This is a genomic window from Mammaliicoccus sp. P-M58 (assembly GCF_022386165.1).
GTDB lineage: Bacteria > Bacillota > Bacilli > Staphylococcales > Staphylococcaceae > Mammaliicoccus > Mammaliicoccus sciuri.
In genome coordinates this window covers 57672-115342 of sequence record NZ_JAJNJI010000003.1, presented here as the reverse complement: position 1 = coordinate 115342, position 57671 = coordinate 57672, and the positions used below count along the sequence as shown (strand labels likewise).

53 protein-coding genes (2 of these 53 cut by a window edge) are annotated in these 57671 nt (G+C 32.2%); 15 read left to right on the top strand and 38 right to left on the bottom strand.

The features are described from left to right. The 9 genes from nreA to LQ694_RS04210 form a co-directional block, all read right to left on the bottom strand. A protein-coding gene (nreA, locus tag LQ694_RS04250; RefSeq protein WP_058612381.1) for a nitrate respiration regulation accessory nitrate sensor NreA crosses the window boundary here: on the bottom strand, window positions 1–78 show its beginning. The gene continues 366 nt to the left of window position 1, outside the view; the window shows 78 of its 444 coding nt (coding positions 1–78); it begins with the start codon at window positions 76–78; its stop codon lies beyond the left edge, outside the window. A gap of 27 nt (window positions 79–105) precedes the next feature. Further along, a complete protein-coding gene (narI, locus tag LQ694_RS04245; RefSeq protein WP_218697210.1) occupies window positions 106–786 on the bottom strand; it encodes a respiratory nitrate reductase subunit gamma in 681 nt (226 codons plus the stop codon). After that, a complete protein-coding gene (gene narJ / locus LQ694_RS04240; RefSeq protein ID WP_218697208.1) occupies window positions 779–1354 on the bottom strand; it encodes a nitrate reductase molybdenum cofactor assembly chaperone in 576 nt (191 codons plus the stop codon). Before narJ ends, narI begins: the two co-directional genes overlap by 8 nt. Then, window positions 1347–2903, bottom strand: coding sequence for a nitrate reductase subunit beta (gene narH / locus LQ694_RS04235; RefSeq protein ID WP_058612384.1), 1557 nt, complete (start codon window positions 2901–2903; stop codon window positions 1347–1349). Before narH ends, narJ begins: the two co-directional genes overlap by 8 nt. Continuing rightward, window positions 2893–6564, bottom strand: coding sequence for a nitrate reductase subunit alpha (locus LQ694_RS04230; protein ID WP_218697207.1), 3672 nt, complete (start codon window positions 6562–6564; stop codon window positions 2893–2895). The genes narH and LQ694_RS04230 overlap by 11 nt, the downstream gene beginning before the upstream one ends. 200 nt (window positions 6565–6764) lie before the next feature. Then, window positions 6765–7364, bottom strand: coding sequence for an ATP-binding cassette domain-containing protein (locus LQ694_RS04225; protein ID WP_065381692.1), 600 nt, complete (start codon window positions 7362–7364; stop codon window positions 6765–6767). A gap of 6 nt (window positions 7365–7370) precedes the next feature. Beyond that, entirely contained in the window at window positions 7371–8039 is a 669-nt protein-coding gene (modB, locus tag LQ694_RS04220; RefSeq protein WP_058612387.1) for a molybdate ABC transporter permease subunit, read from the bottom strand. Between the two features lie 11 nt (window positions 8040–8050). Beyond that, a complete protein-coding gene (gene modA / locus LQ694_RS04215; RefSeq protein ID WP_218697206.1) occupies window positions 8051–8818 on the bottom strand; it encodes a molybdate ABC transporter substrate-binding protein in 768 nt (255 codons plus the stop codon). Window positions 8819–8979: 161 nt separating this feature from the next. After that, window positions 8980–11340 (bottom strand): FdhF/YdeP family oxidoreductase, encoded by a 2361-nt coding sequence (locus LQ694_RS04210; RefSeq protein WP_179926301.1) that lies wholly within the window; start codon window positions 11338–11340, stop codon window positions 8980–8982. Between the two features lie 134 nt (window positions 11341–11474). Here LQ694_RS04210 and fdhD point away from each other — a divergent pair, with 134 nt between their 5' ends. Further along, entirely contained in the window at window positions 11475–12269 is a 795-nt protein-coding gene (gene fdhD, locus LQ694_RS04205; RefSeq protein ID WP_135016839.1) for a formate dehydrogenase accessory sulfurtransferase FdhD, read from the top strand. Window positions 12270–12317: 48 nt separating this feature from the next. On the opposite strand, the gene LQ694_RS04200 is transcribed toward fdhD, so the two are convergent. The 5 genes from LQ694_RS04200 to LQ694_RS04180 form a co-directional block, all read right to left on the bottom strand. Beyond that, window positions 12318–13064 (bottom strand): GNAT family N-acetyltransferase, encoded by a 747-nt coding sequence (locus tag LQ694_RS04200; protein ID WP_058612391.1) that lies wholly within the window; start codon window positions 13062–13064, stop codon window positions 12318–12320. A gap of 14 nt (window positions 13065–13078) precedes the next feature. Further along, window positions 13079–13630, bottom strand: coding sequence for a biotin transporter BioY (locus LQ694_RS04195; RefSeq protein ID WP_065381694.1), 552 nt, complete (start codon window positions 13628–13630; stop codon window positions 13079–13081). Window positions 13631–13706: 76 nt separating this feature from the next. After that, window positions 13707–14564 carry an ROK family protein gene (locus LQ694_RS04190; protein WP_227532075.1) on the bottom strand — a complete coding sequence of 286 codons (858 nt, stop codon included), beginning with the start codon at window positions 14562–14564 and terminating at the stop codon, window positions 13707–13709. A gap of 6 nt (window positions 14565–14570) precedes the next feature. Beyond that, entirely contained in the window at window positions 14571–15209 is a 639-nt protein-coding gene (locus tag LQ694_RS04185; RefSeq protein ID WP_196968379.1) for a FadR/GntR family transcriptional regulator, read from the bottom strand. Then, entirely contained in the window at window positions 15209–15892 is a 684-nt protein-coding gene (locus tag LQ694_RS04180) for a FadR/GntR family transcriptional regulator (protein ID WP_164961411.1), read from the bottom strand. The genes LQ694_RS04185 and LQ694_RS04180 overlap by 1 nt, the downstream gene beginning before the upstream one ends. 149 nt (window positions 15893–16041) lie before the next feature. Here LQ694_RS04180 and LQ694_RS04175 point away from each other — a divergent pair, with 149 nt between their 5' ends. Together LQ694_RS04175 and LQ694_RS04170 are read left to right on the top strand one after the other, a co-directional pair. Then, entirely contained in the window at window positions 16042–16911 is an 870-nt protein-coding gene (locus LQ694_RS04175; RefSeq protein ID WP_218697205.1) for an N-acetylneuraminate lyase, read from the top strand. 30 nt (window positions 16912–16941) lie between these two features. After that, window positions 16942–18450, top strand: coding sequence for a sodium:solute symporter family protein (locus tag LQ694_RS04170; RefSeq protein ID WP_096791975.1), 1509 nt, complete (start codon window positions 16942–16944; stop codon window positions 18448–18450). 470 nt (window positions 18451–18920) lie between these two features. Here LQ694_RS04170 and LQ694_RS04165 read toward each other — a convergent pair whose 3' ends face one another. Next, window positions 18921–19853 carry an ABC transporter substrate-binding protein gene (locus LQ694_RS04165; RefSeq protein WP_049319996.1) on the bottom strand — a complete coding sequence of 311 codons (933 nt, stop codon included), beginning with the start codon at window positions 19851–19853 and terminating at the stop codon, window positions 18921–18923. Between the two features lie 191 nt (window positions 19854–20044). Then, on the bottom strand, window positions 20045–20419 hold the full coding sequence (locus LQ694_RS04160) for a YbaN family protein (RefSeq protein WP_049319995.1): 375 nt from the start codon (window positions 20417–20419) through the stop codon (window positions 20045–20047). Between the two features lie 146 nt (window positions 20420–20565). On the opposite strand from LQ694_RS04160, the gene LQ694_RS04155 reads away from it, so the two are divergent. Beyond that, on the top strand, window positions 20566–21504 hold the full coding sequence (locus LQ694_RS04155; protein ID WP_058612399.1) for an EamA family transporter: 939 nt from the start codon (window positions 20566–20568) through the stop codon (window positions 21502–21504). 46 nt (window positions 21505–21550) lie between these two features. Here the strand turns inward: LQ694_RS04155 and LQ694_RS04150 are convergent, their stop codons facing one another. From LQ694_RS04150 to LQ694_RS04085, 14 genes are all read right to left on the bottom strand, one after another. Beyond that, complete coding sequence (locus tag LQ694_RS04150; RefSeq protein WP_196968378.1) at window positions 21551–22720, bottom strand: acyl-CoA dehydrogenase family protein; 1170 nt, start codon at window positions 22718–22720, stop codon at window positions 21551–21553. Between the two features lie 144 nt (window positions 22721–22864). After that, window positions 22865–24256 carry an L-cystine transporter gene (locus tag LQ694_RS04145; protein WP_049319992.1) on the bottom strand — a complete coding sequence of 464 codons (1392 nt, stop codon included), beginning with the start codon at window positions 24254–24256 and terminating at the stop codon, window positions 22865–22867. Between the two features lie 512 nt (window positions 24257–24768). Next, window positions 24769–25437: an ABC transporter ATP-binding protein gene (locus tag LQ694_RS04140; RefSeq protein ID WP_049319991.1), complete on the bottom strand. Its 669-nt coding sequence runs from the start codon at window positions 25435–25437 to the stop codon at window positions 24769–24771. An 11-nt stretch (window positions 25438–25448) separates the two neighbouring features. Next, entirely contained in the window at window positions 25449–26369 is a 921-nt protein-coding gene (locus LQ694_RS04135) for an ABC transporter permease (RefSeq protein WP_196968377.1), read from the bottom strand. After that, complete coding sequence (locus LQ694_RS04130; protein ID WP_096791972.1) at window positions 26366–27532, bottom strand: ABC transporter permease; 1167 nt, start codon at window positions 27530–27532, stop codon at window positions 26366–26368. Before LQ694_RS04130 ends, LQ694_RS04135 begins: the two co-directional genes overlap by 4 nt. Before the next feature lie 18 nt (window positions 27533–27550). Beyond that, window positions 27551–29050, bottom strand: coding sequence for a DUF6583 family protein (locus LQ694_RS04125; protein ID WP_196968376.1), 1500 nt, complete (start codon window positions 29048–29050; stop codon window positions 27551–27553). 77 nt (window positions 29051–29127) lie between these two features. After that, on the bottom strand, window positions 29128–29736 hold the full coding sequence (locus tag LQ694_RS04120) for a C39 family peptidase (RefSeq protein WP_058612293.1): 609 nt from the start codon (window positions 29734–29736) through the stop codon (window positions 29128–29130). A gap of 149 nt (window positions 29737–29885) precedes the next feature. Further along, window positions 29886–30242 (bottom strand): transcriptional regulator, SarA/Rot family, encoded by a 357-nt coding sequence (locus LQ694_RS04115; RefSeq protein WP_096791970.1) that lies wholly within the window; start codon window positions 30240–30242, stop codon window positions 29886–29888. A 418-nt stretch (window positions 30243–30660) separates the two neighbouring features. After that, window positions 30661–31014 carry a DoxX family protein gene (locus LQ694_RS04110; protein ID WP_025906850.1) on the bottom strand — a complete coding sequence of 118 codons (354 nt, stop codon included), beginning with the start codon at window positions 31012–31014 and terminating at the stop codon, window positions 30661–30663. After that, on the bottom strand, window positions 31014–32066 hold the full coding sequence (locus LQ694_RS04105) for an LLM class flavin-dependent oxidoreductase (RefSeq protein WP_239771826.1): 1053 nt from the start codon (window positions 32064–32066) through the stop codon (window positions 31014–31016). Before LQ694_RS04105 ends, LQ694_RS04110 begins: the two co-directional genes overlap by 1 nt. A gap of 128 nt (window positions 32067–32194) precedes the next feature. Next, a complete protein-coding gene (locus LQ694_RS04100; RefSeq protein WP_227532046.1) occupies window positions 32195–32560 on the bottom strand; it encodes a hypothetical protein in 366 nt (121 codons plus the stop codon). Window positions 32561–32584: 24 nt separating this feature from the next. After that, window positions 32585–33133 carry a tubby C-terminal domain-like protein gene (locus LQ694_RS04095; RefSeq protein ID WP_058612296.1) on the bottom strand — a complete coding sequence of 183 codons (549 nt, stop codon included), beginning with the start codon at window positions 33131–33133 and terminating at the stop codon, window positions 32585–32587. Between the two features lie 30 nt (window positions 33134–33163). Then, window positions 33164–33910: a transcriptional regulator, SarA/Rot family gene (locus LQ694_RS04090; RefSeq protein WP_196968375.1), complete on the bottom strand. Its 747-nt coding sequence runs from the start codon at window positions 33908–33910 to the stop codon at window positions 33164–33166. A gap of 19 nt (window positions 33911–33929) precedes the next feature. Further along, window positions 33930–35936, bottom strand: coding sequence for a helix-turn-helix domain-containing protein (locus LQ694_RS04085; RefSeq protein WP_196968374.1), 2007 nt, complete (start codon window positions 35934–35936; stop codon window positions 33930–33932). 487 nt (window positions 35937–36423) lie between these two features. On the opposite strand from LQ694_RS04085, the gene LQ694_RS04080 reads away from it, so the two are divergent. After that, a complete protein-coding gene (locus LQ694_RS04080) occupies window positions 36424–37203 on the top strand; it encodes a CHAP domain-containing protein (protein ID WP_196968373.1) in 780 nt (259 codons plus the stop codon). A gap of 42 nt (window positions 37204–37245) precedes the next feature. Here LQ694_RS04080 and nhaC read toward each other — a convergent pair whose 3' ends face one another. Continuing rightward, on the bottom strand, window positions 37246–38646 hold the full coding sequence (gene nhaC / locus LQ694_RS04075) for a Na+/H+ antiporter NhaC (RefSeq protein WP_058612298.1): 1401 nt from the start codon (window positions 38644–38646) through the stop codon (window positions 37246–37248). Window positions 38647–39025: 379 nt separating this feature from the next. Here nhaC and LQ694_RS04070 point away from each other — a divergent pair, with 379 nt between their 5' ends. From LQ694_RS04070 to LQ694_RS04060, 3 genes are all read left to right on the top strand, one after another. Next, window positions 39026–39586 carry a CHAP domain-containing protein gene (locus LQ694_RS04070; RefSeq protein WP_048541175.1) on the top strand — a complete coding sequence of 187 codons (561 nt, stop codon included), beginning with the start codon at window positions 39026–39028 and terminating at the stop codon, window positions 39584–39586. Window positions 39587–39730: 144 nt separating this feature from the next. Further along, on the top strand, window positions 39731–40129 hold the full coding sequence (locus tag LQ694_RS04065) for a DUF4870 domain-containing protein (RefSeq protein WP_058591191.1): 399 nt from the start codon (window positions 39731–39733) through the stop codon (window positions 40127–40129). Window positions 40130–40360: 231 nt separating this feature from the next. Continuing rightward, window positions 40361–41653 carry a cation:dicarboxylate symporter family transporter gene (locus tag LQ694_RS04060; protein WP_049320138.1) on the top strand — a complete coding sequence of 431 codons (1293 nt, stop codon included), beginning with the start codon at window positions 40361–40363 and terminating at the stop codon, window positions 41651–41653. 42 nt (window positions 41654–41695) lie between these two features. On the opposite strand, the gene gmpC is transcribed toward LQ694_RS04060, so the two are convergent. From gmpC to LQ694_RS04045, 3 genes are read right to left on the bottom strand one after another with little or no spacing between them, the layout of a single operon-like run. Then, entirely contained in the window at window positions 41696–42538 is an 843-nt protein-coding gene (gmpC, locus tag LQ694_RS04055; protein ID WP_239771824.1) for a dipeptide ABC transporter glycylmethionine-binding lipoprotein, read from the bottom strand. A 31-nt stretch (window positions 42539–42569) separates the two neighbouring features. Next, window positions 42570–43229: a methionine ABC transporter permease gene (locus LQ694_RS04050; protein ID WP_048541180.1), complete on the bottom strand. Its 660-nt coding sequence runs from the start codon at window positions 43227–43229 to the stop codon at window positions 42570–42572. Beyond that, on the bottom strand, window positions 43229–44248 hold the full coding sequence (locus LQ694_RS04045) for a methionine ABC transporter ATP-binding protein (protein WP_196968371.1): 1020 nt from the start codon (window positions 44246–44248) through the stop codon (window positions 43229–43231). Before LQ694_RS04045 ends, LQ694_RS04050 begins: the two co-directional genes overlap by 1 nt. Before the next feature lie 261 nt (window positions 44249–44509). On the opposite strand from LQ694_RS04045, the gene LQ694_RS04040 reads away from it, so the two are divergent. Both LQ694_RS04040 and LQ694_RS04035 read left to right on the top strand, forming a co-directional pair. After that, the gene (locus LQ694_RS04040; RefSeq protein ID WP_048541184.1) at window positions 44510–44821 is read left to right on the top strand and encodes a DUF485 domain-containing protein; all 312 of its coding nucleotides are present in this window, start codon (window positions 44510–44512) and stop codon (window positions 44819–44821) included. Beyond that, on the top strand, window positions 44818–46365 hold the full coding sequence (locus tag LQ694_RS04035) for a solute symporter family protein (protein WP_058611436.1): 1548 nt from the start codon (window positions 44818–44820) through the stop codon (window positions 46363–46365). The genes LQ694_RS04040 and LQ694_RS04035 overlap by 4 nt, the downstream gene beginning before the upstream one ends. Before the next feature lie 204 nt (window positions 46366–46569). Here the strand turns inward: LQ694_RS04035 and LQ694_RS04030 are convergent, their stop codons facing one another. From LQ694_RS04030 to fdhF, 4 genes are all read right to left on the bottom strand, one after another. Further along, on the bottom strand, window positions 46570–47697 hold the full coding sequence (locus tag LQ694_RS04030; protein ID WP_196968370.1) for an FAD-dependent monooxygenase: 1128 nt from the start codon (window positions 47695–47697) through the stop codon (window positions 46570–46572). Window positions 47698–47803: 106 nt separating this feature from the next. Next, window positions 47804–48571, bottom strand: a complete 768-nt coding sequence (locus tag LQ694_RS04025; protein ID WP_048541187.1) for an N-acetylglucosaminidase — start codon at window positions 48569–48571, stop codon at window positions 47804–47806. Window positions 48572–48693: 122 nt separating this feature from the next. Next, complete coding sequence (locus LQ694_RS04020; protein ID WP_048541188.1) at window positions 48694–49164, bottom strand: helical membrane plugin domain-containing protein; 471 nt, start codon at window positions 49162–49164, stop codon at window positions 48694–48696. Next, on the bottom strand, window positions 49164–52103 hold the full coding sequence (fdhF, locus tag LQ694_RS04015; protein WP_218697203.1) for a formate dehydrogenase subunit alpha: 2940 nt from the start codon (window positions 52101–52103) through the stop codon (window positions 49164–49166). Before fdhF ends, LQ694_RS04020 begins: the two co-directional genes overlap by 1 nt. Window positions 52104–52323: 220 nt before the next feature. Between fdhF and LQ694_RS04010 the strand changes: the two genes are divergently transcribed. The 5 genes from LQ694_RS04010 to LQ694_RS03990 all read left to right on the top strand — a co-directional run. Continuing rightward, on the top strand, window positions 52324–53769 hold the full coding sequence (locus tag LQ694_RS04010) for a carbon starvation CstA family protein (RefSeq protein ID WP_049319975.1): 1446 nt from the start codon (window positions 52324–52326) through the stop codon (window positions 53767–53769). A gap of 324 nt (window positions 53770–54093) precedes the next feature. Beyond that, window positions 54094–55392, top strand: a complete 1299-nt coding sequence (locus LQ694_RS04005) for a D-serine ammonia-lyase (protein ID WP_065381704.1) — start codon at window positions 54094–54096, stop codon at window positions 55390–55392. Then, a complete protein-coding gene (locus tag LQ694_RS04000; RefSeq protein WP_196968368.1) occupies window positions 55389–56321 on the top strand; it encodes a DMT family transporter in 933 nt (310 codons plus the stop codon). Before LQ694_RS04005 ends, LQ694_RS04000 begins: the two co-directional genes overlap by 4 nt. A 24-nt stretch (window positions 56322–56345) precedes the next feature. Further along, window positions 56346–56807, top strand: coding sequence for an NUDIX domain-containing protein (locus tag LQ694_RS03995; RefSeq protein ID WP_058611442.1), 462 nt, complete (start codon window positions 56346–56348; stop codon window positions 56805–56807). Between the two features lie 324 nt (window positions 56808–57131). After that, a protein-coding gene (locus LQ694_RS03990) for a catalase (RefSeq protein ID WP_058611443.1) crosses the window boundary here: on the top strand, window positions 57132–57671 show its 5' portion. The gene runs 933 nt beyond the window's last position; only the first 540 of its 1473 coding nucleotides appear in the window; its start codon is at window positions 57132–57134; its stop codon lies beyond the right edge, outside the window.

Sequence of the window (57671 nt, the reverse complement as noted above, 5' to 3'; positions counted from 1 at the left end):
TGCTAATCCGACAAAATCAACACCATAAGTACTACGAATAAGATCCAACTGTTCCTGAAAATCAAAATCATTAGACATTTTAAACACCTCACTTTTACTTATAGTTTAATTCGTTTTATGTTTTCTGTAAATAATGTAACTTCTACTAAAGTAATTAAGTGGAACACTCCAAACATGTACCAATCTCGTAAATGGCCATAAACTTGTGATTAAAAATCCTAAAATAATATGTAGCTTAAATGTTAAAGGTACGTCATTCATTAAAGCAACATCTGGTTTAAAGATTAATAATCCTCTAAACCAAACAGAAATTGTTTGTCTATAATCAAAGTCTGGTGTTGTCGCGTTCGTCCATAATGTTGAAATACAACCCATCAATACGATAACTAACAATAATATATTTACTATAATGTCCGAAGCTGAACTTAGCCTTCTTACATTTTGTTTCGTAATTCTTCTAGCTGTTAACAGAACCATACCGATTAATGTCACAATACCGAAAATACTTCCAATATAAACTGCACCGATATGATATAAATGATCATTAACGCCGACACTACTTAACCATTCTGCAGGTATGCCTAAACCAACTATATGTCCAAATATAACTGGAATAATACCTAAGTGAAATAAAATACTTCCCCACATCAATTGTTTCTTCTCAATAAACTCACTAGACTTTGCTGTCCATGAAAATTGATCATATTTAAATCTGAATAAATGACCGATAATAAAAATAGCGATACATAAATAAGGATAGATAACCCATATAAATTGATTAATCACCGTTGATCACCTTCTCTTGCTCTGCTACACATGATTTTAACGTTTCTCTAATTGCTTTAATCAAATGAAAGTACGGACTGTTTTGTTTACCTAATGCTTGAAGCAATTCATATGTTCCATCTTCAATGACCATCACAACAAGCGTTAAACTTTCTTGTGCACGACTGTCACCTCTCCACTCTGCAGCATATAAGAATTCAAGCATAAGCGGTAAAAAATCTGACAGTTCATTTTGAGGCATTTCTAGCCCGAACATTTCATAAAGTACTTTTAATCTTGCAAGCATTTGTCCTCGTTCTTTTTGTTCTGTTAGTTTATTGTACGTCATATATAACGTCGTCTTTTTTTCAAAATCAAACGTTCTTGTATACACTTCTTGAATATCATCTAATGAAATATCATGCATATTTTCCCAGTATTGCTTAATGTCACGATAAGCCGGATGATTGGTATCGAAAGCTTTATCAAATGCTTTAGGATGAAAGTCTAACTTTTCTGGATAAGTTAACTGGTTACTAAAGAAACCAAAGCTTTCTTTAAGTTCATATAATGCATCTAAATTAATCACGGAAAATCCCTCCATAGAAGTTCTCATTGTATATTTCTTGTCCGGATTTTTGCTCTGATAATCCTTGAACACCACAACCATCACAATTTGAGCCAAACATTTCGCCACCATATCCTTGGCTACCTTGTGCTCTGTAAGTATCCATGTAACCTTCTTTATGAGATGTCGGTACAACAAAACGATCTTCATGTTTAGCAATCGCGAGTAATCTATACATCGATTTCGTTTGTCTTTCCGTAAGTCCTACGCGCTCAAGTCTTGAAATATCAAAGTCTTTACCACTTGATTTAGCTCTCATATAACTACGCATCATCGCCATTTTTTGCAATGCTTCTTTAACCGTCTTCGTATCACCTGCTGTTAGCATATTTGCTAAATATTGAACAGGTAATCTCATTTCTTCTATTGCTGGGAAGATCATATCTGGATTTCTAATAGAATCTTTACCTTCAAAGTAATTCATAATTGGACTTAACGGTGGACAATACCATACCATTGGCAATGTTCGATATTCAGGATGTAAAGGAAATGCTAATTTATATTCTATTGCCAATTTATAAACTGGTGAATTTTGTGCCGCTTCAATCCAATCTTGTGAAATACCATCTTTTTCAGCTTGTTGAATAATATCTTCATCAAATGGATCTAAAAATAGATCAAGTTGCTTTTGATATAAGTCTTTTTCGTTTTCTGCAGAAGCTGCTTCTTGAACTTTGTCAGCATCATAGAGTAATACACCTAAATATCTCATACGACCTGTACAAGTCTCAGAACATACTGTTGGTAAACCAGCTTCAACTCGAGGGAAACAGAATGTACATTTTTCTGCTTTGTTCGTTTTCCAGTTGAAATATACTTTCTTATATGGACAACCAGTCATACAGTATCTCCAACCACGACATGCATCTTGGTCGACAAGTACAATACCGTCTTCATCTCTTTTATACATTGCACCAGATGGACATGACGCAACACAACTTGGGTTTAAGCAATGTTCACACAGTCTTGGTAAATACATCATAAATGTTTGGTCGAAGTTAAATTTAATTTCTTCTTCGATTTTTTGAATGTTTGGATCAGTAGGTCCTGTAACATGAGCACCCGCTAAATCATCTTCCCAGTTCGGTCCCCATTTAATATCTAATTTTCTGCCTGAAATAACAGATTCTGCTTTTGCTACTGGAGAATGGTTTCCTTCTTTAGCTGTAGTTAAATGTTTATAATTATATGTCCACGGTTCATAATAATCTTTCATTTCTGGCATATCAGGATTATAGAAAATTTTACCCAGTGCAATTTTAGATAGTTTACTACCTGACTTTAATTCTAATTTTCCTTTTTTGTTGAGTACCCAACCACCTTTATAAGTTTCTTGGTCTTCCCAACGTTTCGGATAACCGATACCAGGTTTCGTTTCAACATTATTAAACCATATATATTCAGCGCCTGGTCTATTTGTCCATGTACTTTTACATGTGACACTACATGTATGGCATCCTATACATTTATCTAAATTCATAACCATAGCTACTTGCGCTTTAATCTTCAAGCCAATCTACCTCCTTCATTTTTCTGATCGCAACATATACATCTCTTTGGTTTCCAATTGGCCCATAGTAATTAAAGCCATAACTAATTTGTGCATAACCACCTACTAATTGCGTAGGTTTCAAGTGAATACGTGTAGGTGCATTATGTGAACCACCACGAGTATCTGTAATTTCTGATCCAGGTGTCTCAATATGTTTATCTTGTGCATGATACATAAACATCGTACCTCTAGGCATTCTATGCGATACAACTGCTCTTGCTGTAACGACACCATTTCTGTTATATACTTCTAACCAATCATTATCTTTAATGTCGTTCGCCATTGCGTCTTCTTTTGAAATCCAAACAGTTGGACCACCTCTGAATAACGTCAACATATGCAAATTATCTTGGTATGTTGAATGAATATTCCACTTACCATGTGGCGTTAAATATCTTAATACTAATGTATCTACGCCACCTTTTATGTTTTTATCCTTCGTACCAAATACCATTGGCGGCAATGTTGGTTTATAGATAGGTAAGTTCTCTCCAAACTGTAAGAATACTTCATGATCAATATAATAACTTTGTCTACCTGTTAACGTTCTAAACGGTACAAGACGTTCGATATTTGTCGTAAATGGCGAATATCTTCTACCTAATTTGTTTGATCCAGGGAATACTGCTGTCGGTATAACTTCTCTCGGTTGTGCTGTTATATTTTGGAATGTTATTTTTTCTGATGCACGTTCACTAGAAATATCTTTCAATGTCATCCCCGTTTGTTCTTCTAAATCATCGTAAGATTTTTGTGAGACTTTACCATTTGAAGCTGATGAAACATTCAATATGACATCTGCTACTTTGCGTGCTGTATCCATTCTAGGGAGACCATTTTTAACAGTGTCATCTTCCCACGTATCTAACATAATCTTTAATTCATCGTATTGCTCTTTAACTGAGAAACTTACACCATGAGCACCGACTTTACCTTTTTCTAACAACGGTCCAACTGATATATATTTATCGTATATAACTGTATAATCTCTTTCTACAACCGCGAAACCAGGCATCGTTTTATCAGGTATTGCTTCAATTTCACCTTTAGACCAATCTTTAACAATTCCGTAAGGTGTTGAAATTTCTTGTTTAGAATCATGTGCTAAAGGTGTTGTCACAACATCTTTAAATGTGCCTTTCATATGTGTCTTCGCTAAATCAGAAACAGATTTTGCTAACGTTTTATAAATATCCCAGTCTGATTTTGATTCCCATAATGGGTCAACTGCAGGGTTAAACGGATGTATGAATGGATGCATATCAGTAGAAGATATATCATGTTTTTCATACCATGTTGCTGCCGGTAATACGACATCTGCATACAACGGTGTTGCTGTCATTCTAAAATCTAGCGCAACTAATAAATCTAATTTGCCAGTTGTTTCTTCTCGCCAAACAATCTCTTCTGGTTTATCTGTTTCATTAGGATTTGCTAATAGACCTGATTTAGTACCTAATAAATGTTTCATAAAGTACTCTTGTCCTTTTGCTGAACTAGAGATTAAATTTGAACGCCATACAAACAATGTTTTTGGATGATTTTTCTTTGCACCTGGGTCTTCTATAGCAAATTTAGTCTTTTTAGATTTTACTGATTCAATTGCCCTTTGAAGAATCGCTTCATTTGAGTCATCCCCTGCATCTTTCGCTTCTTCTCCAAACAATAAGCTATTACAATCAAATTGAGGATATGATGGTAGCCATCCTAATCGTGCAGCTAATACGTTATAATCAGCTGGATGTTGATGTTTCAATTCATTTGATAATGGTGACTGTAATTTATCAACACCAGACTCTTCATATTTCCACTGATCCGTTGCAAAGTAGAACCAACTTGTTGCATTTTGAAGTCTAGGTGGTCCTTGCCAATCCTTCGCAAAAGCAATCGTTGACCAACCTTCTATCGGACGACATTTTTCTTGACCAACGTAATGCGCCCATCCGCCACCATTTACACCTTGGCATCCGCATAATATAACAAGGTTTAATATAGAGCGATAAATTGTATCAGAGTTAAACCAGTGATTGATACCTGCCCCCATAATAATCATTGAGCGACCATTTGTATCAACTGCATTTTGCGCAAATTCTCTTGCCACTTGCGTCACTATTGAAGATTTAACACCTGTTACTTTTTCTTGCCATTTAGGTGAATACATAGAATTTTCATCTTCATAACTTGATGCTTCAAGTGGATGATTTAATCTTCTTACGCCATATTGACTTGTCATTAAGTCGTATATTGTGGCGATATAAATTGTTTCTCCGTCCTTATTTTCGATTTCTTTAACGATAATAGGTCTTTCGAAAATACCATTTCCATCATTATCAAAATACGGAAATTGAATTGTGATCACTTTAGAATCATGGTCTTTAAAAGATAGAGCTGGATCTATTTCTTTTCCATCTTCACCTACTAAATTTAAGTTCCATTTAACGCCTTCTTCATATCTTTGTCCCATCGTTCCATTAGGTATGACAAGTTGTTCACTATTTTGGTCGTAAACTACTGGTTTCCATTCTGCATGTTCTGTTTCCATACCTAAATCACTTGATCTTAAGAAACGACCTGCTTTATAACCTTCTCCATGTTTATCAAGTTGTATGATGAAAGGCATATCAGTGTATTGTTTTGCATAGTTGATAAACATTTCTTCTTGTTTATCTTCATAATATTCTTGAAGAATGACATGTGTCATAGCTTGCGCTAATGCTGCATCTGTACCAGGATTTGGTGCTAACCAGTTATCAGCAAATTTTACATTTTCAGCATAGTCTGGTGCGACAGACACAACTTTAGTACCTTTATATCTTACTTCAGTCATAAAATGCGCATCTGGTGTACGCGTTAATGGTACATTCGATCCCCACATAATAATATAACCGGCGTTATACCAATCACTTGATTCAGGCACATCCGTTTGTTCACCCCATATTTGTGGTGAAGCAGGTGGTAAGTCAGCATACCAATCATAAAAACTAAGCATTTCCCCACCTAATAACGATATAAAACGCGCACCTGAAGCATAGCTAATCATGGACATAGCCGGTATAGGTGTAAATCCAGCAATTCTGTCTGGACCATATTTTTTCACAGTATATATAATTTGTGCTGCGATGAGTTGTGTAACATCTCTCCAATTTACGCGAACATGTCCACCTTTACCGCGTGCACTTTTATAAATTTCAGCTTTCTGTTCATCTTCAACAATGGATGCCCAAGCGACAACAGGATCTCCGTATTCACTTAAAGCAGCTTTCCAAAGTTTCCACAACTTACCTCTAACGTAAGGGAATTTCACACGTAATGGACTATATTCATACCATGAAAAAGAAGCACCACGCGGACATCCTCTAGGTTCAAATTCAGGCATATCAGGTCCACAAGAAGGATAATCAATTTGTTGATTTTCCCATGTAATCACACCATTTTTCACGAACACTTTCCATGAACAAGAGCCTGTACAGTTTACACCGTGAGTCGTTCTGACAACTTTATCGTGACTCCATCTTTCTCTGTACATTTTCTCCCATTCTCTACTTTTTTCTTCTAAGATAGACCAATTTCCATTAAATTTTTCGGTTGGCTTAAAGAATTTCAAACCTAACTTAGACATAGTTAGAACCTCCTATTATTTGCCCTTAATTATCTATATCAATTGTAAATTTTTTCACAAAGTTTATGTATTAGGGGATTACCTATACAACATGACGAATTCCCTACATTCCTTTATTTGCGCAAAAAAGCCTCAAACAAAGTGTTGATCTTTGTTTGAGGCTTCGGACATATTATTTATTTTCCCCTTACAATTAACTGTTAATTAATTTCGATAACTTCATCTGCTAAAATTTGAACTTCTTTTTTAGAATGGGACACAAGTATGATCGGTATTTGCCAAGTCTTAAAAATGGACTTTACCAATGCCATACCTTCGTCTTTTGTTTCATCATCTAAACTTGAAAAAGGTTCATCTAAAAGTAATAAGTTAGGTTTGACACTTAATACTCTACATAATGCAACTCTTTGTGACTCTCCACCAGATAAAGTAGATGGATATTGATTTAAACAATTTTCTATACGTAAATGTTTAATCAATTGCTCTGTCTCTTTATTAGGCTCAATCATATAATGAATATTTTCATGAACTGTCTTATGTGGAAAAAGTTGATAATCTTGAAACAGATAGCCAATATTTCTATCTTGCACTTTAATCACATGCTTTTGATCACTGAGCACTTTTTGATTAATTTCTATTCTGCATGTTTCCGCTTCAGTAAGACCTGCAATAATGTTTAATAATGTGGATTTACCTATACCTGATCGCCCAACTATCGCATAAATTTTCGGAGTGTCAGCTTGGATATTTAATGATATCGTTCTGTCTTTGATTAACTTTTTAATTGATATATCAATCATCCATATCTACTCCCATTTATGATTCTTTTGATTTAATATATTGAGTGAGCTAATCACACAAACTGCAAATGCGATAAGTACTATAACCCATAACCATGCTTTGTGTTCCTCACCAGCTTGCACTAAGAAATAAATTTCTAATGGCAATGTGTTCGTTAAACCTGGAATATAGCCAGCAATCATAAGCGTTGCTCCAAATTCTCCTAACCCTCTAGCAAAACTCATTACAATACCAGAGAAAATGGAACGTTTAGATAAAGGTAAAATAATTGTTCTAAAAATTTTCCCTTCACTAGCACCCATCGTTCTTGCTGAGTTAAGCATCTTTGGATTAATAGATTGAAATCCATTCATTACATGTTGATACATAAGCGGTAAACTTACAATAATCGCTGCTATCACTGCACCTACCCACGTAAATATTACATTGATATGCAATACGTCAGATAAAAATTGACCAAAAAATTTATTCTTACCGAAGACTATAAGTAGTATAAAACCCATTACTGTCGGTGGTAATACAATTGGTATCATAATGATGCTCTCAACTACAGGTCTTAATTTGCCTTTATAATTGAGCATCAGCTTTGCCAGAATAATACCTAGGATACAAACAATGATAGTACTGATAATTGTTACTTTAATTGATATCCATAGTGGTGTTAAGTCTGGCATAACTTTATCTCCTATCCTTCAAAATGATATTCTTTAAGAATTTCTGTAGCTTCTTTTGATTTTAAGAATTCAAACCATTCTTTAGCTTCTTTCTTGTCAGTAACAAGACCAGCTCTATAAATAATTGGATGATCTAAAGGTGCATCCGCTAATTTAACAACGTTATCGACTTTTTTATCTTTACCTTTATACATATCTGTTGCATATACAAATCCTGCTTCTGCATTTTCTTTTTGAACATAGTTTAATACTTGTTTAACATCTTTTGCGAAAACAAATGTACTTGTCATACCGTTATATAGATCTTCTTTTTTCAAATACTCTACAGCGTAGCGACCTGCTGGTACACTTTTTTCTTCACCAATCGCGACTTTGTTAGGCGCACTAACATCTTTAATATTTTTGATGCTAGAGTTTTCGTATTTAATGATAATTAATTTATTTTTAGCGTAATCATAAACTTCTTTAACTTTTTTACTATCTTGTAATTTATCAACATCAGAAGTGTTTGCAGACATTAATACGTCTACATCTGCGCCAGCTTCTACTTGTTTACGTAAACTACCTGAACCACCATAATTGAATTTAATATTTGTATTCGGATGCTTCTTCTTAAATTCTTTTTCTAGTGCTTTAGATACATCTGTCAAACTTGCTGCGGCTGATACTGTTAACGTCTTGCTTTCAGTTTCTTTTTTAGCTTTATCTTGGTTAGATTCTGTGCTACAACCAGCTAATAAAAGTAACAAAGCAAAGACTAATGTTAAAAATCTTTTCATGACTTCTTTCCTTCCTTTTTAGATATGTACAAACTTAATTTACACCTTTATCTATACTATTGTAAGGCTCAAGTACATTTTTTCACAAATTATTCTTAAAGTATAGTGAAATTTGTAATGATAGGGAATATCCTTGTTTGTTTAAGGATACTCCCTATCTATTATTGCATCGGTATTTCTTCTAAATCTTTAATTGGTTTTTCATAATAGTCTCTATCTTTTTTGGCGTTAAATCTATCCGCTTTTTCTACTTTGACTGTAATGTTGTAATCTGGAATCTTAGCGTATTTCTCATATCTACCTCTAGGTAATAAGTAGTTACCTTCAGGGAAATAGACTTCAATGTTTCCTTTTAAGATATCTACATATTTTGCGACACCTTGGAATACGCCGAAACCATTATGCAATACAACACCTTCACCTTCAGCGATGCTTAATCTATCGGCATCTTCTTTATTCATTAATACATCATATCTTCCACCATGGTTAAAGGATTCATAATCGCCATATACCATTGAATTAAATTGTTTACCTCTTCTTGTCGTCAACATAAAGTCATCAGGTTGTCTGTTTAAGTCTGGAATATCTACACTAATTAAATGACCTTTACCATCTTCAGTTGGGCAAATACCATCTTCACATAACCAAGCACCACCCCACTGGAAGACATCTCCTTGATTTCTTAAATGTTGGATACCATCATAATCTGGATTTGCTTTTGCAATCTCTTCTCTAATAGCTTGACCATCTTTAAAATCAATTAAATGTGCTTGTTCAGGTTTAACACGTTTAGCTAAATCAATATATATTTGCCATTCTGATCTTGCTTCTTTTATTCTATTTTGATTTCCTTCAATTACTGGTGAGTAGTAAACCATGCGTTCTGTTGAAGTAGACGTACCGCCACCATCTTGCTCATAACGTGTCTTCGCAGGTAATACAATAACGGTTTCTTTCGCATCAACTAAAGTAGATGTATTTAATATAATATCTTGATGTACTCTAAGTTCTAAGTTTTCTAAAGCTTTTTGTATAAATGTTGGGTCAGGCATTGTTTCTAAGAAATTCCCACCGGACATATAATAACATTTAATTTTACGCTCATGATCATCTGGTAACATAATATTTTCCAACGTTACACCGACAGTATCACCTTGCCAATCCGCAATATCGAATCCCCATAACTTCTCAATACGCTTTTTATTTTCTCCATCAAATGCACCGCCTGGCAATACAAATGGATCACAGCCCATTTCTCCAGTACCTTGCACACTAGAATGTCCCCTGAACGGCATTAGACCACTGTGCTTTCTACCTAAGAAACCTCTTAATAAAGCTAAATTACATACTTGAGATATATTATCCGTCGCAAACTCATGCATCGTTAATCCTAGTGCCCAGGCAAATACAGCATTTTGGGCATTGGCAAGTTCAAGCGCTAATTTATAAATTTGATCTTTAGAAATACCACTTGATTGTTCAATGTCTTCCCACGACTGCTTCTCGACTGTTTCTTTAAGTTCTTCATAGTTCGTAACATGTTCCTCAACAAACTTATGGTTAATTGCAGAACCGTATGCCTGTTCTTCCATTTCAAACCAGTGTTTCATAATGCCGTGCATAAATGCAATGTCACCACCAATATTGACTTGATAGAATGCGTCTGCGACATTTGTACCAAATAATGCTGATTCTGCCACAGATGGAATCCAATATTTATCCATTGCTGGTTCTTTATATGGATTGATAACGATGATTTTTGTTCCTTTTTTCTTTGCTTCAAGCATATATTTAGTTGAAACAGGTGAAGCATTAGATGCTACACTTCCCCAAAACAGTAACACGTCTGTACCTATCCAGTCTTGGTAATTCGCTGTTGAAGCTCCAACGCCTACTGAACGTTTCATCGCTGTTTTACTAGGTGAATGACATATTCTAGAAGCATTATCGATATTGTTAGCACCTAAATATCTCGCGACCTTACCTGCAACATAATATGATTCATTCGTAATCCCTCTTGAAGTTAAATAAAATGCATAATTTCTTGGATTCAATGATTTCATTTTTTCAGCTATTGTTTGCATCGCTTCTTCCCAAGAAATACGGATAAACTTACGATCACCTTTTCGTCTCATCATTGGATAAGGAATACGACCTAATTGTCTTAATTCTGTGCTATTATATTTTCTCAATTCATCTATATCTTGATGTAAAATTTCTGGTTTAATTTCTGGCATTGTATTTAATCTTAAAACATTAAATCGTGTTGTACACATATGAGGACCGGTTAAAGTTTGATCACTTAATCCAGATACACCTAATGCACAACCATCACATACACCTTTAGTGATAATATTTTTAGCGTAATTTAAATTATCTTTATTATCCCAAACAATTTTCATTGTATCTCTTATATGTTTAGGCTTTACTTTACCTAGTCCAAAAGGTATTGGACTCACCCAAAATTCTGGTGCTGGCTTTAAATCTTTCTTCATAGGACCTTGATGTTTAGTCTTACCCATATTTACCCCTCCATGATTTCACTTACATTTATTATATGAAATCACAATATATTTTGAAAGTGCTTTCACTTTATTATTCATAGGTTACAAAGTAAAATAAACTTATTAAACAATTAATTAAATGGAGGATCATTATGAAGCAAAATATGACTTACAATCTTCCAATATTAAAATATCAAAATGATCAATTTATTGAGACAACGGATAGCTACGTAACAGAATTTCCTATTACGATTATTATTAACGGTGAAGAATTTGCAACAATCGTTTGTTCACCTAAAGATTTAGAAGAACTCGTGCTCGGCTTTATTGCTTCTGAAGGGGTTATTAAGAAGAAATCTGAAATTAAATCTATTTCAATAGATGATTCTAAAGGTTTTGCACATGTAGAACTCACAAAAGAAATTGATATCAATTTCAAAAAAAATACACAACGCATGATTTCTTCGTGTTGTGGTAAAAGTAGAGCTTTCTATTTTAATAACGATGCCGTAACAGCCAAAGTGTCACAATCTAAAATAAATATTACACCTCAACAAATCATAACTATGATGGATAAACTACATGAAGAAAGTAAGATTTTCAAAGAAACGGGTGGTTTGCATAACGCTGCCATTAGTGATGGAAATAATTTCTATTTACATCGTTCCGATATAGGTAGACATAACGCATTAGATAAATTATATGGCTATTGTATAGAGCATGACATTCCAATCAGAAATAAAGTACTCATATTTAGTGGAAGAATTTCCTCGGAAATATTAATCAAAGCCTCTAAAATTGGTGTAGGCATCATCTTGTCTAAATCAGCACCAACGAACTTAGCAATTGGCTTAGCACATGATTTAAATATAACAGCAGTTGGATTTATAAGAGATGGAAGCTTTAATGTATATAGTCACGCTTATAGAATTCAAAACCAATCATAACTGTAAATAAAAAACAGATGAGACATCATTTGCTGTCTCAACCTGTTTTTATTTGTATTCTTTTAAAGTTTCAAATTGAAATCCGCTATAAATATAACCTTGTCTTTTATACATATCTTTAGCTGTATCTTCTCCGTCTGCTACAAGAATTATCGGTTTATCTTTAGCGATTTCTGCTACAAAGGCCTGCATTATCGTTCCTATACCTAACCTTCTATATATTTCTCGAACACCAAAGCTATCTAATTCTACATATTTCTTATTCATCCATATAAGCAACATACCTGCAGGCTTACCTTTATAATAAGATAATACTTGAATCGGATTATCACTATGTAATTGTTCTTTATTTAATTCAACTTTAAGCTCTGCATAATCTTTGCCATATGCTTCATCTTGTTCATATGATACGTTCAAGAAATCAACAATGTTATCCTCATTCGTTAGAACAACTTCTACGTCTTGATTATCATCACTTTCAAAGTTCTTCTCAGAATTGATATATAATTCTAACCAACCTGTTTCATAACCTTGTAATTTCAAATATTCTCTTAATTCAATATTGATTGTTTCATTTTCAGGAAAGACAAATTTAAGAAAAGGCTGATTATTTTTTTCATGGATTTCTTTCAACATTGCTTCATCTGCTTTAAACGTATCTAAGTCTGGCATTTCTTTATATACAATTTTGTTAGAATCATACTGAATACGTTTATCCAATGTTTGATAATGTATATACCTATTTGTTTCAGTCAAAACCTTTCCATCTGTTTCTATATCTTTAAATGAAACCATCGTTATTCACCTCATTAAGTATTTCTTAATCGTTTTATTTCGGGTACATTCTTCAAGCTAAATAATAACATAGTTGCTAATATTGCTTTAACAATATCACCTGGTAAAAATGTTGCTGCTAATATGTATCTTTTAGCGATTGAAATATTCATAAACTCACCCATCACAAATCCGCCAATTAAATTGAGTAATAGAACCCCAATTACAATATTAATTGTTAACGCATATGTAAACGAGAGCTCTTTCCACTTTCTATCTATAAAGAATCCAATTAAAAATGCAACAACTGGATAGCCAAATAAATAACCAGCAGAGGGACCAAAGAATACACCTAATCCGCCTCTACCACCTGATAATAATGGCAGTCCTGTTGCAACAAGTAATAAGAAGATCATAACGCTTAATGTACCTCTTTTATATCCTAATAAACATCCCGCTAATATGATACCAATATTTTGTAGAACGATTGGTACCGGCATAAACGGTAATGGAATTGGTGGTATAAATGCTAATACTGAAATAAAAGCAGTAAACATTGCTATAATAACGATATCTTTAGTTTTCAAATTCTTCACTCCTAATATAAGATAACGATATTATACCACATTGTTAACTAATGTAAATTATAGGTTAACAATTATTTTATAAACATGAAATAGCACCATATAGCGCTGAATCATTTCCCTTTGAAGTGACTTCAATTTTGGCATGACCATAATCAGTTGGTAAATAATCATCGATAAATGGTTCAATCAATGATAAGAGTCTTTCTTCTTGTTTAGAAATACCTCCGCCAATAAGTATTATTTCTGGATCAAACATAATTTGTACTTGCGCAATACCTTCTGCAACATGTTTAGCCCATTGATTAAGGATGTCTTGAGCTTTTTCATCATTTTGATACGCCAAATCAAATAATTCCTCAACTTGTACATCCTCTTTATAATTGGCACTGATTAATTTTTTTAAAGCTGTCGTTGAGCCTCTATCTTCATATGTTGTATTCGTTGCTTTGTCATATAATAAATAGCCTATTTCACATGCTCTATACTTTTTACCTTCTAGTAATTGATTTTCATAATATGCACCACCTATACCCGTACCAATCGTCATTAAAAATATCGATTTAACTTCTCTATCAAATGTTAACAATTCCCCAAGTAACGCGCATGATACATCGTTATTAACCGCTACATAACTAGCAATATCTGCTAAAGATTGTTTAAAATTTATACCATTATAATATGGTATCGTAGGTCCTGCATATGTAATTTCACCTTTATGTGAATCAACGACACCTGCAGTAGAAATACCGACTTCTGGTTTATTTAAGTTAAATTCTTTTGTATATGTTTCAACGATTCCCTTAACCGCTTCAACAATCCCACCATCTTTATTATGTGGTGTTTCAATCTTTTGATAACTATGTAATGTGTGGTGGTCATCAATTGCGCCAGCTTTAATAAATGTGCCACCTATATCAATTGCAATTTTCATAATATCCTCCTAAATAGACAAATGTGTCGCCATAAGTTCTTTAGCTAATTGAACATCTTTATTGACAATTGCTTCGATAATTTTCTTATGCATTTCATTCGTTTGAATATAATTAATTTCTTTTCCCTCTTCTTCAATATGGTAAAAGTATGACTGAATAACAGAGCTTAATTGTTCGAATAATACATTGCCTGTAGCACTTAGTAAAGTTTGATGAAATGCTTTATCATTCTCATAATGATTGATAACATCTTCATTTACAATTGCTTTTAAATCAGAGATATCCTTATCCAATTTAACGATTTCTTCAATAGCTGCACATTCAAAAATAATTCTCAATGAAAGCAAATCATTTTTCGAACCATTTGCAACTTGGAAACTAAATAGAAATCCTTCAACTAAACTAGAGATATCTGGTGCTTTAATAACCGTTCCTCTTCCTTGAACCGTTTCGATCACACCTGTATGTTCGAGATAACTCAAAGCTTCTCTTACAACCGAACGACTCACGCCATACATTTCAGTAAACGCACGTTCTGTCGGTAAGCGATCCCCTTCTGTCATACCTTTATCCAAAATATATTGTTTAATTTCTTGTAATACTTGCGACTTCAAACTTTGGACTTCAATCTTATCTAATTTACCCATCATTTTTGCTCCAATTCTTCTATCCACTCAACGACTCTAGACAGATGTTTATTAATAATGTCATGTGCTAAAGTTAAATTTTGTTTCTCAATTGCTTCTATTAAATCAGCATGTTCTTTGTAAGATTTTTCTATATCTTCTTTATCAACGATTTGATTAAACTGGTTCTTATCGAAATACTCTTTAATAACTTTACTCATTGTGATTAATGTTTGATTTTCAGTAAAAGTAATAATCGTTTCATGAAAAGCTGAATCATAATGTGCAAATTTTTGAGATTTGTTGAAAGACTCATAATAAATATCATTCAAATCTCTTAGTTTATTTGCATCGATTACGATTTTATTCTCTATTAAAAGACGTATCGCACCAAGTTCTAATATTTTACGAACTTCAAGTAATTCTTTAATTTTAAAACCATGTACTTTCATATGCGACTCAAAAAGCATTGATAAATGTTTATTCTTCTCTGTTATAAACATGCCACTTCCTGATTTAACTTGAATGAGACCACTTTGTTGTAAACGACTAATCGCTTCTCTCACAACTGTGCGACTCACCCCTAATTGTTCAACAAGCATTTTCTCTGAAGGTAGTTTATCTCCGTTATCAAATTGATGTTCTGCTATATATTCTTTTAATTTTTCAACAGCTACATCAACGAGTGATGTTCGTTTCATCATTTTACCTACCTCCTCTTAATTATTTATTTTATCATAAGTGATGTATCAAATAATAAAACGATTGACAGAAGAATATGTATTCGCTTACAATATGATTATAAATTGGTCTGACAATATTATCAATTAATAAATATAAAGGAGTTTTTTAAATGAAAGGATTTTATTCTGCATTACTAGTGCCATTTGACGAGAAAGGCAATATTTTAGAATCAGGTTTAAGACAAATCATTCGCCAAAATATCGATAAACAACAAGTAGATGGTTTATATGTAAATGGTAGTTCAGGTGAAAATTTCTTAATGAATACTGATCAGAAGAAGAAAGTCTTTGAAATTGTTAAAGACGAAGTAGGATCAGATGCTAAATTAATCGCACAAGTTGGTGCATTAGATTTAAACGAATCAATTGAATTAGGTAAATTTGCTACAGAATTAGGTTATGATGCGTTATCAGCTGTAACACCATTTTATTACCCATTCAAATTCGAAGAGATCAAGTATTACTACAATGCCATCATTGAAGCTACTGGTAATGAAATGATCATTTATTCAATTCCAGCATTAACTGGTGTTAACTTATCTATACAACAATTTGAAGAACTTTTCGAAAATGAAAAAATCATCGGTATTAAATATACTGCAGCTGACTTCTATTTATTAGAAAGAATTAGAAAAGCGTTCCCAGACAAATTAATACTTTCTGGCTTTGATGAAATGCTTATTCAAGCAGCTGTTTCAGGTGTAGATGGTGCAATCGGTTCAACATATAACATCAATGGACAACGCGCTAGACAAATCTTTAATTTAGCTAAAGAAGGCCAAATTGAACAAGCATATGAAATTCAACATGAAACAAACGATATTATTGAGCAAGTATTAGCTTTAGGTATTTACCCTACTTTAAAAGCTATTCTTAATGAAAATGGCATTGAGGCTGGTACGACTAAACGACCACTCGCTCCATTAGATGAAGCATCACTCAAAAAAGTTAAAGAACTTGTTTCTAAATACAATTTATAATTATTTGATGTACAAAGGGGATGTCATATTATGAATGAAGTAGGATTTGGTACAGGAAACTGGATCGCATTAATTTTATATTTAATTGCAACGTTATTAGTAGGTGTATATTTTACAAAAAGAGCTGGACAAGATACAGACGCATTCTTCAAAGCAAAAGGTAGAGTCCCTGCATGGGCAGTTGGATTCTCAATCTATGCTACAACTTTAAGTGCGATTACTTATATGGGAACACCAGAGAGAGCATTTAATACAGACTGGTCTTATGCAGCAGGAAATATCGCCATTATCGCGATTATTCCATTACTGATTTATTTCTATATTCCATTCTTCAGAAAGCTTGATGTAACAACTGCTTATGAATATTTGGAAGAACGATTCGGTATCACTATGCGTGTTATTGGATCTCTAGCATTTACATTATTCCATATAGGTCGTGTTGCGATTGTTATTTATTTACCAACATTAGCAATCACTTCCGTTTCAGATATTAACCCATATTTAATCGCAGCATTAGTTGGATTATTATGTGTTATCTATACGTTTATGGGCGGTATAGAAGGGGTTATTTGGAGCGATGTTATTCAAGGTATTATCTTATTAGGTGGTGCTGTTGCCGTTATTTTCTTAGGTGCTTTCCAAATTGATGGAAACTTCGGAACAGTCTTAAATGAAGCTGTACAAGATAAGAAGTTTGTATCAATGGATAACTGGAAATTCGGAACTGCTGCCGCTGCAATTCCAATTATATTTATTGGTTCTATCTTTAATAACTTACACCAATACACTGCCAGCCAAGATATCGTTCAACGTTATCAAACAACTGGTTCAATATCATCAACAAACAAATCATTATGGACTAACGGGTTATTAGCATTTATTACAATCCCTATCTTCTACGGAATGGGAACTGTGTTGTATTCCTTCTATAATAATGTAACATCTTTACCAGAAGGATTTAATACGTCAGCTATCGTACCTTATTTCATTCTGACTCAAATTCCACCATTTGTTGGCGGATTATTAATCGCTGCTATATTTGCAGCAGCACAATCAACAATTTCTTCAAGCTTGAACTCAATTTCAGCATGTGTGGTTGTCGATTTAAAACAAAGATTCTCTAAAACAAATAACACTAAAAATGATGTATTATTAGCAAGAATCATCATTATTCTTGCAGGTGTTTTCAGTACATTAGCATCATTATACTTAATTAATCAAAAAACAAACGAAACATGGGATTTATTCTTACTTGTAACAGGTCTATTCGGTGTACCAATCGCCGGCGTGTTTGCAGTAGGTATATTCACTAAGAAAGCCAATACTTATGGTGTTATCATCGGACTAATCGTCGCAGCAATTGTTTCTTACTTTGTAGGAAAAACAGATATCACACCATTTACAGTATCCGTTATCGGTTTCTTTATCGCATTTGCTGTGGGTTACGTAGCAAGCTTACCATTCGCGAAACACAACAAGAATATCGTAGGCTTAACCATTCATACAATTAACGATCAATACGTGAAAGAAACAAAATAATGAACTATAAAAAGCAGGGACATCGGCGTCCCTGCTTTTAATTTTTGTTGCATAATGTTCGAGAGTCTTCGTGCGTTACACACTAATTTTGTACTCTAGCGCACGATATCTCTCAGTCTTCGTGCGATTCACCTTAATTTTGTACCCTAGCGCACAATATCTCATAGTCTTCATGCGTTACACCCTGATTTTGTACCTTAGCGCATGATATCTCGAAGTCTTCGTGCGTTACACCTTGATTTTGTACTCTAGCGCATGATATCTCGAAGTCTTCGTGCGTTACACCCTGATTTTGTACTCTAGCGCACGATATCTCTCAGTCTTCATGCGTTACACCCTGATTTTGTACTCTAGCGCACGATATCTCATAGTCTTCATGCGTTATGGCCTGAACAATAAAAAGCAGAGACTGACGTCCCTGCTTTTTATATTCTGATAATGAGAATCGGTGTTATAGCATTTGCTATTGATTATTCAGCTTTTTTAAGAATTTCATCTTTTAAGTATTTACGTTGCATTTCTAATGAATATGGATCGTTATACCAGAATGTTTGTGCATCAATTTCGATGACTTTATCATTTTTAACTGCTGGAATTGATTTCCATGATTCAGTTTTTGTGAATTCTGGTTTTGCTTGTCCTTTTGTTACTGGTAAGAATAAGTAATCTCCTGAATATTTTTCAATTTCTTCTTGAGAGATTTTTTTCCATCCGTCTTTTTTAACATCTTTTTCAATGCTTTCTGGCATTGCTAAACCGAATGCTTGGTATAATACTTCTGTTCCTCTACCCCAGTTTTCACCGTAAGTATAGATGTCTTTTTGGAATGCTTCAATAACTGATACTGTTGTATCTTCGCCGATTTTATCTCTAATTTCTTTCCCGTCTTTAGAAGTTTCTTTCTTCCATTTTTCTACCCATTCTTTTGCTTTGTCTTCTTTACCAACTAATTTACCTAATTCTACTTGCATGTCTAAGTAATTGTGTTTTGCATAGTCGTAAGGAATTGTTGGTGCGATTTTATCATATTTCTTTAAGTTTTTATCTGCGTTATATGTAATGATTAAGTCTGGTTTTAATTTAGCTACTTGTTCAACATTGTCTTCACTTACTTTTTCAATACCTTTAATTCTATCTTTAAGTATTGGTGTTTGATCTGTAGAAGCTGGTACACCTACAGGTTTAACACCTAAGTGTAATAAGCCACCAACGTATGATGGTGCTAATACAACAATACGTTTAGGGTTTTTCGGGATATCTATTTTTTTACCGTCATCTAATTTATAACTTACTGTATCTTTACTTGATTTTGTTTTACTGCTGCTCTCTTTCTCATCAGATTTATTGCCACAAGCAGCAACAACTAATGCTAAAGCCATAATAAACACTAAAAGTTTCTTCATAATTATCCTCCCAATTGATAATGACTCTCATTTTCATCTTTGTCTATTATATAACCCTTCAATCTATATAGCAATAGAATTTTTAAATTTATATAACTTTTTTATTCTATTTTACAATAATAATGATGTATGCAAATACAACAAAAAAATACCGATAAAAGACGTTACGTCATTTTATCGATATTTTAATATTACGATTTATTTTTACTTGGCAAAGTTTTAACAAAAGTGAATAATACAACAGTTTGGAAGAATAACATGATGCAAAGACCTATGCGAATATAAAAATGATCGACCATCCAAATTGAAAAGCCTACTACGATATATACACTTATAAGCAATTCAAACTTTTTCTTTAAAGTGTACCCTCTATATTTTTGAAAATCTTCTACATATTCTTTATAAACTTTTGTGCTTACTAACCAACTATGGAATTTATCTGAACTTTTAGCAAAACAAAATACTGCTAATAAAATAAAAGGTGTTGTAGGTAATAACGGCAATACAGCGCCAGCAAATCCTAATATAGTAGCAAGTATACCAACTGATATGAATACAAATTTCATGCGGAAACCTCACTTTTAACTCATTATGTTCATTATAAGAACGCATATTATAAAATTGCAAGTAAAACATTTCACCTTATTGTTTATTAATTTATCAAATGCTAAAATTAATTAATTAACATCTTTTAGAATCGAGGGGCTTATAAGTGCAAAATAAACAACTAAAAGGTACTTTATTAGTTATGCTTGGCGCTACTTTTTGGGGATTAGGTGGAACAGTTACTGAAAAGTTATTTACAGAATATCAATTACCTGTTTCATTATTTGTAGCTGAAAGATTAATATTAAGTGGATTTTTCCTTATGCTCATTGCAAAATTAATACAGAAACACCCTTTAACAAATATATTTAGAGTCAAACATTCATTATTTCAATTGATTATATATGCTTTATTCGGCATGTTAGGTGTTCAATACACTTTTATGGCGACAATTGATAAAGGTAATGTTGCGATCGCTACTTTGTTACAATTTTTAGCACCCGTCGTCATATTACTTTATTTACTAATCACTAGAAAAAGTAAATTTAGAATTACAGATATTATCATCATTGTGTGTTCACTATTCGGAACGAGCTTATTATTAACAAATGGTGATTATGCCACATTATCAGTTCCTCCAAATGCTATCGTTTGGGGATTATTAACAGCTTGTGCAGCTGCTTTTTATACTGTATATGCTGTTAAATTATTTTTAAATTGGCCATCTCTTGTTGTAATTGGTTGGTCAATGTTTATTGGTGGGATTGCACTTTCAATTATCAACTTAGACTTCTCGTTTCCTTGGCATTTATTAGATGTTCAAGGCGTGATTTATTTCATCTTTGTGATCACTTTTGGAACGATGTTTGCTTTTTGGATGTATTTAGAAAGCGTTAAGTATATTAGCCCACAAACAACTGCATTATTTGGTGTACTTGAACCCGTAACAGCTGTTATATCTTCAGTTCTATGGTTAAAAGTATCATTTGGATTGTGGCAACTCATCGGCATGATTGTCATCTTGGTTGTCGTACTATATATGTCAGTAGGCATGAAACCAAGACGTAAAAAACGTAAAAAAGCCAAACAAACAGATCAACTATAATAAAAAAGAATTGGTTAGAAATCATATAGATTTCTAACCAATTCTTTTATTTATGTTTACTTCTTTCTTCTCTAGCCTTTTTAGCTAATTTTGTAATGGTTACGTCATCCATCGGTGGATTGTGTAAACCAGCTCTTATATCTCTATAGTAGCGTTGCAACGGTCTTTCCATTTGTAAGCTTTTCGCACCTACAATTCTCATTGCGATATCAATAATTTTAATTGAATGATTAACAACAACATGTTTAGCTGCACCTAATTCAACATCTATAACTGCATCTGTTATGGAAGGATTTAAATACTTATTGATTACACTATATATATAATGTCTTGCAGTTGTTAATTCTAATTCCATCTGACCAATATTTTGTTGAACAGCTGGAATATCAGCAATCACGCCATCGATACTTCCGGGACTATATTCATTTGCAAAATCAACAGCATAATCTCGTGCTGCTTGCCCAATACCTAAGTATACTGCTGGAATATGTAGATTCCATGGGTTGATATTATTGCCTCTTGGACCATTCGCAACTTCTACTAAGTATTTCTCATGTACTTTAACATCATCTAACACTAAATCATGACTTTCAGTAGCACGCATACCTACCATATTCCAATTCTCTGCTATCGATAAACCTTCAGATTCTCTTGGTATTAAAAAGAAACCGAGTGCTTCTTTTTCTGGTACATATGCACCTACAAGAAAATGCGTTAACCTTTGACTCATTGTTGTAAATGTCTTAACACCATTTATAATGTAATGATCTCCGTCACGGTCAGCATGTGTACTTGGACGTGCACCTCTAGTTGGGCTACCTGTTTCCGCTTCACTTACAGCTCTATTAACAATCGCACCATTTAATACTTCTTCTGCAAATTCATCTAATAAATCTTGTGTCCATAATTTTTCTTGATAAATTTGGCCAACTACACCCATATGCCAACCAATTGCTAATGCAGTTGCACCATCAATTCTACCTAGTGTTTCTTGGAATAAAATGATATCTTCTGGTGTAGCACCTTCACCACCATATGATTTTGGAAGTACAATTTTAGTATAGCCTTCATCAATTAACCAATTAATATTTTTATATGGAAATTCTGAATTTAAATCATTTTTTTCAGCGTGTTTTTGTAATGACGCTTTATGATTTTCTATTTTATTAACCCATTTTTGTTGGAATTCATTCTTAATAAATAAATCTCTACTCATCGTGTCCACACTCCTCATTATCACTTTATCATTGTATTTATTTGCTTTCAATATATATCCGAGCATACCAATAAGTTTTTATAAAAAACAGGCAATACTGAAATTCACGATCGATATCAGTATGTGCCTGTATAAAATTAATAATTAATATGACTCTCCAAGTTCATTGAAGTCTTGGTCATTGTATTTTTCTTCATCTAATTGTCCTGTAATTTTAGCAGTAGCCGTACCCGCTAACATTGAATCATTAACATTCAATGCTGTTCTACCCATATCGATTAATGGTTCAACTGAAATTAATACCCCTGCTAAAGCAATAGGTAAATTCAATGTTGAAAGTACGAGTATAGCGGCAAATGTTGCACCGCCACCTACACCTGCTACACCAAATGAACTAATGACTACAACGCCGATAACAGATAAGATAAACGGTAAATCAATGTCAATACCTGCACTTGGTGCAATCATCATAGCTAACATCGCTGGATAAATACCTGCACAGCCATTTTGTCCAATTGATAAACCAAATGAACCTGCAAAGTTTGCAATACCTTCTGGAACACCTAGTCTAGTTGTTTGTGTTTGAACATTTAAAGGTAACGTTCCTGCACTTGATCTAGACGTAAATGCGAATAGTAATGTTTCACTTGCTTTTTTAACATAAGTAGCTGGGTTTAAACCAACAACAGATACTAAAATTAAATGTATAATGAACATCGTAATTAAGGCCGCATAAGATGCTACAACAAATTTACCTAATGTCCATACTGCTTCAAAGTTACTTGTCATGACCGTTTTAGTCATAATCGCTAAAATCCCGTAAGGTGTTAATCTTAATACAAAAGTAACGATTCCCATAACTAAGGCATAAATCGCATCTATCCCTCTTTTAATTAAGTTACCTTTTTCAGGTTCTTTTCTCATCACACGTAAGAAACTAAATCCAACAAATCCAGCAAATATAACGATCGCAATTGTTGAAGTACCTCTAGCACCTGTGAAATCTAAGAATGGATTGGCAGGTAACAATTCAATAATTTGTGATGGTAAATTATTAGCCGTCATATCTTTAGAAGTTTGTTCAATTTCTTGACCACGACTATTTTCTACATTACCTAAATCGATTTGTGATGCATCTAAATTAAATAGCATCGCATAAATAATACCAACTAAAGCTGCAACAGCAACCGTTCCTAGTAAAAATGTAAATATCCAAGCGCCAGCTTTAGCAAAGTTTTGACCAATTGTTATTTTAGTAAATGCTGAAACAATTGAGATAAAGATAAGTGGCATAACGATCATTTGTAATAGTTTTACATAACCTGTACCTACAATATCAAACCATGAAGCTGTCGACTCTGTTACTTTAGAATCTACACCATAAATAAGATGTAAAGCTAAACCAAACACAATCCCTATTCCTAAACCAATAAGAACACGTTTAGAGAACTTTACATGTTTCTTATTTAAATAACCTAATAAACCTATGAATAATAAGAAAACAATAATATTAATGACTACCCAAAGTGTTTCCATTAATGGACCTCCCAAATCTTTTAATTCCGATACATTAAATAAGAATACACTTTAAAAATATGTTTTGCAATACGTTTTTCTTATTCTAAAATTTCAGATAAATATAATCGAAAAAACATACTAAGATCATTGTTACAATAATCTTAGTATGTTTTAAATTATGTTGATTTTTTTGAATTACGGTTGGCTTAGTTACAATTCCACTGACTTTTGTTACTATGGGTTTCCTTAGTTACAATTTCACTGACTTTTGTTACTAACGGCCTCATAAGTTACAATTTCACTGATTTTTGTTACTATGGGTACTCTTAGTTACAATTCCGTCGACTTTTGTTACTATGGACGTCCTTAATTACAATTCCGCCGACTTTTGTTACTATGGACGTCCTTAATTACAATTCCGCCGACTTTTGTTACTATGGGCTGCCTTAGTTACACTTCCGTCGACTTTTGTTACTATGGGCTGCCTTAGTTACACTTCCACCGACTTTTGTTACTAACGACCGCCTTATTCACAATACAAGACTGTCTTCAAATGTCCAAGATTTATCGGTTAAGATATTTCTATAGAATGGATCTTTACCGATTAACTTAATTTCATCTGCTAAGCTTTCGACTTCATCTAAATGGTGAGTTGTTAATATAATGAGTCTTGTTGTTTTTAAATGGTTTAATAATTTATGAATATCAAATCTGGATTTCAAATCAATGCCTACAGTTGGCTCATCTAAAATTAATATACTTGGATTACCGAGCAACCCGATTAATAAATTAACTTTACGTTTTGTACCACCAGAAAGCGAAGAGATTTTTGCTTTTCTTTCATATAAATTTAACTGGTTACAGTAATCTTCTATAAGCTCAGAAGATATAGGTTGTTTATTTAATGCTTTAAAAAATTCTATATTTTCATTTACTGTCATATGTTCAAATAATGCAATATCTTGAGGTATATAACCAATGATTTCTTTGATTTTTTTATTGTTTAATTTTTTCCCAAAATAATGGATATATCCACTATCTGGATTTTCTAATGCTGTAATCATTCTTAGTAATGTCGATTTACCAGCTCCATTTTCACCTAACAATACAGTAAGCGTCTTATCCTTAAATGTTGTATTAAAGTCATGGAAAATTTCTTTATCTTTATACTTTTTTGATAAATGCTCTATTGTAATCATTTATACACCTCCTAAACTTGAATATACAAATATAGACAACTTATTGCGATAGACCATATGATAGACATAAATAATTTATGACTAAGCGTATTTATTTTAAATAAGAATATACTTAAGACACTTTCATATATACATAATGTAATCAATAATACTAAATAAAATACGATGCTTAATGACCATGATAATAGTAAGCTTGTGATGATTACAATCGCGAATAATAATATGACATGACTCAGTATATAAGACGCATATAATTTTAATTTTGTGCCATTAAACATCATGAGTCGCTCTAGTGCAGCATTTTGTTTCAGTCGTTGATGCAATACAATTTGACTACAACTTACGATTAATAGTAATGCAACATATACTGCTGCACCAATCGAAACATCTGAATGCTTTTGAACTGCATGGTGTTCCATTTTAGAGTGAGGTGTATTTTTAATATACGCTTCTTTAATTTCTTGCATTGTTACATCTTGTTTAGATTTCTTTAAATGACCTTCAATAATGACGGGTATTTGCTGTTGGTATAAAGCTTTACTCGTCACTTCTAATGCAATTTCTCCAATGAAATCATCTTTGTAATATAGCGGAATACTATCACGTAAACGATTTTCTTTTAAACGGTTACTAAAATCATCAGGTATTTGTAAGCTTACGATTGCTTGCTTTTTTTGAATAACATCTTCGATATACGCCTCATTCTTTGGTAAATGTATGACTTCTAAATATTTTGTTTGCTCTAAAGTATGCACTAACTCTTTTGAAGATTGAGATTCATCCAAATCTTGAACAGCTATTGGCATTTTAAATAATTGATTGCTAGATGCTTGAACGCCTACAATGAGCAATATTGTTATAAATAGCAACGCCACTAAAGTTAAATATTGTTTACATTGCTTTTTAACAACTAAATGAAAGATTGATTTCATCGGCGATACCTCCAATACAAAGCAGAGATTACTAATACAAGCATAATACCTAAATGCCAATAATACATTGGATGTGTGTCAATGATGTAATTATTTAATAGCATTTCTACTAACTGATTAAACACAATTGAAAATGGTAATGCCTCAATCAATCCTGCACTCAAACTTTTTAAATAAATGATTGGAATCACTGCGCCAGATAACAATAATATCACTAACGTTAATAAAACTTTGAACAAATAATTCAACATACTTCTAAACGCAATATCTATAAAGAGAAATACTAAGAATATCATGATTAAATAATAAGCAATATCTAAACTAAGTTGCCCAATATTATACATTTCAAATTCTGGTTTAAGAAAATGTATGATGACCCATAAACCCAGTATACTCCATAGTGTTGTATAGAAAAGACTAAACACACCTCTTACAATTGTTAATTTTTCATATGAGAAATGATACATACTTAATCGTTCTTTCAACGCATCTTTTTGATTCATTTTTAAAATGCTAAAAATTGAAAAGAAAAAGAAAAAAATAGATACAAAATAAGTTGAAATTGTATAATAGCTGAATGTATCAAATACTTTGATAGGCTCATCATCAAAGGAGCCGCTTCTATTTAAACCAGTAAATAACATATCTGTCATCATCGTTAATAATTCATTTTCGGATGCACTAGGATAAAGAGACGTATAAGATATCGCCCCACCCATCGACAACATTAACCGGCTATAGACCGAATCTGTTAACTGCAAAATAATAATACTTTCAACTGATTGTTTATCATATGTATTCACAACTATTGGTAACTCACCATTTTTATAAAATGCTTTCGTCATGCCATCTTTAAAGACAAAATAGCCATCAATTTTCTTTTTTGATAATAGTTGTCTTGCTTTCTCTTCATTATAATGCTTAATAGACAAATCATTTCCAAGTGATTGCCCATCACCTATTGCATTTAAAATTAACTTTGTTTCTTTTGATTGATCTTTATCTACTATTCCAATCGTAAACGCCTGATTTTTTTCGTTTACTTGGTTAACCCCAATCATAACGGCCAACACAGCTAAAAATAATAATAAAATATATGCAATCAAATACCACTTTTTAATCAAAAAAGAGTGGTATATGTTGAACAATTTTATTGTCGACATATAACCACTCCTCTCTAATTATTGAATATCTTTCGCAAGATCTTCTCCTAAATCTTGTAGCTTATCTTCTATTTCTTTTGTTAAATCATCAACTTCTGAATCTGATAATGTATTAAAGTCAATCGCGCCATTTTTCTTGAATTTAATGTCTTTTTTCAGTTCAGTTTTACCATCCATAATTAATTTAATATTTTCACCATTCACATCAAAATCAACATTTAATTTTTGTTTTTGTTGATTGTTTTTAGTGTCTGTTGTTAAATTATGGTCGTAATTTAAGTCGAAGCTTTGACCGCTAGATGGTGCAATCGTCACTTTACCTTTATCCGTACGTTTATCTCCGTCAACTTTAGATTTATTATCTAATTTTAGTGTTGTTGTTGAGTATGAATTTTCTTTGATTTCTAGATCATATTTATCGCTAATTTCATCTTTACCAGTTGATTTACCTTTAAGTGTAAGTCCACCGTCTTCACCTGGTGCTGATACTTTATAATCTACTTGTACGCCATCATCAATAACATTTGTACCTTGAATTCTAACTTTTTCATTATCTTTATTTGTGATTGTTAAGTCACGTTTCAAGATTTCTTTACCATCTACATAAATGATAGATTTAACTTTAGGGTAATTCTTTACATCTTCGTCTTTAGCTTTTTTCAATAAATCTTTAATTTCTTTATCGTACTCTTTTACATTACCTTGTTTTTCTACGATGTTTTTAATATCTTCATCTTTTTTAGCTTCTTCAAGAATTGCTACAACAATTTTCTTAGTATCTTTCTCACTTAAGTTCATTGTTACTTTTTTCAAATCTTTTTCATCATCAAAAATCTTAACTTTTTCATTGTCTTTTTCAAAGTTATCATCATCTAATTGATCAACAAATAAGTCACTATATCTTTTTGAGATTTTGTCGATTTGATCTTGAGAGATTTGAGAGCTAGATAAGATCGTATTTAAATTTAAAGAATCATTTGTAATTTCTTGTCCATCTGCTGAATCTAATGATTCACCAGAAGCTTTTTCGATTCCTTTTTTAATTTCATTATTTTTTACTTTATATATGTCTTTAAATAATGGTGTTTCTAAATATTGATTATTTTTGTCTGCGCTCCATTGGAAGTTACCAATCTTGTTGTCTGCAATTGTAGGTTCAATACCTAGTTTAGAGTTTTTCGCTTTAGGATCATGCCCAACATTGAACACAATATTCGTTGAGTCAATAACTGACTTTGGTATACCTAATTGAGAAACTAATGAATCTGATACTTCTGCTCCAAATTTCAATGAAGTTTCATAAGATTCATCTTTCATTTTATCTTGGAATTCAGTTTCGTTTTCAAATCTGTCGTTAAAATATTCTTTCCAAGATTTTGCTGATTCTTGTTCACTTAATAAATATGTATTCTTTGGCGTATTTGTTAGAAAATAGTATGTTGCTGCGCCACCAATTCCTACTATTGCAAGAAAGGCTACTACAATTCCTATAATTAGTAACTTTAATTTAGTAGACATTTAAACACCTCTTTTTAAAATTTATAACCATATCATAACAAATGTTACAACATTATGACATAATATTTTAAAAATATTTATATTTTTTTGTAAATACACATTTTTCCTGGTGTATTATAACTAATCTTCATTTTATTTTTTTTCATTTTGATAATTTGAGATTTGGATGGCCATAAAGCTGGGATATATACGTACCCAAATATTTGTTTCCATAAAGGATCTATATAATAGTAATACTCCTCATCATATCCAATTAATAAAGTTACATGGATATTTGTAACATAAGATTTACCTTTATCACCGATTTTAAAAATTTTTCGAATTGGTTTAGACCCTAATGTCGTATGATATATTACAACCGGATGACCTTTATCAATTATATGCTCAAGCTCTTCAAGCTCAGTACCAGTACCATCAACAATTTCAGAGTCATATCCACTTAGAAATGTCGCAAGTACATTCGGAAAAATAGTTTGGTGATGGCCAAATTTGATTAGAAAATGATTGCCTACATATCCCTTTTCCGGGTTATCTGAATGTGTTGGCCACTTTCTCATAATAGTTGTTGCATTAATATCTTTATTATAGAAATTAAGCAACATTGAACTTGCCGTACCTTCACACCCCATGACCATTGGTATAGGAAATAATTGACTTTTCGGTTTAACATTTAATATTTCGCCCATAAAGGTTCTCCTTTTACGATATCTTCTTAAATTAAAACGTTTGTTTATACATATAATATATCATTTAACATCTAACTACATAGTATAAAAAAGCGGGACAGAAGTATCTTTTAAATAAAAAGATTTCATAGTCCCGCTTCTCACGATTTTTATAATATTTCAGCTTCAATTTCCATTAATAATTTTTTTATCTTTTTATGTTGGATTTTAGATACTTGAATAGCGACAGTTCTCTCATCCTGATCATTTCTTTTCTTAGATATAAGCCCTTTTTCTTTTAAGTTTTGTACGGCTTTTGAAATATAGTACGGCTTAAATTTAGATTGCTTAATGATATCTTTAACATTGTAACAATCTTTCTCGCCTCTATATATATAAACTAAAATATATATTTCTTCGAACGAGAGTGCAAATTGACTTTTGATATTTGCGATATAATCTTTAGATTTCTTAGTTGTGACAACTAATTCAACGATGTTTCTGATTGGTACTGATACTGATTCCATTGCAAATCAACTCCTCAAAATAATCTAATAAATTGTTGAATTGGTATATTGTGCAATCTTTAGTATCTATAGCATTTTTCCTTTTCAACACAATGATTTAATAATATTTATTATTTTATAATGAGTTTTAAAAACATTCAATAAATTTTCAAATAATGACTTTTCAACATTTTTATTTTTAAGACAAACCCTTTTATATCAAGCTCTACAGCGTTCAATCTGCAAAATAATAACCTGTGTATATAGTTTGTTTTTATGATATTTTAAAAGTTTATTACTTTTGAAATATAAAGAAATCCTATCATAAATTGAATAATATATATTAATAGTGATGATAGATTTTCTTTTGTATTTTCATAATTTTGTATTATACAAAAAATCTGATACATCATAATGTACCAGATTAAAAGGTTATATATTATTTTTTCTTACCTAATGTATCAACGAAACTTAATGCAGATAAACCTAAAAGTGTTAATGCATGTTTTGCACCTTTAAAGCCATGTCCAGCTTCATAATGTTTATATGCTGCAACTGTCATAACTGATCCTACAAGTACTGAACCTAATCTTGATAAAGATTTGTTACAAGCACTTAAGAATAAGAAGATTGAACCTACTAATTCAAGTCCACCAGCTAATTTCATTGCATTTCTTGAAAGGCCGAATCCTTCTTCGAATTGTTGAGCCATACCATCGTCATCTTTCACTTTTGGTTGACTTGAATCAAAAATTTGTTTACCTACATATACATTTAATAAATATCTTAACATTACTTAATTTCCTCCTTATTTTTCATATATTCATCTACAATCGGTTTAACTTGTTCACCTAATAGTTGAATAGATTTTAATACTTTTTCATGCGGCATAGAGCCTACTGGTAAATGTAACATAAATCGATTAATACCTAAATCTTCGTGCAGTTTAATAATTTTAGCTGCAACTGTTTCAGGGCTTCCAACAAACAATGCCCCATGAACAATTTCTTGTTTAAATTTTTCCATTGAATATGGTGGCCATCCACGTTCTCGTCCTAATTGATTTATAACATATGCACTTGATGGATAATATTCTTCCATCGCTGCTTCATCAGTTTCTGCAATGTAACCCCATGAGTGTGTCGCAACAGGTAATTTAGATGTATCAAAACCATTTGATTCAGCAACAGCTTTGTACATTGCTACATTACGTTTAAAACGACTTGGCGCCCCTCCTATAATAGCATAAGTGATGGGTAATCCCAATTGTCCTGCTCTCATAGAAGATTCTGGATTGCCTCCAGTTGCTAACCAAATAGGTAATTTATCTTGCACAGCTCTTGGAAAAACCTTTAAGTTATCAATTGCTGCTCTCGTTTGGCCTTGCCAAGTTACAGTTTCATTTTCATTAATTTGCATTAATAAATCCAATTTTTCTTTATATAGTAAATCGTAATCTTTTAAGTCATATCCAAAGAGTGGAAAAGACTCAATAAAAGAACCCCTACCTGCCATAATTTCTGCTCTTCCATTACTAATAGCATCTAAAGTAGCAAATCTTTGATAAACCCTAACAGGATCATCAGATGATAATACCGTTACAGCTGATGATAATCTAATATTTTTAGTTTGACTAGCCGCAGCTGATAACACTGTAACTGGATCAGATACTGCATAATCTTCTCTATGATGTTCCCCTAATCCATAAACATCTAATCCTACTTTATCAGCTAGCTTAATTTCTTCAACGATTTGATTAATTCTTTCGTGTGCGGGAAAAGGTTTATCCACACCATTAATTGGAGAGATTTCAGCAAATGAAGATAACCCTAATTCAAATTTCATGTTCTCACCTCGATATAATTAATATACTAGATATAATTATAATACTAATTTGTTATTTGTCAATGAAATTAAACAAAATAATAAATTAGCGAATAAACTAATGCATAAGTTTATTCGCTAATTTTTAATTAAATATCATTTTCTAAGTTGCATATTTTTAAAATAGACTGCTTTAATGGCATTTCTTGTTCATAGATTCTTAATTGGTCGATTGTTTCTGGATTTAAATAAATACACTTTCGAGGTTCTCCATTTTGAAAAGCGACAATTGCTTCTCCATCATCTGTATTTTCAAACATTCTATCAACGTCGGAAAAATATTGACTTAAAATATAAATTAATGCATCACTATATCTTTCACGGTCTTTTTTATATAATTCAACTTGATCATCTTGTATATAATACGCATCAACAATAGTCATGCCATCCATTTCAAGTTTTTCATGAGTAACATCTTGACTCAGTTGTTCTCTCTTAAAAAATTTAAACAACATAAACGATCCCCTTCATTAATCATTTTAATTAGATTTACTTCTTTGATACTCCTGATACTCAAAAAATACTTGGAATAACATAATTAACATTGCAGGATGATATTGTGAATTGACAATATCAATATCATGATTAGATGCAATTTTAAATCTTTCAGACTTAGTTTCCATGATTAAGTTATTTGTGTCATCTGTTACTTTAACAGATCTAGATATAAATCCTGATTCAAACAACAAAGTATCGTTTTTTTCACCATTAAATATTATTCTAGGTTTGAATCCAATTTTTGTTTCGAATGTGCCTATTTTAGTATCATTCTTAAATACTTCCCAAACAGTTTTAAAAGGGGTCTTTAACTTTCCTTCTATCGATCTTTCTTGTATCACTTTAAAAGAGCCACCTTCAAATTCGATCATAAAATTATGTTTCTTTCTCCCTAATAACGCGAATGTTTCTTGTCTAGTGGATGTGTAATACAAACTTAGTATAAATATAGGATTATTGTGTTCATCATAGACTTCAATTGGTTTAGTAGATGCACCAAAAAAGTTTTCTTTGAAATGATATTGTGACATATTAACCTCCCTAATAAGCTGTTATCATGACTATTCTACCATAGCTAAATTTTGTGCACCATTTTTAATGTTTTGTGCTTTTAGAATATTTTCTATCATTAATTTAATCATTTTTTCTTTGTATGGCTTAATAGAAACTAATACAATTCTTTCATCGGTATCAGCTCTATCTTTATCAAGATAGTTTAATTGCACAAGGGCTTTTATGGATTTATTGATTTTTACTAAATCCCATCCAAATTGCTGTTTAATATCTTTTAGTGTTCGACATCCATTCTGAGACATCTGTATAAATAATAAAATCATAAATTGATCGACATTTATTCTATATTGATGATGGATATTATGATGGATTTCACTAATCATACTATTAACCTCTATAGCATAATCAATACAATAATTTGAATTTACATGTGTAGATATGTCATTTAAATTACTCTTAAAGTCCAGTTCTATTTGATTAATTAGTTGAGAAATTTTCATTTTGTGACGAGTTTCTACTATTATAATAATTTTTCTCTCATCTTGTTTTAGTCGTTCTTTTTTATAATAATTTAAATCATGTAAATAGGATATGACATGTGTTAACATCGTTTGATTAATACGAAGTACTTCTTTAAAATCTAAAGCTGTAAATTTCTTTTTCTTCTGATTATCGTTAATAAATTTCAATATTTTTAAATGATAAATATTTAATGCGTAATTTTTCTTTAGTATTTTCTTCACCTGAAAATTTAAATAATTAAATTTCAATAATTCGTTCTTATGTTCAATCATAGCTCAATACCACCTTAGTTTATTTTCGTTTTATATAGATATGTTTAATGACATCCGCTGAAGAATCATAATCTATTACTAATTTTTTTGATTCTTTTTTAAAATTTATTGTATTTATCTTTTTATTCGTTTCTTCATTAAACTGCTGATTAATTGCCTTATTACGCTTAATAAAAATATCGTGAATTCTAAACTCAAATTCCTCGATGTTTAAACCAGTAATATTTAGTTTTTGCTGCAGCTTATTAAACAGTTTATTGTTCGGAAAGATTAATAGCTGATATTCATTTAAATAATGCGTTATGAGGATACTGCCATTAAAAAATATGATATTTCCTCTTAATCTTTTTAAAGTTAATATTAATTCGAATAACTGATACTGACTTTCTTTATTTAACTGTAATTCTTTTATCATAAGGTGACTGCTCTGTGAAGGTATCATACTATCAATCCAAGTATCATCTATAATAATTGAAATTCTTTGCTTATATTCTAAACACCATTTAAATGTTTCAATAAGTGAATCAATTCGATTAGGGGTTGTCGGTTGATATAAGATATTTATCGAAGAATTATTCTTTAATATAGTAGTTATTTCTCTATCGGAGACTAATTCATGGTAAACTTTATAGGCAATTTGTTTATTTCCTTCTATTATATTTGTCATTCGGTTAGTTAAGTATTTATCCCGATTATTTAATATTAATGTTACTTTTGAATCTTTTAATGTGTCTTTTATTATTTTATAGATATGATTATATTGGTAAAATGTCATATTTAAATAGAAATGAAATTGTCGCTGTCCATAGTAGTATGTACAATCGATTAGATAATTTAAAAGTTTATTTAAGTCTTCTTCAAACGCCTCTAGATTTTTATTTCTAGACAACTTTAATTCAAATGAAATTTCAAATTGATGCTCTAAAGAAAATGAAAACATTTGATGCATTAATCTATTTTTCTCAAAATTAGCTTCATTTAAAAACTCATCAAGTAATGAATGCGAGAATAATAAACCATATTGCCCAATTTCTCTCCTCATCGTTAAAAGTTTTGATTGTTGAAAATTATTTGTTAGTGCCTCAATGTTTCTGATATATATTAATAAGTTTGATGATGGCATATTTGATGTTAGCTGTGAGTCTATATTAATATCTAAACTAATAAAATCTACAAAATTGTTTGTCAAAGCTCTAATTTCCTGAGATATCTTATTAAAATTTTCAAGAAGATTCGAGCGCTTATTATTAAATGGATAATACTGATCATTTGTGAGTTGCTTTCGATATTTCGCTGGTGTTATATGATATTTATCTCTGAAACTTGCTATAAAGTTTGATTCGTAAGTAAAACCATTATCACCTGCAATTTGCGTTATAGACTTCTTTGAATAAATCAAGTCAAATATGGCGTAGGATAAACGAATATTTTTTCTAAGTTCTCTATATTTCATATCTGTTATTTCTTCTAGATTTTCTGAAAACCATCTCACTGATAAAATACAATTCGTCGCAACTTCAGCAATATATAACTTCTCTTTATAATGTTCATACATATAATTGATTGCTTTATGTATATCATTATTTAAAAAATAATCATGATTTTCATTTACAATTCTATATAATCGCAATGTCATCATTAATTGCTTAATTACATCAAACATATTTATGTCCTTGTCTTTTTTATATTTAATATAATTGGCGAGTACCTTATTCATGTAAAATCTAATAACATTGTAATCAAGTTTATCTACATCAATATAGTACTTTTTTTCGAATTGAAAAAAATAATCAAGTTCACATCTTGATAAATATAAACTAGCTATAACTGTATCTTCATTAGAATAAATACGATATTGTTCTAAATCATTTATGATAAGAATGTCATTTGCTTGATATACTTTACGTTTACCATTGATATATATTTTACTACTTCCTTCTATTACATATAGCAGTATTAACCCCATATTAAAATCAGATTGAATATTTAATGGTTGATAAATCTTAAAATTACCATCATACAACATGTTAAACACCCCAATTCCTTATGAAACATCTTTATTTACTATTTATGATAATTATAATTCAACAAATATTACTAAAAATACTTTATTCTTGACTTTTTATTATGAAATTTTGTACTTATTTTAATCCTTCAGATGCAATATTCTTTTGTTTATTGGATATAATTTTTCATAGTATTATCCAAAGTCAATTATTTTATTATGTCTTAAATATTACAAACGTGTAACAAAGAATCGAGTTCAATACTTAAAAGTACTTAAAAACGTTGGTATTACAACGTTCTTTATTGAGTGTAAAATGTTCGGAATTATTACATGAAATCTTTAGATATTTAAATTAAATTACAAAGCTTTAACATTCAACACAAACTAAACGATTTCTGATAAAGTAGATTTTGTTGATTAACAGCGGAGAAAAAACTTATTAGAAAAAAAACATAAAACATATACGAAAAATTATTTTTAAATTATCTAGGAGGATTTATTTATTATGAAGAAAATCGCAACAGCAGCAATCGCAACGGCAGGAATTGCAACATTTATGGCACATGACGCAGATGCAGCAGAAAATACACAAGGATATAATCCAAACGATCCATATTCTTATTCTTACAATTACACAATTGACCAACAAGGTAACTACCACTACACATGGGAAGGTAACTGGAATCCATCATCTCATTATGGTAACCAAGCTCAACAACAAGTAGCATCTAACACTGCTTCATCAAATAACGAAGCAGCTTCAAATACAAATTATTCACAACCAGCATTCAATGTTGCACCAAATGGTGGTGGTTTAGGAGATTCACATAACACATCTTCAAATCAAAACAATGTTCGTGTAACAACTACACAAGCACCATCAACTAGCAACAATACAGCAACTACATCAAACTCAAGTTCAAATGTAAGCACTACAACTACATCAACTTCTCGCCCATCAACTGGTGGAGGAGCTAACTTATACACTGCTGGACAATGTACTTACTATGCATTCAGCAAACGTCCTGACTTAGGTAGTACTTGGGGAAATGCTAATAACTGGGCTAGTGCAGCAGCACAATCTGGTTACACAGTAAATAACAACCCATCTGCAGGTTCAGTATTACAAACTACAGCTGGTGGTTATGGTCACGTAGCTTACGTTGATAAAGTAAACTCTGACGGTTCTATCCAAGTTTCTGAAATGAACTACCAAGGTGTAGGTGTTGTTTCAACTCGTACTATCTCAGCTTCAGCAGCTGGTTCATACAACTACATTCACTAAGATGAATATAAAAAAAGAGCAATCGCTATGATTGCTCTTTTTTTATGCATTTGTTTTTACTTTTTTAATACCGATACCTGTTATACCATAAAACGCTGCAAAGATTACACATAAATAACATGGAACAGCCCACCAGAAGAAATCTCCTAATGAAACATGCAATAAATCTCGATAGTATATACCTGAAGTTCCCCAAGGAATAAATGGCAACACCATTGTTCCGCAATCTTCTAGCGTTCTTGATAAGTTCACACGATCTAAATTACGCTCATTATACATTTCCATTAACAGTACACCTATCATAATAATCACGACAGATGCAACACCAGCTGCAAAAACGAGTATTAAACTTCCCGCTATCGTAACTAATATCAGATGTGAATCTTTAGAAACTTTACTAGATATTGTCGTTAAAATAACTTTTAAACTGCCAGATGCTTCTACAATACCCGCAAAAGCATAACCACAAAAAATCGTTACAACAATTTCAGTCATACTCATAATGCCACCACGTTTTAACAGTTCTACCATTGAACTTGATGCATCATTTTCAGATAAGCCTGTCATATTGATGTTGAAACCTTGCATCGTTACATTAAATGCATCTACAATTTCAAATCCATTATTAAACACACCTACAAACATTGCGACTAAACTGGATAATAACATCATCGGTACAGTAGGTTTTCCTATACTAATACCTAATATGATAACAATGACTGGTATCCATACCCAAAAATTCAAATTAAAAGCTGTATCAATATTACTCAATAATTCATTTATTCTTTTGCTTTCTACATTTTTAGCATCAAATTGCAAGCCTGCTATAAACCATACAACGAGACCAATAATTGATGCAGGTATCGTCGTCCACATCATATGTTGAATATGCCTAAAGATATTTACTTTCGTTACTAATGCAGCTAAATTAGTTGTATCTGAAAGTGGTGACATTTTATCTCCAAACACTCCACCAGCTATTACAACACCTGCAACCATACCTATCGGAATATTCATCTCATTAGCAATCGCCATTAAAGCTATACCGGCAGTACCTACTGATCCCCATGCAGTACCTGTTGCGACAGATGTAACGGCTGTTATGACAAATGCAGTTACTAAAAAGTATGTCGGATTAATCGTTTCTAAACCATAGTAAATTAAAGCAGGTACAGTGCCTGAATACATCCACGTACCTATTAAAATACCGACTGCAAATATTATGTATATAGCTGGCATTGCAGTTGCTAGCCTCTTTGTAATGCCATCTTGCAAGTCTTCCCAAGTTAAGCCTACTCTAATGGCTATAAAGCTCGCATAAACAGCCGCAATAATTAATAATGGCTGAATTGGATAATGTAAAATCCCAAAACCAATCAATACGACTAACCCCATAAATAAAATTGTAGAAATTGCTTCAAATAAAGTTGGTAATCTCTTCATATAATGCCCCCTTCCATATACTTAGAAAAGTAATCATATTATTTTATATATAAAAAAGTAGTCGCAAATGATTTGCTAACTACTCTTTTTCAATGATTTAATCCTTAATACAAATATTACAAGCTAATGACATTAATTTTCTAAAAATTCACCGTAAAACCTTATATTATCGGTATATTTTCTATATTACTGTTTGTCATAATTGGTCAAAAATATTACTAAAATATTGTATCTGATTATGATTAAGTAACAACTGTATGAAAACACACACAAACATAAAAACATCTGTTAAAGTATTATTTGTCGTCGGAAAACGACACAAACAAAACTAAAAATTTAAATTTAAAACATATACGAAATTTACGGAGGATTATTTATAATGAAAAAATTAACAGCATTCGCAGTATTATCTACGGGACTAGCAACAACAGTAATTGGAAATGGTGAAGCTTCAGCAGATACTTTCGATAACGCCCAAGCTCCAATTCAAAACCAAACTCAAACTCAAAACTTTAACTATACTAATAATTATAGCCAAAATTACAATACTTCAAACATGAGTCAATCATTTACTTCATCAGTTACTCAAACTGCAACTCAAACTTCAAGTTCATCAGCTAACTTATACACTGCTGGACAATGTACTTATTATGTATTTGACAAAAAGCAAGCAGATGGAGACCCAATTAGCTCAACTTGGGGAAATGCTAACCAATGGGCAGCAAATGCAGCAGCAGATGGTTACACAGTAAACAACACACCTAAAAAAGGTTCAATCTTACAATCAACAGCAGGTGCTTACGGTCACGTAGCATACGTTGAAAATGTAAACTCTGACGGTAGTGTTGAAGTTTCAGAAATGAACTACCAAGGTGAAGGTGTTGTATCAACTCGTACTATCTCAGCTTCAGAAGCTGGTACTTACAACTACATTCACTAAGATTAATATAATATATCTAAAAAGGAGACCAGGCATATCATTGTCTAGATCTCCTTTTTTATTTATAAAATAATTAATTTATATTATTGATTGGCTACAGCGATAAAAAATTGTATACTTAAATTAAGTTAGGAGGGATTATACATGAGTGAAAACGAACAAAATCCATTTCAACAAACTTCAACACATTCAACATATGAAGATGTATCACAACACATAGATACAACTGATGATGATAGATTATTCGGTATGCTTATATATTTAACAAGTTTCTTTGCTTCATTTTTTGCGCCACTTATCATTTGGTTAATTAAAAGAGAGAACTCTCCATTCGTTGATAAAATTGGTAAAGATTATTTAAATTTCTTTATTTCATATACGATTTGGGGACTTGTTGCTTCCCTATTATGTTTAATACTAGTAGGTTTTATTTTAATACCAATATTAGCTATTTTAGCTTTTGTCTTTACTGTTATTGGTGCTATCAAAGCATACAATGGAGAAACTTATTTACCACCATTATCAATCCGTATGATCAAGTAACACTTTCGTTTTTTGAAAGTGTTATTTTTCTTTTTTTGGGTAAAACTGATTAAATACGAATATTTAATTTTATGATAGAATGATGTATACTCTTATAATCTTAAGAGTACCGTATTTTATGAATCCCCTTTTTAAACGTTATTTGTGCACTTCCATTTTATGGAAAGGCATAATTTTTTTTGTACTTTATTACTACAGTGCTTTAAAGGAGGAGTTTTTTTGGATCAAAAAATTAAAAAACCGAGAAGAAGATATATAAGCTTACCGACACAAATATTAATCGCTTTAGTATTAGGTGTTGTAGTAGGATACTTTTTACACGGACAAGACCATTTGATTAAATTCATTCGACCTATTGGAGATATCTTTTTAAACCTTATTAAAATGATTGTTATTCCAATTGTATTCTGTTCACTAGCATTATCAATTTCAAACGTTGGTGATATGCATACAGTTGGTAGATATGGTTGGAAAACAATTTTATACTTTGAAATCATCACTACAATTGCAATTGGATTGGGAATTATATTCGGAAACTTATTCAAACCTGGATTAGGGATTGACGCAAACAAATTACCTAAAGGTGATATTTCTAAATACGAACAAACTGCCGATGCTGCAGAAAAATCGACTTATGGTAACCATATGATAGATACAATAGTTGGCATCATACCTACAAATATATTTGAAGCTTTAACAGCTGGAGAATTACTACCTATTATATTCTTTGCAGTATTCTTCGGATTAGCAATCGCTGCTGTTGGTGAAAAAGGTCAGCCAGTTAAAGATGTATTAAGCGGAACATTAGAAGCTGTATTCTGGATGATACATAGAATATTACGATTAGCGCCTTACGGTGTATTTGCTTTTATCTGTGTAACGATTATGACATTTGGATTATCTGCTTTAATTCCATTAGTTAAGTTATTAGCAGTTGTTGTAGGTGCAATGGTATTCTTTATTATTGTTGTATTAGGGATTGTCGCAAAAATTTGTGGCATCAGCGTATTCTCTATTATTCACATATTAAAAGACGACTTATTGTTAGCGTTCTCAACTTCAAGTTCAGAGACAGTACTACCATCAGTAATGGAAAAAATGGAAAAGTTCGGTGCACCAAAAGATGTTGTTTCATTTGTTGTACCAACAGGATATACATTTAACTTAGATGGTTCAGCCTTATACCAATCAATCGCAGCATTATTTGTTGCACAGATGTATGGTGTCCATTTAACACTTGTTGAACAGTTAATATTAATGTTTACATTGATGATTACATCTAAAGGTATGGCTGCTGTTCCTGGTACTTCTATAGTTGTTCTTATTACAACATTAGGATCTATGGGATTAAATCCAGAAGGACTTGCATTAATTATCGGTATAGACAGACTATTAGATATGACAAGAACATGTGTCAATGTTGTAGGTAACGCACTATCAACAGTTGTTATCTCTAAATGGGAAAACAAATATGACCATGCAAAAGGACAAGAATACTTAAAATCATTGAAAAAAGCATCATAAAAAAAGATTCGGCTAAGGGGAGCCGAATCTTTTTAATTTAGTTTATTTTAGTGAATCCACAATTTCTTTAATTTCATCTTGTTTTAAATCTACAACAATTTCTCCGTCTTTAATATCTTCTTTTAAAGCATCTTTAGCCTCTTCTGAATGATATAATTCCGCAATTTTCTTGTATGTTTTATTATCTTTGTCTTTCGTATTTGCTGCGATAAAGTTGATATAAGGTTTCGCTGCATTAGCATCTGGATCTTCTAAGAATATAGGGTCTTTCTTTGGATCTAATCCTGCTTTTGAAGCTACACCATTATTAATAACAGCAATATCCACTTCATCTAATGCTCTCGCTGTTTGTTGTGCATCTACTGCTTTAATGTTTAAATTCTTTTTATTTTCAACTATGTCTTTAGGTCCACCACTTAAACCGAAGTTCTTATCTAATTTAATGTAACCTGCTTTTTCTAATAATTTTAACGCTCTTGCTTGGTTTGAAACATCATTTGGAATCACGACTTTCGCACCATTTTTCAAATCTTTTACATCTTTTAGTTCTTTAGAATATATACCTAACGGTGCAAACACTGTTGTTCTAATAGGTGTAATGTCTGTATCTTTATTTGCTTTCTTAAATTGATCTAAAAATGCGAAATGTTGGAAGGCATTTAAATCAATGTCTCCGTCTGATAAAGCTTTATTTGGAACATTGTAATCTGAAAACTGTTTAATTTCGACATCAATGCCATCTTTCTTAGCTAATTCTTTAACTTTATCCCATACTGCTGTGTCATTCGACGCGATACCGATTGTGACTTTTTTGTCGTCTTTCTTATCTCCACATGCTGCGAGTAATAAGACTAATGCTACTAATAATGTTAAGACTTTTTTCATTTAAACTTCTCCTTTATATTAAAATGTTTATTTAACTTCTACGTACTAATCTAGATAATACATTACCTAGAGATTGAATAACTTGTACCATAATAACAAGTATAATAACGGTAATAACGATGACGATTGTATCAAATCTTTGATAGCCGTATGCGAGTGCTAAGTCACCTATTCCGCCGCCACCAACTGCACCGGCCATTGCTGTAGCGCCAATTAAACCAATAATTGAAGTTGTTAATGCTAAAATTAATGAACCTAATGCTTCCGGTAATAAGAAATATCTAATAATTTGAAATGGTGAAGCACCCATTGAATGAGCAGCTTCAATAACTCCAGAATTAACTTCTAATAATGAGTTTTCTACTAATCTTGCTATATAAGGTGCAACATAAACAGTCAGTGGTACAATTGCTGCAGATGTACCTATTGAAGTACCTACAATTAATTTAGTAAAAGGTACAATCGCAATTAATAAAATAATAAAAGGTAATGATCTGAAAATATTAATAATTGGGTTGAGTAAATAATAAATAATGACATTTTCCCATATACCATTTTTTCTAGTAATCACTAACAAAATACCTAATGGAATACCAATTAAGGCACCTAATACAAGTGATACAGTTACCATGTATAAAGTTTGATATATAGAATCTAACAATAGTGAAGAATCTAATGATGATCCGAACATTATGCACCAACCTCCTCAAATTCTATATTTAATGAATCTAAATGGGCAAAGCTTCTTTTAATTGCACTGTCGTCACCTTTCAAACGTAACGTTAAGTACCCTACAGGTGTGCCTTGAATATCTGACATTGAAGCAAACAATACATTAATTTGAACTTGATATTTTGTAATTAAGTCATTAATGATAGATTGTGTCACTTTATCTCCATCTATGTATAATTTAATGTCTGTTGCTTGATGATCAGTTGGTATTAATTTTCTTAAATTAGGTGATATATCTGTTGTAATAACTGTAGATACAAAGTTCTTCGCTGTTGCTGTTTTAGGATGGCTGAAGACATCTAATACAGGTCCAATTTCGATTACTTTACCATTTTCCATCACTGCGACTTTGTTACAAATCTTCTGTATCACACTCATTTCATGTGTAATCAGTAGAATTGTGACACCAAACTCTTCATTGACACTTTTCAATAATTTCAATATAGAATCTGTCGTAGCCGGGTCAAGTGCACTTGTTGCTTCGTCACATAATAATATTTTAGGATCTGTCACGAGTGCTCTTGCAATAGCCACTCTTTGTTTTTGTCCGCCAGATAATTCATTTGGATATTGCTTCCCTTTATCCTCTAGACCAACAAACTTGAGTAGTTCATCTACTTTAGCTTTAATTTTATCTTTACTTGTACCTTGCAAAATAAGCGGCATCGCAACATTATTAAACACTGTCTTAGAATTTAATAAATTAAAATGTTGGAATATCATGCCGATATTTTTCTTAACACTTTGTAATTCTTTCTTTGAATACTGATTGATGTCATGGCCATCTACAATGACCTCTCCCGTTGTTTTTTCTTCCAATACATTAACAAGTCTTATTAACGTACTTTTTCCTGCTCCACTATATCCAATTACGCCAAAAATATCTTGTTCTTCGACTTTAAAACTGACATCATTTAAAGCTTGGATTTTAGAATTCTTTTGCTGGAAAATTTTATTTACATTTTTAAATTCAATCATCGTATTTATCCCTTCCGAATTCTTATTAATATGATAAGAATTATATGGGTGTTTTCTTTTATCGTCAATACTTATAATCAAATTTTTCTAAATATTCATTTATCTATATTGTATTTTTTCTCTTTAATGATTGATTAACATTTTCTTAATGAATTTTTATTAATGTAAGCGCTATCAATAATTTATTGACAACTTTGTGAACAACAAATAAAATGAAACTTAAGATGTATTTTTACATCTACAAATAAGGGGGTTATAAGTATGGCAGAGCATGATTTCAAGCGTTTAGCAGCAGATCCAAAGTTTAAAGAACTTCTGAAAAAAAGAAATAATTTCATATTTCCTATCTCTATATTCTTTATTATTGCAACGCTCCTATTTCCAGTATTGACTGGTTATACAAACATCTTGAATAATATTGCATTTTGGAATATCTCTTGGGCATGGATTTACGCTTTATTATTATTCATTATGGTTTGGACACTTGTCACTTTGTACATGCGAAAAGCGAAGTCTTTTGATAAAGATGCAGAGGAACTATTAAAAGCATATAGAGAGGAGCAAAACTTATGAATGTCATCGTTGTCGTTATGTTTTTAGTATTTGTCGGGATCACATTGTTTATTACATATTTTGCATCTAAAAGAACGCAATCAGCAAATGACTTCTACACTGCTGGTGGTGGCTTAACAGGTTGGCAAAATGGATTGGCAATTGCAGGTGATTATTTATCTGCCGCATCATTTTTAGGTATAGCAGGTGCCATCGCATTATGGGGGTTTGATGGTTTTTTCTATAGTATCGGTTATTTAACAGCTTATCTTATTGTGTTATACATTGTAGCTGAGCCGTTAAGAAATCTTGGTAAATATACTTTAGCAGATATGATTGCAGCACGATTTGAATTGAAAAAAGTGAGAGCAATGGCTGCAGTTTCTTCTATTACAATAGTTATTTTCTATATGCTTGCACAACTCGTTGGTGCAGGTGCACTTATTCAATTACTATTTGGTATACCTTATACACTCGCTGTTATTCTAGTTGGTATTATGATGACCATTTATGTATTATTTGGTGGTATGACAGCAACAAGTTGGGTACAAATGGTTAAAGCGGTATTACTTATGATTGGTACTGTGATTATTTCATTTTTAGTGTTATTACATTTTGACTTCAACCTTTCTACGATGTTTGGTGAAATGCATAACGTTAAGTCATCTGATTTCAAAGGTGAATTTATTAATCCAGGTTCACAAGGTAAACCACCGTTAGATAACATCTCATTAATTATTGCGTTATTATTTGGTACAGCTGGATTACCACACATATTGATGCGATTCTTTACAGTTAAAGATGCTCAAACGGCAAGATCTTCTGTTATGTGGGCAACATGGATTATCGGTATCTTTTACATTTTAACGATATTTCTTGGATTTGGCGCAGCAGCATTATTAACACGTGAAGAAATTATTAGCGCCAACCCTGCTGGTAATATGGCAGCCCCATTATTAGCAGCAAAATTAGGCGGAGATTTCCTAATGTCATTTGTTTCAGCCGTTGCATTTGCTACGATATTGGCAGTAGTAGCAGGTTTAGTATTAACAGGCGCGTCTGCATTCGCCCATGATATTTACGGGCAAGTCATTAAAAAAGGTAAAATAAGCGAACGTGAACAGATGAAAGCAGCAAAATTAGCTTCATTAGCAGTTTCAGTCGTATCCATTATATTAGCCTTATTTGCTCAAAATTTAAACGTAGCATTCTTAGTATCATTAGCATTTTGTGTCGCAGCAAGTGCAAATTTACCAGTCATTGTATTTACGATATTTTGGAAGAGATTTAATACACACGGTGCCATCACAGGAATAGCTGTCGGCTTAATCGTGTCACTTATACTCGTTATATTAAGTCCAAATGTCATGAATCCAGAAGGAACAGCATTTATTACAATGTCGCCAATATTCCCTTTATCAAATCCTGCAATCATATCAGTACCAGCAGGCTTTATTGGAGCATTTTTAGGAACATTCCTAGGTAAATCAGAATCACATGATAAATTCCAAGAAGTACAAGTTAAATCAGCAACAGGTATATCAACTTCAAATATTACACATTAAAAATTAGTAATGTTGGTGAAGTATTTAGGGACAGAATTCCGAGTAATGTCCCTAATTAGACGATCCTAACTACCACTTCTTAGAATTCTGGTAATTAGACAGTTCTTACTACCATTGCTCGGAATTCTGGTAATTATCACAACCAGCTAACTTATTAAATGTCAAAAACCGCTTAGACATCCATCGTGTCTAAGCGGTTTTTACTTATTTTAATTTTGCTTTTTGTAAGAACTTCACTTTTTTACTAAGTGATTTTGAAGATTTTTGCTTGAGCATTTTATTTCTTATTTTAATTTTTAAAGTACTTGATGATTGTGCTGCTTTACCGATTTTTCTTGATTTTATGATGACTTTTTTTGTATGTTTCGTTCTTAATTTGTCATATCGTTTTAATGCTGATTCTATATCTCGATCGTTTATTAAATTAACTAATGTTACGGCGTCTTCTATTGCTTGGCCTGCACCTTGTCCCATGTTCGGTGTTGTTGCATGTGCTGCGTCACCTAATAGAACAACTCTATTTGAAACGAATGATTTCAATGGTACGAGGTCATACATATCATGATGTAATATGCCTGTTTCTTCTTGTGCATCTAATACGGTTCTTACTTCATCTGGGAATTGATTGAAGTATGCTTGAAGATGTGGTTTCTCAAATGACTTAAATTGCAAATCATTTTCTTTAGCATTCATTGTGCAGAACCAGTATAATTCGTTGTCTTTTAAAGGAACTATGCCAAATCTTCCTTTATGTCCCCAATATTCTAATGTAACGTCTTGTTCAATATTTAACTTCTCATTTACAATGCCTCTGAAACAAGTGTATCCAGCATACTTAGGTGCTGATTTCGGAAAAAGTTGTGTTCTTACTTTTGAATGCATACCATCTGCTGCAATTACTAAATCAAATTGTTCTTCTAAACCATTTGTAAAATAAAGTCGTACATCGTCAGCTGTTTGTTTAAACGTTTTAACTTCATGATTTAAATAAATATTATCTGATGGTACATGTGTTTTTAAGATTTCATGTAACACTTTTCTATGAATCGTAATATTTTTATGTTCATCTTGATCCATCATTAATGAATTTAAAAATTCATCTAAATCAGATCTAATTTCTATTTTTCTTAATGGTTGGCCTTCTTGCTCAATTGCATATGCCATTTTATATTGTTTTAATGCTTTAAGGACATTACTTCCAATGCCTAAACCGGCGCCATCTTGTTCTAAATTGCCACGTTGTTCATAAACATAAACTTCATGTCCCGTTTGACTTAGTAATCCAGCAGTCGTTAATCCACCGATGCCTGCCCCAATTACAGCAATTTTCATTTTGTTCACTACTTTCTTTGAAATAAAAATTTGATTATAAACTTTATTTTAACACGAATCCTTACATATCTTTACCCCTAGTTCAATATTGAACTAGGGGTAACCTTTATTTGTAATAGTCTTTATGGACTTTTGATTTCTTCAAATTATGGTCATCATAATAACCTTCCATAATTTTACCGATACTTGTTGCCCAATTCACATCTGTTGCATATAGATGTTGTCCAGGATTATAAGGGTTCCATCTCATTTTATATAATGTGTCTTGCCCATTGTTAAGATAGTCCTTTTTAATAAATTCTGCGCCTCCATTTATAGCTTTTTCTGGAGAAGTCCAACCTTTCTTACGCGCATAACTACTACCCGTTTCTACAGCATCTTGATCAAATGCCCCAATCCCATAGAAATTATAGAATGTTTTACCGTTGGACATTTTGACACCACTTGCCAATTCAGAATTACCATTTCCAGTTTCGATAAAAGCATGACTCATCAAGTAGATGATATTGACATCATATTTTTCTTGGGCTTCTATAAAAGCTTTTTCTTTACCTTTTAATATGCCTTTATCTTTTAAAATGTCTTTAACTTGTTTTTCTGATACATCTACTTTTTTAGATATATCTATGAATTGAAAGTCTGTCTGACTTTTGTCAATATCCATAAATTTATCTATATCTTTTTTATCAGCATACACGAATTTATTATCCTTTTGTGTAACAGCTGGTGCATCACTTTGCGTTTGAATTTCGAGCGCTTCTTCATAAGTATGTGTTTGATGATTTTTAAAAAAAGGAGACTCAAAAATAAATAATAAAACAATAAATATAATAATAATTGTGAGCCCTAAAATTAAAGAAAACCTTTCTCTCAAAAAGTTAATAATATTCACACCTTTTCTATTTGTATAAGCAATGTTACTGTTTTAACTTATCTTATATTTTCTTAAATTTCAACGAAATGTTTTCAAAAATAAGAGTGAGACAGAAATCTGTCTCACTCGTCTCTACTCATACCTTTTAAAAAGTTCAATAATAGCGTTACACTTTGATTAATTTCTGGATCTTTAAGTGCGCCTAATAAATCTGTTACAGAAGTCTTCTTATAAGGATTAGCCCTATTCGCAACTTTCATGCCGTTATTAATCCTTCTCACGAAAGTAGATGTTTCTTCTATATCCAATTCTCCTAATAGAAATAGAACTTGTCCAAGATTTCCTAATATACCTTCATATTGTTCTTTATTCAGTTCATTGACGATATTTTTCGTAATGATTTTACGTTGCACAATGGCTGCGTGAAATGCATCTAACGCTTCCGCTTCTTCCAGTGCATCGAGTATATCAATTCCTTTTTCAATGGCAATTTTTCGATCTGATAATCGTGATTTAATGTCATTCATATTTTCTTCAATTATATATTCTCTACTTTTATGAATTTTCTTAATCACTTTAACTCTTTCACCCATTATGCATCGCCACCTTTACTAGGGAATGTATAACTTGATTTCGCCCACTTGTCTTGTACTCTCACACTAATCTGTGGCTGTCTATTACCAAACCGCGAATTATGTTTAGGTATAGGTGATTTGCCTTTTTTAGTGATAACTTCTAACTTCGCATAATTATCTTTATATGCTGGTGTATTTGTATCTTTATCAACATCACTATCTGTTACAAAGTTAGGTGCACCTTCATCCTGATCATTTAACGGAATATAAATATTATTACCTGCTACTCTGTCTGTTACTTGCACATTCACTTCTACTGTACCTACTTTAGAAGTTACTTTAACTCTCGCACCATTATCGATACCGTGTTCTTCAGCGAGTTCTTTAGAAATTTCACAGAAGTTTCTAGGCAATTTATATTTTAAACCAGGTACTTGATAAGTCATATTACCTTCATGGAAATGTTCTAATACACGTCCATTATTAACGTGTAATGACATTTCTTTTGTCTTTTTAGATTCAACATTAAATGATAATGGATAAAGTCTAGCTTTACCATCAGGGAAATTAAATCTTTCTGTATATAATATTGGTGTATCAGTCCCATCATCATTCATTGGCCATTGTAAACTATCAAAACCTTCTAAACGGTCATACGTAATACCTTTAACTAAAGGCATGAGTGATTGTGCTTCATACCATATTTCACTAGGATGTTGATAATCCCAATCTGCGCCAAGTGACTGTGCAATTAATTGAATGATTTCCCAGTCTGGTTTAGAATCCCCAAGCGTGTCTAATGCTTTATTGATTCTTTGAACACGTCTTTCAGTATTTGTAAATGTACCATCTTTTTCTAATGAAGGAGATGCAGGTAATACAACATCCGCAAATTCGGCTGTTTTTGATAAAAATAAATCTTGAACGACTAAGAAATCAATTTTCTCAAATGCTGATCTGACATAATTAATATTAGCATCTACAACACCTGTATCTTCACCTTTAATATAAAGTGAGTGTAATGTCCCTTCATGTATACTATCTATCATCTGATGGTTGTCCAAACCTCTTTCTGAATCGAGCGAAACTTGCCAAGCTTGTTCAAATTTATGTCTCACTTCATCATCAGACACATCTTGATATCCTGGGAATGTGTTTGGCATACTGCCCATATCACTACATCCTTGAACATTGTTGTGACCTCTTAAAGGATAAGCACCTGTGCCAGGTCTCATATAATTACCTGTTACTAACAATAAGTTAGAAATGGCTGTACTTGTATCACTACCGATACGATGTTGTGTTACACCCATAGCCCAACAGATGGATAGAGATTCAGTTTCTGCAACTTGTTTGGCAATATGTTTGAGTTCTGTTTGACTAATGCCCGTTAGACTTTCTGCATAGTCTAACGTAAATGTTTTAAGACTGTCATAATAACTATCAAAATCATTAACCCATTTATTGATAAAAGCTTCATCGTGCCAATTTTGGTCGATAATATATTTTGTTACAGTTGATAGCCAAACTAAATCTGTACCAGGATTTGGTTGATAAAATTTATCTGCACGTTCAGCCATCTCATGTTTTCTAATATCAAATACATATAATTTTTGTCCTAATAATTTATGTGCACGTTTAATTCTACTCGCTATAACAGGATGTGCTTCAGCTGTGTTTGTACCAATAGTAATGACCATTTTAGCTTTTTCTAAATCTTCAATTGAACCTGAATCGCCACCGTAACCCACTGTTCTAAACAATCCTTGAGTAGCTGGTGATTGACAATATCTAGAACAATTATCGACATTATGCGTTCCGATAACTTGTCTCGCTAATTTCTGCATTAAATAAGATTCTTCATTCGTACATTTAGAAGATGAAATAAACGCTAATGCATCTTTACCATATTGATTTTTAATTTGAGAAAATCGAGTACTAATCACTCTCAAAGCTTCATCCCATTCAACTTCTTGGAAATAGCCTTCTTTTCTAACCAAAGGCTTAGTTAATCTATCTTCAGAATTCACATAATCCCAAGCAAATTTCCCTTTTACACACGTAGAAATATGATTTGCTGGAGAATCTTCATGTGGTAACACTCTTAATATTTCTCTATCTTTTGTCCAAACATCAAAAGAACAACCTACACCACAGTATGTACATACTGTCTTAGTCTTCTTAATAACATCTTCTCTCATCGCCGCTTCTGAATCAGAAATCGCAAATAGAGGTCCATACCCAGTTTCAGCTTTTTTAGTTAGTTCAATCATCGAACGTAATAAGCCAGGTTCTTGATCAGTCATATAGCCTGCATTACCTAGCATGTTATTTTCCATCAAAGCATTACATGGACATACCGTTACACATTGTCCACAATTCACACAACTTGATTCATCAATCGCACGATCATTGTCCCAAATAACTCTAGGTTGTTTTCTTTCCCAATCAATCGTCAATGTTTCGTTCACTTGTACATCTTGACATACCTCTACACATCTTCCACATAAAATACATTGATCCGGATCATATCTATAAAATGCCCCAAAATCTTTTTCATAACCTTTAGATTGAAATGGATTAGATTGATGTTCTAAACCAAATTCACCCATTGTATTATGAATTTCGCAATTGCCATTATTATAATCACAAACTGTACAATATAATTCATGGTGTTCAAGCACTCTGTCCAATGCTTGTTTCTGAGCTGATTTCACGGATTCAAGTTGCGTATTCACAACCATGCCATTCTCAATCATCGTACTACATGCTCGTTGAAGTTGCCCATTAACTTCGACGACACATGAGTCACACGTTTCAATTGGTCCTAAAGATTCGTTGTAGCATATAGACGGCACAAAGGATAACTTTTCAGCTTTAATAAAATCTAATAGCCTCATGCCCTCTTCTACAAGAAAATCTTTACCATCAATTGTTATAACCTGATGTTCTTGCATATTGATTACCCCCTCTATGAAATTATGCCCAAAAAAGCCAAATAAATTCATTATTAAATGAAACGGCTTACTTTTGATTATAATTTTGTAATTTTACAATTGCAAATAATTGTTATAGTTGCTATATTAATGAATTTTCAGAAATTTCAAAAATATTATTGATACACTGTCAAATATTTGCTAATCTATGAATATTCTTAGTTTGAAAGAAGGTTTTACAATGGTTACATTTATTTCTAGTATTATTATTTTAATTTTGGGGTATATCTTTTACGGTAAATATGTTGAACGTGTATTCGAGATTCATCCGGATAAACAAACACCTGCGTATAGTAAACAAGATAATATGGATTTTGTACCTATGCCTGCTTGGAAAGGATGGATGATTCAGCTGCTCAACATAGCTGGATTGGGGCCGATTTTTGGTGCAGTAGCTGGTGCTTTATATGGACCAGTAGCATTTATCTGGATTGTTGTAGGATGTATCGTCGCTGGAGGTGTACATGACTACTTCTCAGGCATGTTAAGTTTGAGACATGGCGGTGCACAGTTCCCTATGCTTGTACAACATTATTTAGGTAAGGTTATTAGAGTGTTTACAGATGTAGTTTCTGTGGTCTTGATGGTGCTCGTTGCAGCTGCATTTGTTGCTGGTCCAGCTCAATTATTATCAAGCAAGACACCTATATCGTTCTTCGTAGCATTAGTTATAATTTTTACATATTTTATACTAGCAGCTATTCTTCCTATCAATAAAATTATTGGTCGTATTTATCCAATATTCGGTTTTATCTTAATCGTTATGGCAGTTAGTGTAGCCGTTGCTTTATTATTCAGTGGTAAGCATATCCCTGAAATTACAATTCATAATATGCACCCTAAAGAACTACCTGTTTGGCCATTACTTATGGTTACAATATCTTGTGGTGCAATTTCAGGTTTCCATTGTACGCAAAGTCCAATCATTTCAAGAACAGTTAAGAATGAATCAGAAGGTAGAAAAGTCTTTTATGGCGCAATGATTTCTGAAGGTATTATTGCATTAATTTGGGCAGCAGCTGGTATGACATTCTTCGGTGGTACCGAAGGATTAGCCGCAAAATTACAATCTATCGGTCCAGCTGGTGTAGTTGACCAAATCTCAATTGAACTATTAGGACCATTTGGTAGCATCCTTGCACTACTTGGTGTCATCATCCTACCTATTACAACTGGTGATACAGCACTTAGAAGTTCAAGAATGATTATAGAAGATTTCATGAGAGATAAAGTAAAAATTAAACCAAAAGTCTTAATGATCGCAGCAAGCTTTGCTGTAGGATTACCTGCTTTCTTACTATCAACAATTGATTATTCATTCTTATGGAGGTATGTAGGATTCTCAAATCAAATCGTCGCAACCGTTATGTTGTGGGTAAGTGTAAGTTACTTATTAAGATATGGAAAGAAACATTTAGTAGCCGGAATACCAGCGTTATTCATGACAGCTGCAATAAGCGTGTATGTGTTATACGCACCTGAAGGATTATCATTACCATATCAAACATCTGTAATTGGCGGATCAGTTGTATTTCTAATTGTCGCTTCATTATATGTACGTGCAATTATTAAACATGCAGACCCAAGCAGAATCCCAACACCTACAAGAGATTTATATACATCATAAAATGTAGACTATGTAGACTTCCGATATTACGTCGGAAGTCTTTTTTTTGAGTAAGTTGAGTGTTATGTGAAGATAGCGGGCTTTTTAGTTACAGTTTGGTCGGGTTTTGTAATTAACGGCCCCCTTAGTTACACTTCCGCCGACTTTTGTAATTAACTCACCCACTACATACATGCCGTTCTTGGAATCCCAAAAACTACCAAACCTCCTATTATTGTTAAAGAATACAAATAATCATATATTTTTTATAATCACAATCTATCTATAATATTGAAACAGTTGTACTATTGTATTACATCTTATTTTAAAAAGGAGAGATTATTCATGTCTATAGACATAAAATCATTAGAAGATACGTATCCTATTATTTCTAATATTAAACGTGGAGAAGAAATATTCTGGAAAAACCCTGACTATTTAGCGACTACTGACTTACCATTTTCAATGGATGATGTATTAGATGCTGAACAAAGATTGGCACGTTTTGCCCCGTATATTGAAGAAGTCTTTCCTGAAACGAAACAAAATAATGGAAAAATTGAATCTCAAATTTTTTCATTAGATCATTTCAAAAGAGCACGATTCAGCCATTTAAATGGCCGTTTATTACTTAAAGGTGACCACGCTTTACCTATTTCTGGTTCTATTAAAGCACGTGGTGGCATTTATGAAGTGCTAAAGTTTGCTGAGGAAACGGCAATGAAAGAAACTGATTTTACGATTAATAGTGATTACCGCCTACTTGCTACTGAACAATATCAATCTATTTTCTCTAAATACAGAATTGCTGTTGGTTCTACTGGTAATTTAGGATTAAGCATCGGTATTATGAGTGCCAAATTAGGTTTCAAAGTAACAGTTCATATGTCTCAAGATGCTAAGACATGGAAAAAAGACCTTCTCCGTTCTAAAGGAGTCGAAGTCGTAGAACATGTTCAAGATTATGGTTATGCTGTAAAAGAAGGTCGTAAAGTTGCAGCAGATGATCCATATTGCCACTTTGTTGATGATGAAGCATCTAAAGATTTATTTTTAGGATATGCAGTTAGTGCGCTAAGACTTAAACATCAATTGAAAGATTTAAATATTCATGTAGATAAAGAGCATCCGTTATACGTCTATTTACCATGTGGCGTCGGCGGTGGTCCTGGTGGTGTCGCATTTGGATTAAAACTCATTTATGGAGATCATGTACATCCTATCTTTATCGAACCTACTGAAGCACCTTGTATGACTTTAGGCATGATTACACAGTTACATGATCAAATTTCCGTTCAAGATATAGGTTTATCCGGAAAAACAATTGCAGATGGTTTAGCAGTCAGTCGCCCTTCGAAATTAGTCGGAAACATTATGACTTCACTATTGTTTGGTTCATGTACTGTGAATGACCATCAACTTTATCTTTATTTAAAATCTTTAAAAGATCATGAAAATATCTTTATAGAACCTTCAGCCACTTCAGGTTTCCAAGGTTTGAAATATATTCATGATTTAAATTATGATTCTGAAAATGCCACGCACCTCGTTTGGTCAACAGGCGGTAATATGGTGCCAGAAAATGAACAAAAGATTTATTATCAAGAAGCTGTAGATATAGAAAAAAGGGGTTATGAAGATTGATTTTATTAATTATTCTAGGCATTTTAGCAGGGTTATGTGTACCATTACAAACATCTATTAATACGAAACTTGGTAGTTACACGAAATCACCCATACTCGCATCATTTTATTCATTCTTAATTGGAACCATTGTGTTAATCATTTTGAATACTATTATGAATCCACAAAAATTAACACCTTCATTTATAATGAATCAAGACTTTTCATACGTTTGGTTTACAGGTGGTCTATTAGGCGTCGTCTTTTTAACAGGTAATTTATTGTTACTTCCAAGAATAGGCGCAGCATTAACAGTCGTGATGACAGTTTCTGGTCAAATCATTATGGGACTGATCATCGACCAATTTGGATTATTTGATGCTGACATTCATACAATCAATATCGGAAGAATTTCTGGTGTAATTCTGATGTTACTGGGTATATTATTAATGAATTATAAAAAGAAATCATCACGTGTCATTACAACACAATCTAATCATACAAACTATTGGATGATACTCGGTATTATGACTGGTTGTCTTCCCCCTATTCAAACAGCTATTAATAGTGCACTCAGATATGAAGTAGATTCATTTTATTTTTCTGCACTTATTTCATTTGCTGTTGGGACAATCGCTTTATTCTTTCTTTCACTTATTCTTGTTCGTAGAATTCGTTTTAGCTTCCATCAACCTGAACAAGGTACGATTAAACCGATTTACTTTATTGGTGGTGCATTAGGTGTTGTATTTGTTACGACGAACATATTACTTATGCCTGAACTCGGTGCAGCACTTACATTAATGGTCGTTATATTTGGACAAATGTTAATGGGCATTTTAATTGATCATTTCGGTTTATTTAATACACCTAAATTTAAAATTACAACGAGACGATTAATTGGCGCAATATTAGTCTTTGTTGGCATTGTCATTCTTAAATTATTCTAATTTAACACTAAGGAGGTCGTTGTGATGGATCTTTCACTTAAATCAGGCGATGGTATGTTGAACATTAGAGTTGGCGCAATCATCAAAGATAAGAATGGTTATTGTTTCCACTATGATAAAAAAAATGATTATTATGCATTAATTGGTGGGAGAGTAAAATATTTCGAAAGCTCGGACTCAGCTATTAAACGTGAAATCAAAGAAGAACTCAATATTGAATGTGATGATATTTACTTTTTAACAACTGTTCAAAACTTCTTTGAATATGAAAGTACGTCTTATCACGAAATATTATTTATTTATCATGCTACAATTAATGAATCTTTAGATGATTTAACCATTCCATTCGATCAAAAAATTAAATATGTATCATTAAAAGTCTCAGAAATTCCTGAAATCAAACTGCTACCTCAAAAAGCAAAAGAAATCATTTTGAAAAGAGTAGACGTTCAGCCACTATTTATAGACAGAGATTTACCTAATTAATATTTATTCTATTAAGAACGCGAAAAAACGCGTTCTTTTTTAATTATTTATAGTTCTTATAATCAATTAATCTGTCCAATTCTCATTTTAAATAAAAATTATTCTATTAACAATTTGTGTACAAAACGTAAAATTTACTCAAAAAGCCCTGTTTAATGTTTAGTTTTTACACTTTTAGGTTATTATATCTAAATATATAACAAAGTAGCTCTGTAATTCTTTCTGTATTTTTTATTCTTTTACTTGTCACGTTGCTCACTTTAAATTATAATTAGTATGAAATTAGAATTATTATAATTAAGAATTCTTGAGGAGGATTATGATATGAGTAATAAATCAAAACTTACAGGACTTTTTGGTGCGCCAGTATCAGATCGTGAAAATTCATTAACTGCTGGTAAACGCGGACCACTTGCTATGCAAGATATTTATTTCTTAGAACAAATGGCACATTTCGACAGAGAAGTGATTCCAGAGCGCCGTATGCACGCTAAAGGTTCTGGTGCGTTCGGTACTTTTACTGTTACACATGATATAACACAATATACAAATGCTAAAATATTCTCTGAAATTGGTAAGCAAACTGAAATGTTTGCACGTTTCTCTACAGTTGCTGGTGAACGTGGTGCTGCAGAAGCTGAACGTGACATACGTGGTTTCGCACTTAAATTCTATACTGAAGAAGGTAACTGGGACTTAGTTGGTAACAACACACCTGTATTCTTCTTCCGTGATCCTAAATTATTTGCAAGTTTAAACCATGTTGTTAAACGTGACCCTAAAACAAACATGCATAACCCACAATCAAACTGGGACTTCTGGACATTATTACCTGAAGCCTTACACCAAGTTACAATTTTAATG

Bases quoted from the DNA above. Each gene is read 5' to 3' on its own strand.
- gmpC (WP_239771824.1), bottom strand. From the start codon at position 42,538: ATGAAAAAAGTCTTAACATTATTAGTAGCATTAGTCTTATTACTCGCA.
- LQ694_RS04035 (WP_058611436.1), top strand. From the start codon at position 44,818: ATGAATGTCATCGTTGTCGTTATGTTTTTAGTATTTGTCGGGATCACA.
- LQ694_RS04090 (WP_196968375.1), bottom strand. From the start codon at position 33,910: ATGATTGAACATAAGAACGAATTATTGAAATTTAATTATTTAAATTTT.
- LQ694_RS04145 (WP_049319992.1), bottom strand. From the start codon at position 24,256: ATGGAAACACTTTGGGTAGTCATTAATATTATTGTTTTCTTATTATTC.
- LQ694_RS04045 (WP_196968371.1), bottom strand. From the start codon at position 44,248: ATGATTGAATTTAAAAATGTAAATAAAATTTTCCAGCAAAAGAATTCT.
- LQ694_RS04100 (WP_227532046.1), bottom strand. From the start codon at position 32,560: ATGTTGTTTAAATTTTTTAAGAGAGAACAACTGAGTCAAGATGTTACT.
- LQ694_RS04200 (WP_058612391.1), bottom strand. From the start codon at position 13,064: ATGGTTTCATTTAAAGATATAGAAACAGATGGAAAGGTTTTGACTGAA.
- LQ694_RS04180 (WP_164961411.1), bottom strand. From the start codon at position 15,892: ATGATGAAACGAACATCACTCGTTGATGTAGCTGTTGAAAAATTAAAA.
- LQ694_RS03995 (WP_058611442.1), top strand. From the start codon at position 56,346: ATGGATCTTTCACTTAAATCAGGCGATGGTATGTTGAACATTAGAGTT.
- LQ694_RS04020 (WP_048541188.1), bottom strand. From the start codon at position 49,164: ATGGGTGAAAGAGTTAAAGTGATTAAGAAAATTCATAAAAGTAGAGAA.
- LQ694_RS04040 (WP_048541184.1), top strand. From the start codon at position 44,510: ATGGCAGAGCATGATTTCAAGCGTTTAGCAGCAGATCCAAAGTTTAAA.
- LQ694_RS04110 (WP_025906850.1), bottom strand. From the start codon at position 31,014: ATGTTAAGATATTTATTAAATGTATATGTAGGTAAACAAATTTTTGAT.
- nhaC (WP_058612298.1), bottom strand. From the start codon at position 38,646: ATGAAGAGATTACCAACTTTATTTGAAGCAATTTCTACAATTTTATTT.
- modA (WP_218697206.1), bottom strand. From the start codon at position 8,818: ATGAAAAGATTTTTAACATTAGTCTTTGCTTTGTTACTTTTATTAGCT.
- LQ694_RS04210 (WP_179926301.1), bottom strand. From the start codon at position 11,340: ATGGGTAAGACTAAACATCAAGGTCCTATGAAGAAAGATTTAAAGCCA.
- LQ694_RS04165 (WP_049319996.1), bottom strand. From the start codon at position 19,853: ATGAAGAAACTTTTAGTGTTTATTATGGCTTTAGCATTAGTTGTTGCT.
- fdhF (WP_218697203.1), bottom strand. From the start codon at position 52,103: ATGCAAGAACATCAGGTTATAACAATTGATGGTAAAGATTTTCTTGTA.
- LQ694_RS04095 (WP_058612296.1), bottom strand. From the start codon at position 33,133: ATGTCACAATATCATTTCAAAGAAAACTTTTTTGGTGCATCTACTAAA.
- fdhD (WP_135016839.1), top strand. From the start codon at position 11,475: ATGAAGCAAAATATGACTTACAATCTTCCAATATTAAAATATCAAAAT.
- LQ694_RS04050 (WP_048541180.1), bottom strand. From the start codon at position 43,229: ATGTTCGGATCATCATTAGATTCTTCACTATTGTTAGATTCTATATAT.
- LQ694_RS04010 (WP_049319975.1), top strand. From the start codon at position 52,324: ATGGTTACATTTATTTCTAGTATTATTATTTTAATTTTGGGGTATATC.
- LQ694_RS04160 (WP_049319995.1), bottom strand. From the start codon at position 20,419: ATGAAATTTGTATTCATATCAGTTGGTATACTTGCTACTATATTAGGA.
- LQ694_RS04080 (WP_196968373.1), top strand. From the start codon at position 36,424: ATGAAGAAAATCGCAACAGCAGCAATCGCAACGGCAGGAATTGCAACA.
- modB (WP_058612387.1), bottom strand. From the start codon at position 8,039: ATGCCAGACTTAACACCACTATGGATATCAATTAAAGTAACAATTATC.
- LQ694_RS04115 (WP_096791970.1), bottom strand. From the start codon at position 30,242: ATGGAATCAGTATCAGTACCAATCAGAAACATCGTTGAATTAGTTGTC.
- LQ694_RS04085 (WP_196968374.1), bottom strand. From the start codon at position 35,936: ATGTTGTATGATGGTAATTTTAAGATTTATCAACCATTAAATATTCAA.
- LQ694_RS04125 (WP_196968376.1), bottom strand. From the start codon at position 29,050: ATGTCTACTAAATTAAAGTTACTAATTATAGGAATTGTAGTAGCCTTT.
- LQ694_RS04065 (WP_058591191.1), top strand. From the start codon at position 39,731: ATGAGTGAAAACGAACAAAATCCATTTCAACAAACTTCAACACATTCA.
- LQ694_RS04185 (WP_196968379.1), bottom strand. From the start codon at position 15,209: ATGGGTAAATTAGATAAGATTGAAGTCCAAAGTTTGAAGTCGCAAGTA.
- LQ694_RS04070 (WP_048541175.1), top strand. From the start codon at position 39,026: ATGAAAAAATTAACAGCATTCGCAGTATTATCTACGGGACTAGCAACA.
- LQ694_RS04230 (WP_218697207.1), bottom strand. From the start codon at position 6,564: ATGTCTAAGTTAGGTTTGAAATTCTTTAAGCCAACCGAAAAATTTAAT.
- LQ694_RS04105 (WP_239771826.1), bottom strand. From the start codon at position 32,066: ATGAAATTTGAATTAGGGTTATCTTCATTTGCTGAAATCTCTCCAATT.
- LQ694_RS04030 (WP_196968370.1), bottom strand. From the start codon at position 47,697: ATGAAAATTGCTGTAATTGGGGCAGGCATCGGTGGATTAACGACTGCT.
- LQ694_RS04005 (WP_065381704.1), top strand. From the start codon at position 54,094: ATGTCTATAGACATAAAATCATTAGAAGATACGTATCCTATTATTTCT.
- LQ694_RS04120 (WP_058612293.1), bottom strand. From the start codon at position 29,736: ATGGGCGAAATATTAAATGTTAAACCGAAAAGTCAATTATTTCCTATA.
- LQ694_RS04175 (WP_218697205.1), top strand. From the start codon at position 16,042: ATGAAAGGATTTTATTCTGCATTACTAGTGCCATTTGACGAGAAAGGC.
- LQ694_RS04170 (WP_096791975.1), top strand. From the start codon at position 16,942: ATGAATGAAGTAGGATTTGGTACAGGAAACTGGATCGCATTAATTTTA.
- LQ694_RS04225 (WP_065381692.1), bottom strand. From the start codon at position 7,364: ATGATTGATATATCAATTAAAAAGTTAATCAAAGACAGAACGATATCA.
- LQ694_RS04150 (WP_196968378.1), bottom strand. From the start codon at position 22,720: ATGAGTAGAGATTTATTTATTAAGAATGAATTCCAACAAAAATGGGTT.
- LQ694_RS04140 (WP_049319991.1), bottom strand. From the start codon at position 25,437: ATGATTACAATAGAGCATTTATCAAAAAAGTATAAAGATAAAGAAATT.
- LQ694_RS04130 (WP_096791972.1), bottom strand. From the start codon at position 27,532: ATGTCGACAATAAAATTGTTCAACATATACCACTCTTTTTTGATTAAA.
- LQ694_RS04135 (WP_196968377.1), bottom strand. From the start codon at position 26,369: ATGAAATCAATCTTTCATTTAGTTGTTAAAAAGCAATGTAAACAATAT.